The sequence below is a fragment of the Nocardia concava NBRC 100430 genome (genome assembly GCF_000308815.1).
Lineage (GTDB): Bacteria > Actinomycetota > Actinomycetes > Mycobacteriales > Mycobacteriaceae > Nocardia > Nocardia concava.
Map to the genome: position 1 here is coordinate 1 of NZ_BAFX01000058.1, position 46717 is coordinate 46717.

Sequence of the window (46717 nt, forward strand, 5' to 3'; positions counted from 1 at the left end):
GTCGGCGGCCTTCTTCTTGAACACGTCCCAGTGCGGCAGAGCGATGTCGTTCACACCGATACGCACCACATCATCGTGGTGTTCCTTGCCACAGGCGGCCGTCAGGGCCAGCGAGAGCAAGACCGGAATCACCAGGAAACGGCGCAGTTTTCGCATTTCACGCACCGTAGGTGAGATTTCGTGCCGTCCGGAACCGTTTGGCTCCCCGGGATCGCAATCATTGCCCGCCGATTGCCCGCACGGTTGCATGGCCGGGTTCGATTCTCTTCGGAGAACACAGTCACCAAGCAGTTCAAGAATGCGGGAGCACGAGTGAAATTCAATCGGGTACTGGCGATCCCGGTCCTGGTAGCAGCCGTCGCGAGCCTCACCCTCACGGCCTGCGGCAGCAGCGATGACTCCGCCGGCGGCAATACCGTCCGCATCGGCACCACCGAGTCCGACCCGCACTGGGACGTCTTCAAGGACGAGGCCAAGAAGCAGGGCATCAACCTCAACATCGTGCACTACTCGGACTACTCGCAGCCCAATACCGCGTTGGCGCAGAAGCAGATCGATGTGAATCTGTTCCAGCACCTGCAGTTCCTGGGCCAGTACAACGTGGCCAACAACCAGGATCTGACGCCCATCGGGGCGACGCAGATCGTGCCGCTGGGGCTGTACTCCAAGAAGCACAAGACCGTCGGCGAGATTCCGAACGGCGGCGAGATCGCGGTGCCGAACGATCCGACCAATCAGGCGCGGGCGCTGTTCGTGCTGCAGGCGGCCGGGCTGCTGAAGCTCAAGGACAATGTCAACCAGCCGACCCCGGCCGATATCGACAAGGGCGCGTCCAAGGTCAAGGTGACCCCGGTCGACGCGGCGCAGACGGCGCTGTCGCTGGAGTCGGTGGACGGCTCGGTCGTCAACAACACCTTCCTGCTCAAGTCCGGCATCGACCCGAAATCCGCGCTGTACAAGGATGATCCGGCCAACCCGGGCGCCCAGCCGTACATCAACGCGTTCGTCACGCGCGCGGCGGACAAGAACAATGCCACCTACCTGAAGCTGGTGGAGATCTTCCACGGCGCGGAGGTGCAGAAGTCGGTGCAGGAGGACTCCAAGGGCACCGCGCTCGAGGTGAAGAAGTCCGGGCCGGAGCTGGAGCCGATCCTGGCGCGGGTGCAGCAGACCATCCGCGACACCAAGTGAGCGAGGTCGCGGCCGTCGAATTCCGCGCGGTGACCAAGGTTTTCCGCACCGGGAAACAGCGGCACACCGCGCTCGACGGCATCGACCTGCGCATCGAGAAGGGCGAGATCTTCGGCGTGATCGGCTATTCCGGCGCGGGCAAGTCCACGCTGGTGCGGCTGATCAACGCGCTGGAGAAGCCGACCGACGGAACCGTGCTGATCTCCGGCGACCCCATCACCGGGGTCCCGGAGTCCCGGGTGCGGCAGCTGCGCCGCGATATCGGCATGATCTTCCAGCAGTTCAACCTGTTCCGCTCGCGCACCGCCGCGGGCAATATCGAGTACCCGCTGAAAGTGGCGGGCTGGCCACGTGCGCGGCGCAAGGCGCGCGTGGCCGAACTGCTGGAGTTCGTGGGCCTTTCGGACAAGGCGCGCAGCTACCCGGACCAGCTGTCGGGCGGGCAGAAGCAGCGCGTCGGCATCGCCCGCGCGCTGGCCACCTCGCCGTCCCTGCTGCTCGCCGACGAGGCCACCTCGGCCCTCGACCCGGAAACCACCGGTGAAGTGCTGCGGCTGCTGAAGAAGATCAACCGCGAACTCGGCGTCACCATCATCGTCATCACCCACGAGATGGATGTCATCCGCGAGGTGGCCGATCGCGTCGCGGTGCTGGCGGAGGGCCGAATCGTCGAACTGGCCAGCACCTTCGACGTCTTCGCCGCCCCGACAGCCGTACCCACCCGATCCTTCGTGGAGACGGTCCTGCACAACCGCCCGACCGCCGAGGAACTGGATCGCCTGGGGGAGCGGCACGCCGGTCACCTGGTCACGGTCGCCGTCGACGACGAGAACGGCATCGGCCCGGCCCTGACCGCCGCTGTAGCCGAGGGAGTTTCGGTCGAAATCGTTTTCGGCGGCGTAAGCGCCCTGCAGGACAAAAACCTTCGGCAGCCTCACCCTGGCCCTCACCGGCCCGGACGATGCGGTGCGACGGGCGGCCGAGCGGCTGGCCGAGCGCGCCACGCCGACACCCGGGGGCAGTTCCGAGGCGACAGCGGTGGCGACCGCTACCGAGGAATCGGAGGTTGAGAGCGGGGTTTCCGCGACGGTGGCGGCCGAGCGCGATCAGCGCACCGGTGGCCCCGACGGGGCCACGCACCAGGTGCCCGCGCCGGAGATCGAGAGCCAGGCAGCGGCGGTGGCCGAATCGGCGGGCTCGGTACCCGCGACCGACGCGGTGGGCACAGTGGAGGCAGCTGGTCGTGCCGGGGCTGCCGATGTGGTGGCCGCGGAGGTCGCGGCGGCGGCCGAGGGCGATCGGAGGAGCGCGTGAATCACACCGTGAGCAATCTGGCTGCCGTGCATACGGATTGGGAGCGGCTGCGGCCGGTGCTCGGTGAGGCTGTCGGCACCACGATCTACCTGGTGCTGCTGACCTTCGTGGTGGGCGGGACCATCGGGTTGGCGTTGGGGACGTTGCTGTACACCACCCGGAAGGGCGGATTGCTGGCCAACGCGCCCATCAATGTGGTGCTGAACGTGCTGGTGAATGTGGTGCGGCCGATTCCGTTCATCATTCTGCTGGCCGCGCTGGGGCCGGTGACGCTGAAGGTGATCGGGACGACGATCGGCACCGATGCGGCGGCGTTCGTCATGATCGTGGCCGCGTCCTTCGGGATCGCGCGGATCGTCGAGCAGAATCTGGTGACCGTCGATCCGGGGGTGATCGAGGCGGCCCGGGCGATGGGCGCCGGGCCGCTGCGCATCATTCTCACGCTGCTGATCCCGGAAGCGTTGGGCCCCTTGGTACTCGGCTACACCTTCGTGGTGATCGCCATTGTCGACATGTCCGCGATGGCGGGCACGGTCGGCGGCGGCGGGCTCGGCGACTTCGCGCTGGTGTACGGGTATCAGCGGTTCGACTGGCAGGTCACGCTGGTGGCGACGCTGATCATCATCGCCGGGGTGCAGGGCATTCAGTTCCTGGGGAACTGGCTGGCCCGCCGGGTGCTGCGGCGCTGACGACAGGCCGCGGCGCTGACGCCGCGGCCGGGCGGGTGCCGGATCAGGACAGCTTCTCCAGCTTCGGCACCTGCCACTTCCCGTTCAGCACAGTGTCTTTCGGGGCGTACAGCCGAAGGGTGAGGGAGAACTGGCCGGATTCCGGGATCGGCAGCCAGTGCCCGGCGGGCACGCTCGGGCCGGGATCGGCACTCTGGACGGCGATCTCGACCGTGCCGTCCGGGCCCGGGGCGAGCGGGACCAGGTGACCCACCGAGTAGATGCCCGCCGGGTTCTGCACCAGATAGGACTGGGCGTCGTATGCGGTGAGCGACCAGAACGCTCCGACGGGCGGCAGTTGATCCTTGGCGAAGGTCACCCGGAATCGACTGCCGCCCTCGGCATTCGCGTTGACGGTCGGATACACCGCGTCCCGGGGCAGGTTCGCGCCCAGACCGACGGCCGCGACCTGCGCGCGCAGAGGATAGTTCGTGCCGTAGCTGCCGACATTGAGATCGAAGGTCCAGCCGTTCTGGTTCTGGGCCTTGGGATCCCGGTAGCCGGCAATGCCCTTGCGGGCCTCGGTGGCCGCGGCCGTGAGCATGTCGGCGGGGGCGGTGGAGACATTCCCGCCCGCGGTGATGCCGATGGTGGCGAAGCGCTTCACGGCGTCCGCGTCCTCGGGCGCGGGCGGGTTGAGCGCCATTACCGCGCACATCCGGTTGAAGAAGGTGGGGCCGTCCATTTGCGCCACCATCTGGGCGGGTGAGCCGCCGCCTGCGGGCTGCGCGCCCGGTCCGCCCTGCACAGCAGCGGGGTCGGCGTTCCAGACACTGAGCGGGGCCAGCTTCAGCCGCTCCTGCAGCGCCCGCACGTTCTGAATGTCGTTGTCGCCCTTGTATTCGATCCGGCCGAGCAGCCAGGTGGTGCCCGTCGGCATGGCCAGCCGTGTCATCCCCGCGGGCACGCTGCCCTGCCACCCCGGCCCGGTGATCAGATAGGTGTACGGCGGCGTGGCATCGCCCTTCACGACGCGCGGATTCGTGCTGCTCGGATCGTGCACGGTATTCGTCCACGCATCCATGAACTGCATGAGCCAGTACCGCCCGGCCTCGATCTCCGGCACCTGTACCACCATCGGCTCCGCCCGCAGATCCAGCCACGCCTGCGAGTACAGCGTGTCGAGATTGAGCCGCACCACCTGCTTCTCGCTGGGCGTCGGCGGATTCTGGTGCACGAATTGATTGGCGGGACCGCCCGTTTCGCGGGTGACGTCCATCAGCACCAGCGGGAACCCGAACACGTAGGCGTCCGCGGCCACGGCCTTGGGATCGGTGGACGCCGGAGTCGTGCTGGTCGCGGTGGAGCTGCTGCTCGACTTGCCGCAGGCCGCCAACCCGATGGCGGCGGCCACGGCCGCGCTCAATCCGAGGGCCTGACGGCGGGACACGTTACGCGGAGACGGGAAATCCATTGATGCCGAATCCTTTCCGATCGGGGCGACGCGGCGGCCTTCCGGCCGTCCGTCACCCGACACCCACCTTATTGCAGTGTCGCTGCAAGCGTAGTAGCTAACGCATAGCAACCGTAGCGGGGGTGCGTCGAAAGACTCGGCATCTGAGGGGTCAGCCGTCGGAAACGGCGAGAGCCGCCCCCGAATTCACGGGGACGGCTCTCGGAACGGCTGCGATCAGAGGTTGACCGGGTAGGTCGGTTCCTGGATCTCCGGCTTGATGCGGTTCTCGACGAAGATGCCGTGCCAGATCATGAAGACGATCAGGGTCCACAGGCGGCGGCTGTGGTCGACCGGGCCGGTGCGGTGGGCGTCGAGCATGGCCAGGATGGCCTGCTTGTTGAGCAGGTGGTCGGTGCCCGACTCGGTGATCTGGGCGCGGGCCCAGTCGTAGAGTTCCGGACCGCGCAGCCAGTGCCGCAGCGGCACCGGGAAGCCCAGCTTGGCGCGGTTGAGCACGTGCGGCGGCACGATGTCGGTCAATGCCTGGCGCAGGGCGTATTTGGTGGTGTCCTTGGTGATCTTCTGGTCGAACGGGATCTTCTCCGCGACCTTGTAGACCTCGGGGTCGAGGAACGGGACGCGCAATTCCAGCGAGTTGGCCATGGTCATCTTGTCGGCCTTGACCAGGATGTCGCCGCGCAGCCAGGTGAACAGGTCCAGGTGCTGCATGCGCGCCACCGGATCCCAGTCGTAGCCCTGCATGGCGTAGATCGGCGCGGTGACGTCCTGATGCGTCCACTCGGGGCGGAATTCCCGCAGCACCGAACGCAATTGGGCGTCATTGAAGCTGCGGGCATTGCCGTAGTAGCGCTCCTCCAGGGTGAGCGAACCACGCTGCAGCAGGCTCTTGCCGCGGGTGCCCTCGGGAATGCGGTCCGACAGCTTGCCCGCCAGCTTGCGCAGCCCCTTGGGCAGGTACTCGAAGGGCTTGAGCGACAGCGGTTCCCGGTAGATCGTGTAACCGCCGAAGAGCTCGTCCGCGCCCTCGCCCGAGAGCACCACCTTGACGTGCTTGCGGGCCTCCTTGGCCACGAAGTACAGCGGCACCAGCGCCGGGTCGGCGACGGGTTCGTCGAGGTACCAGACGATCTCGGGGATCGCGGCCGCGTACTCCTCGGGCGAGACCATGCGCACGTAATGCTTGGCACCGATGGCCGCGGCGGTCTCGGCGGCCACATCGGCCTCCGAGTAACCCTGTCGCTCGAACGCCGAGGTGAAGGTCAGCAGGTTCGGGTTGTGCCGGATGGCCAGGGCCGCGGTGGCGGTGGAGTCGATGCCGCCGGACAGGAACGCGCCGACGGTCACATCCGCGCGCATGTGCTTGGCGACGGAGTCCTCGAGCGCCTCGGCGATCTCCTTGTAGCGCTTGGCCTCCGAACCCGGCGTGAACTTCTGCACCCGGAACTGCGGGTTGAAGTAGCGGGTCACCCGCGGGGCCTCGCCCGGCTCGACCCAGGCGTAGCAACCGGATTCGAGTCGGCGCACGTTCTTGTGCAGCGTCTCGGCCTCGGGCACGTACTGCAGCACGGTGTAGTGCTCGAGCGCGCGCGGGTCGAGTTCGTCGGAAAGCTCCAGCGCCGGAAGCAGACCCAGCAGGGACTTCTTCTCGCTGGAGAACGCGGTGCCGCCCTCGCCGGTGGCGATGAACAGCGGCTTGATGCCGAACGGGTCGCGCGCCAGGAACAGCTTGTTCAGCTCGGTATCCCAGATGGCGAAGGCGAACATGCCGCGCAGCCGGCTCGGGGCCTTGGCGCCCCAGTAGTGGAAGGCGGCCACGATGGCCTCGCCGTCACCCTCGGTGCGGAACATCGGCTGATCGCCGAATTCGGCCTCGTGCGCTTCCCTCAACTCGGCGCGCAGCTCGAGATAGTTGTAGATCTCGCCGTTGAAGGTCATGGCGTACCGCTCGGGGTTCTCCGGCGGACCCCAGCGCAGCGGCTGGTGCGAATGCTCGATATCGATGATCGACAGGCGGTTGAAGCCGAAGATCATGCGGTCGTCGGTCCAGGTCCCACGCTCGTCGGGGCCGCGATGACGCTGGCAGTGCAGCGCCTCGTACACCTGCGCCGCCGTGGTTTCGACCGTCCGCCCGTCCGGGGTTGTAGCCGTGCTAGCTGTCAGGAATCCGAGCAGTCCACACACTGCGGCAAGAACCTCTTTCCGGAATCAAAGGATTGGGGGCGCACCCGCACGGGCGCGCGACGCGAAACCTACTGCCCGAGTATGCCGTACCCGGGCAGATCCCGCCGCCAGAGGCCGTATCCAGTGCTTATGAGGTTTCCGGAGTGTCGAACCGGACCCGATCACAACGGGGGGCGTTTCTTGGTCTACGCTGCGTAGTACTTGGGAAACTCTCAGGGTCGGTTACGCGTTCGCGTGTACCCTCCCCGAGCCCCCAAACTGTGCTGAAGATGTGTCGCCCGGCGGAAGGGAGCCCGGGCGGCGCGGTGTCGAAATGACGACCAGGAAGGCGTTGAGCGTGGCGCACAAGACGAGCGAGGCGATTGGGGCACGACCCGCCCGGGGTCGGCGGGGCCGCATCCTTCGGCGGGCCGGGCTGGCGGTGTCCTTGGGGATGACCGCGATGCTCGTCTCCGGCTGCTCGATCGACAACGTTTGGCTTCGATTCGGCTGGCCCTCGGGCATCACGCCGCAGGCCACCAAGATGCGTGAGCTGTGGACCTGGTCCGTGCTCGCCGCCCTCGCGATGGGCGTGCTGGTCTGGGGCCTGACCTTCTGGACGATCGCGTTCCACCGCAAGAAGGCCGACTCCCCGGAGTTCCCCCGGCAGACCGGTTACAACGTGCCGCTGGAGCTGAGCTACACCGCGATCCCGTTCGTGATCATCGCGGTGCTGTTCTACTTCACCGTGGTCGTGCAGAACTACGTGCACGAGAAGGTCGCCGACCCGGACGTCACCATCGACGTGACCGCCTTCCAGTGGAACTGGAAGTTCGGCTACCAGCATGTCGACATGAAGGACGGCTACGTCTACGACGGCGTCGACCACGAGCGTCAGGACATGAACAAGGACATCCAGGAGCGCTACAAGGAAGCGACCAAGGATGGCCACCCGCAGCCGGGCCCGAACAACGGCCTGCCCGCCAATGACATCTCCTACCTGCACTACGACAAGGTCGAGACCGTCGGCACCTCCAACGAGGTCCCGGTCCTGGTCCTGCCGTCGGGCAAGAACATCGAATTCCAGCTGGCCGCCGCGGACGTCATCCACTCCTTCTGGGTGCCGGAGTTCCTGTTCAAGCGCGACGTGATGCCGAACCCGAAGCAGAACAACTCCGACAACGTCTTCCAGGTCACCAAGATCGAGAAGGAAGGCGCGTTCGTCGGCCGTTGCGCCGAGATGTGCGGCACCTTCCACTCGATGATGAACTTCGAGATCCGCGTGGTGTCCCCGGACGCCTTCAAGAAGTACATGGACGCGCGGGTCAAGGACCACAAGACCAACGCCGAGGCGCTGGCCAGCATCGGCCAGTCGCCGGTGGCGACCTCCACCAAGCCGTTCAACACCGACCGCAAGGCGCGCGGTAACGAACTCGCCGACGCCAAGTGAGGATGAACTGACATGAAGGTCGAAGCTCGCATCTTCGAACTGATCACGGTCTTCTTCGTGATCGTGGCCGTGGTCTACGGCTACTTCACCGGCCGCTCGCGCACCGGCGTCGAGTGGGCGGGTACCACCGCCATCGTGCTGTCGGCGGGGCTGGCCCTGATCGTGGCCACCTACTTCCGCTTCGTCGCCCGTCGTCTGGACCTGCGTCCCGAGGACTACGAAGAGGCGGAGATCGTCGACGGCGCCGGCGACCTGGGCTTCTTCTCGCCCGGCTCGTTCTGGCCCATCCTGCTCGCGGGCTCCGGCTCGATTGCCGCGCTGGGCTTCGCGTTCTTCCAGTACTGGCTGATCGCCATCGGCGTCATCTGCATCCTGGTCGCCGCGGGCGGGCTCGTGTTCGAGTACCACCTGGGACCGGAAAAGCACTGACGTAGCACGTTCCGAAGCGCCCCATCCGTTTCCGGGTGGGGCGCTTTGCTATTGACCCGTGCCCGCTGCGAGGGCAGCGGGCACGGGCTGGCGGGAGGGGTGGGGGATCAGCGCCTCCGGAGGTCCGGATCGCCGAACCCGCTGCCGCGCATCACCGGCCGACGGTCCGGCCGGGAATGATCCTGTGGGGGAGGGGGTTTCGAAAGGTGGGCCGTCCGAACGTCCTCCGGGCGGCCCACCTTCCCCTCATCGGATACCGCGCGTCATTCCGGCGCGCTTTTGGCCGGAATCCACTCTGCCCCGCTGTGGATCCCGGCCAACAGCATGCCGGGATGACGGGGTGGATGCTCAGATGCCCAGAGCGTGCTTGAGGCGCGTGGTGCGGGGAGCCATGGTGGCCAAGCCGAGGAGGGCGCGGGGGAAGCGGGGCTGGACTTGAGCGGGCCGGGTGCGGATGGCCGTTTCGATCCAGCGGGCGGCCTCGGCGGGGTCGAGGGTGGGGGATTCGGTTCGGTACGTGGGTGATTCGGCGTCGAGTTTGAAGGCCGGGTATTGGACCGTGGTGACGTGGATGCCGCGCGGGGAGAGCTCCGCGTCGGCGCATTGGCCGAAGGTGGTCCAGGCGGCCTGGGCGGCCGCGTAGGAGGCGAAATTGGGGGCCGCGCCGGTGGCCGCGCTCCAGGGGCCGACATTGACGACGTGGCCCGCGCCGCCGGCGAGCATGGCGGGGAGCAGGCCCAGGGTCAGGCGCAGCGGGCCGAAGTAGTAGGCCGACATCATGCGCTGGTAGTCGCGGAAACGGTCCAGCGACTGCAGGACCGGACGGCGGGTGGGGCGGCCGGTGTTGTTGACCAGCACGTCGATGGCGTCGAATTCGGTGAGCAGCCATTCGACCAGCTGATCCACATCGCCGAGGGCGGAGATGTCGCAGCGGAACCAGTGCGCGCGACCCCCGGCCTCGATGATGGTGGCGCACTCCTCGACCAGCTGAGAGCCGTTGCGCGCGATCAGGATTACCTCGGCGCCGTGAAACCCCAGTAGTCGCGCGGTTTCCCGCCCGATATCGGAGGTGGCGTCGGTGACGACAATGCGTTTGCCCGATATCGGTAGTTCCCCCGCGAGGGATCCGGCGGAGCGGGGGCGGCGGGCAGCACGGAATTCGATCATGGGACAGGCAACCTTCATCTGAGGATTGAGCATGAACCATGCATCAGTGCCCCGCCGACAGCACCGATACCGCCGCGCCGCCAGTGCTGTTCGAGTCGAGAAGCCGTGCTGTTGGAGAAGAGAACTCGGCTGCTAACCGATAGCTGGCAGTGCGGCGGAACACATTCTATTCGGTCGGGTCATAACGCCGGGCGCGTTCGGCGAGACAGATCTCGTCGATTCCGGAAACGATGTCGCGCAACAGTTCCGAGGGCAGCGCGGCCGGCCGCAAACGACAGGTGAACGTGATGAAGCCGTGGTCCTCGTCATCGAGTTCGCGCAGGTAGCGGGACCGAACGCCATAGGTCATGGCCGAGATGACGGTGAAGCAGCCGGTCCGCTCGCGGTGTCCGGCGAACAGGTCGTGCAGGCCGTGGAACACCCGGGCATAGTTCGACAACGGGGCGAAAACGGACACGCGGTAGGCCGGTCCGCGCTCCGAGGAGGAGATGACGGTATCGGCCAGGTACTCCGCATCGCGCAGGGTCAGCACCTTCGGAGCGAACATGAGCGCGCCCGCGGCGGCATTGCGGACGGGCATGCCCGCGCGGCCGCCCGCCGACGCGGCGATGGCGCCCAGCGACTTTCGGGCGCGGGCGCCGACCTCGCGGCGGGCGCGCAGCGAGAGGTTGGGGGTGGTGGGGTGCAGGCTCGACCACTGGCCGAAGCGCACGGTGCCCAGCTGCACGGTGCCGGTACCGACCGGTCGGGCCACCTTCAGGGGTGCGGTGTCGACCCAGCGGCCCACCTGCAGCAGCGAGTCGCCCGGCGACTGAATCTCCTTGTAGGAGTGCTCCACCCAGGTGTCGAAGTCCAGGAAGCGGTGCGCGTCGGTGGTGAGCCAGGTGCGGTCCTTGTCGATGCCGGTCACCTCGAGCGTCAGCGCGGTGATGATCCCGGTGCGCCCGCCGCCGCCCAGGATCCGGCGGAAGCGCTCGGCGTGATGGGTGCGCCCGCAGGTGCCGAATCGCCCGTCCTGATCGACGTATTCGAGCTCGACCACATTGTCGCTGAACATGCCGTAGCGGTGCGACGCCGCCGACAGCCCGCCCACCGCCGCGAATCCGCCCGCTGTGATGTCCCGGTGGTCGCCGACGATGGGCAGCCCGAGCCCGTGCGCGCCGAGGGTCCGGTCGATGTCGTAGAGGCGCGCCCCCGCCTGCACCCGCACCGTCCGGGCATCCGCGTCCACCACCTGCACCCGGTTCATCTTGCGCAGGCTCAGCACGCTGCCCTGATCCGGCAGCCCGAACTCCTCGTCCGGCCGTTCCCCACCCCGGATGATCAGCGGTTTCGTGGAACGTCGCGAATCCCGAACGGTCCGAACCACATCCGCGGTGTCGCGGGGCAGATATTCGTCGGGGTGGGTGGAGACGGGCGTGCTCATGGCGCTACAGCTAACCATAGTCACGCGCATTGTGCTCGTACTTGGACAGCCGTCTCATTGGGCACCGTGTGGACACCGTGTGAACAGCGTGTTTTCGGTTGTGGCGCATGGGTTCCCTGGGAATTTGCGGGCGACGATTGTCACCGGTCGGGCGTAGAGTCCGCGCCATGAGTTTCCTGGGCGGGGTGTTCGGGTCGGGGCGAAATCGGTTCGGCAAGAAGGTGTTGGAACAGGTGCTGGGGTACGACGCCGTGGAGTCCGCGCGATTCGATGCCGAGGCGTATGAGATCGCGTACCTGCTGAAGAACGGGTATGCGGCGAAGCTGAACCTGGACACGCTGTATCGGCGGTTCGACGGGAAGATCGGTGCGGGGTTGTTCGAGGCCGTCGACGCATTGTTGTTGCCGCCGGACGCGCCCGCCGGGTGGGAGCAGGTGGCGCCCAGACTGCGGCCAGTGCTGCGCAAGGCCGGGTACGGGGCGACGAAGCTCGACGGGGTCGACGGGCGCGATCTGGTGCTGGCGCGGCCCGCTCTGCCGTATCTGTCGGAATTGGTGGTCATCGATCTGCCCAGCACCGTGCAATTCGTGACCAGGCGGGATCTTTCGCGCTGGGGCGTGGACGCTGAGACGGTGTACTCCATCGCGCACGCCAACCTCGCCGAGCTTGCCATGAACACCATGGACGCGTTCGAGCCGGTGAACGGGGTGCGGGTGCTGGAGTTCGCCGATGACGACGGGGAGAGCTACGTCGGGTCGCTGCCGCTGATGGCGGGGTGGCTGGCGGGCGCGGCGGTTCGAAGTGGAACGCGCCCATTGCTTTTCCTACCCGGGCACCTGGGCATGTTCGTGGTGCTCGGTGCGACCCCCGAGATACTGGTGCAGCTCATGCACCTGGCCGAGGAGCGGTACGAGGCGGCGCTGCGGCCGCTGTCCACCGTTCCCTACACCATCGACGACGACGGGGAACTCGTCCCGTACCAGGTCGATTCGGACCATCCGGCCTACACCGCGGTCCGCCACGCCGAAATCCAGCTGGCCGTCAGCGCCTACCGCGCGCAGACCGAGCGGCTGCGCGCCGAACGCGAGGACGAGACCGGCATCCCGGAGCTCCTACACCTCCGCAACCCCGACGGCACCGAGACCACCATGACCTCCTGGCCCGACGGCACCCCCAACCTCCTACCCCGGGCCCACTACATCTGCTTCGTCGCCCACGACGGCGACGTCTTCCGAGTCGCCTGGGACCACGTCACCCGCCTCGTCCCCCTCGACCCCGCCCCCGACTACGACCCACCCCGCTACCGAGTCCACGACCACCCACCCGCCGAAATCATGAACCAGCTCCGCGCCCTGTCGAGTTGATCACTGCCACCGACGAAGTCGGCCGAGGCTCCGATCCGGCGAGGTCAGAGAATCGCGCCGAAATTGGCCGCGTTGCGCGATATGGCGGCGGCCTCGCGCGATTGTCGCGTGGTGTGGCGGAATGCCGGGCTAGCGAGGTTGCGACAGGTGCGGCGGAATGCGGGGCTCGCGACGTTGCGATGGGTGCGGCGGAGGGCGGGCTCGTGCGAAGTTTGGCGCGAGTTGTACGGTGTGGCGGCGCGTCGGGGCGGCGTGGCGGGATAAGGACGCGACCTTGTCATCTGGGTCGGCTAGGGTCTGGCGACGTGGACAGGGCGCAGCTGACAGCTGAGATGGCGGACGGGGCTAGACCGGAGTTTCTGTTCTTCTGGGGTCATACGCGCACCCCGGGTCACGAGGTGGGCAAGTGGGTGCTCAGCCAGTGGTGGCCGGTCGAATTCACTGTCGACGGTCAGACCTACCGCAGCGCCGAGCATTTCATGATGGCCGAGAAGGCCCGCCTCTTCGGTGACGAGCCCATGCGCACCCGTGTCCTCGCCGCCGACACCCCCGCCGATGCGAAACGCCTGGGCCGCGCCATCTCCGGCTTCGACCAGGACACCTGGGAAGCCCACCGCTTCGACATCGTCCTGCGCGGCTCCATCGCCAAATTCGGCCAGCACGACGTACTCCGCGACTTCCTCCTCGCCACCGCCGACAAGATCCTCGTCGAAGCCGCCCCCCCGCGACACCATCTGGGGCATCGGCCTCGGCGCCGAAAACCCCGCCGCCGCCGACCCTTCCCAATGGCGAGGCGAAAACCTCCTCGGCTTCGCCCTCATGGAAGCCCGCCACGCCCTCTCTCCCGCCCGCCACTCCTAGCCCGCAGCGATTCGTAGGGCCCCGCCTGCCGCCCTAGCCCGCGGCGAATCCATGGCGCGCTATCTGCCACTGCTAACCACTGCGATTCCTAGGGCCCTGTCGCCAGGGCCGGTGCCCAGAGGCCGCTCGCCCAGCCCGCACCGCCCAGCGGGGCACCCGCGCGGTCTCGTCAAGATCAGGGAGCTGTCAGTGCGGTGATTCGGGCAAAAATTCACGCTGACAGCTCCCTGATCTTGGTCGATCGTGGGGTGAGTGGGGCAGGATCGGGGCATGGAGACGGTCGGGAGTCGGGAGATCTACTCGAATCGGTGGATCACGCTGCGGGAGGACGTGGTTCGGCAGGGGGATGGGGAGGAGTCGATATACGCCTTCATTCGGAAGGCGGACTTCGCGGTGGTGATTCCGTGGGATGGGGAGCGGTTTCATCTGGTTGAGCAGTATCGGTATCCGCTGGGGCGGCGGTGCTGGGAGTTTCCGGGCGGGGCCGTCGCGGGGGAGGAGTTCGATCCGATCGCGGTGGCTCGGCAGGAACTGCGGGAGGAGACCGGGCTGCGGGCGGAGCGGCTGACCCTGCTGGGGAAGGTGTCGCCGGCACCGGCGACCAGCACGCAATACGGTCACGTCGTGCTTGCCACCGGATTGACCGAAGGTGCGCATGAGCGGGAGTGGTCCGAGCGGGATATGGAATCCGCCTGGTTCTCACGGGATCAGCTCGAGGACATGATCACCGAGGGCGTGATCGTCGATGCCCAGTCGATCGCCGCGTACTCACTCCTGCTGCTGCGCGAGCGGCGCACCGGAGTACTGGCCTAGCCCTGGGGTTTGGGCCGGCTCAAGGGGTTTGGGCTAGCCCTGGGCGTGTTTGATGAGGCCGGCGACCACCTCGGGGAAATCCGCGGTGATCTGGGGGCCGATCTCGGGGCCGAGGGTGTCGGCCGCGGGGCCGGTGATCTCGGTGCGGTAGACGACCCGCGTGGCACCGGAAGGCAGGGCGTCCAGTCGATGCTGGGTGAGGACCTCGAGGCCGTCGCCGACGAACAGGTCGCTCCACAGTTCGCCGTCGATGATCTCGACGAAGCGGAGTTCTACGGTGTCACCGTCCGGCGACGTCATCCGGAAGGTGGTGCCGGGCGCGAAAGGCCCGTCCAGCTCGAAGGATTCGATGCCGGGATTCCATTCGGGCCAGCGATTCGGGTCGGACCAGCTGCGCCACAGGGCTTCTCGGGGGACGGTGGTTTCGGCACTGTGTTCGTACTGCCACATGTCGGGTTGTCCTCGGGTCGAACTGTTCAGTCGGATTGACGGTTTATCACATTCGAGACCTGTGGCGTGGGGCGATCCGTCGTGGGATGGCTGGTAGGTCGGATGGGCCTATTCCTACATTTTCCGCCGCCTGCGGGCAGGAAACTGCCTGTGGCGGGCCGAAAATGTAGGCTCAGGCCCATTCTCACCACTCGATGGTCCCGTACTCCTCCTTGCCCCAGATGTGGCCGTAAAACGTCCCCGTCGGCCCGTCCGCGGGCAGGGTGGCGAGGTGGACGCTGGGTTCCGCGCCCTGCTCCGCGGTGCGGAATCCGCTGTTGCCGTTGAGGTCGGTGGCGGTGTAGCCGGGGTTGGCGGCGTTCACCTTGATCGGGGTGTCCTTCAGTTCCATCGCGTACAGGACCGTCACCATGTTCACAGCGGTCTTGGACGAGGTGTACGGGATCGCCGAAACCATTTGCGACAGTGGGCTGTTGGGGTTCGTGCGCCCGGCCAGCGAGCCGACCTCGCTGGACACGTTCACAATTCGTCCGGCTTCGGCGCGCCGCAGCAGCGGCAGCAGCGCATTGGTGACGGCCACCAGGCCGAACACATTGGTCTCGTACACCTGCCGCAGCGTGGCGACGGTTCCCGAAGACGGCTTCCCGTCACCCTCGAGACCGCCACCGATGGCGGCATTGTTGACGAGCACGTCGAGCCGACCGAATTCCGCCTCGATCCGCGCCGCGGCCCGCCCGACGGATTCCTCGTCACTGACGTCGATCTGGATGAAATGCGCGTCCGCGCCCTCGGCCCGCAGCTTCTCCGCGGCGGCCTGCCCGAGCCCGGGATCCCGCGCGCCGACGAGGACGGTCATGCCGCGCGCGCCCAGCTGCCGTGCGGTCTCGAATCCGATGCCCTTGTTGGCTCCGGTGATGAATGCTGTTCTGCTCATGCGAAAAGCATCGCCTCGCTGGGGATTCTGCGGGAGGACCAGGTTGTACCACCCAAAATTCGGGACAGCGGCCACACTGGAGTCATGGCTGACAAGAACGAACTCGCGGCCTTTTTGAGGGCTCGCCGGAATCGGCTGACACCCGGTGATGTCGGCTTGCCCAATGGACTCAACCGCCGGGCGCCGGGATTGCGTCGTCAGGAGGTGGCGCAGCTGGCCGGGATCTCGGTGGATTACTACATACGCATGGAACAGGCGCGGGGGTCGAAGCCGTCGCGGCAGGTGCTGGCGGCGTTGTCGCGGGCGCTCATGCTCACGGTGGACGAGCGGGATTACCTGTTCCGGATGGCGGGGGAGAATCCGCCGGTGGTGACGGGGCCGAATCGTACTGTGCAGCAGTCGGTTCGGACTATTCTCGATAACCTATCGACGCCCGCTTACGTCGTCGATGCGACTTATGAGGTGCTGGCGTGGAATCGGGCGGCCGGGCCGTTCATCGGTGATCTCGACACCGTTCCCGATCATGAACGGAACATGGTGCGCTGGATGTTCCGGGAGGCCGCGGACCATCCGCAATGGTCCGACGCCGATACCCGGGATTTCGCGCGCGCCATCGTCGCCGATCTGCGCGCCGCCTATGCCCGCTATCCCGGGAATGCGGCGCTGGCGGGCCTGGTGACCGAACTGCTCGGCACCTCCAAGCGATTCGCCGATATGTGGTCCACCCATGACGTGGAAGTCCGCCGCACCCACCGCAAGCGGATCCGCCATCCCGAATTCGGGCCGCTCGATTTCCAGTGCCAGGTGCTGCACATTTCCGATACCGACCAGCGGATCATCGTCTATTGCGCGGCCTCACATACGCGCACCGCCAACGTTTTTCACTCCCTCGCGCAAGGATGAGCGCGGGCCGAACCGCCCCGCCGTAAGCCCACTTGCCGGTAGGCTCACAGCGGAACCCAGTGGGAGGGCAGCGCACTGGACACGTTGTGGACCTATGTCGCGGACCATCGTCAGCAGCTGCTGACGGACTCCTACCTGCATGTCTCGGCGGTCGTGCAATCGGTGCTGATCGCCTCGCTCGTCTCGGTGATCATCGGCGTGCTGGTGTACCGCAGCCCGTTGGGGTCGGCGGCCGCCACCGCTGCCGCCAGCATCATTCTGACCATTCCTTCCTTCGCCCTGCTGGGCATCCTGATTCCCGTTCTGGGGCTCGGGGTTCCGCCCACGGTGACCGCGCTGGTGCTGTACGCGCTGCTGCCGATCCTGCGCAATACGATCGTCGGGCTGTCCTCGGTGGACCCGGCCGTGACCGATGCCGCGCGCGGCGTGGGTATGAACCGGCTGCGGGTGCTGACCGGCATCGAACTGCCCCTCGCATGGCCCGCGATTCTCGCCGGGATGCGGGTGAGCACCCAGTTGATCATGGGAATTCTGGCCATCGCGGCCTACGCGAAGGGCCCCGGGCTGGGCAATCTCATCTTCTCCGGGCTGGAGCGGCTGGGCACGCCGACCGCGGTGCCGCAGGCGTTGACCGGCACGGTGTTGATCGTGGTGCTGGCGCTGGTGCTCGACGCCCTGCTGGTCCTGCTCGGACGACTGACCACACCCGGAGGTAGCCGTGCCCGATAACGAGACCGCCGCCGTCTCCGGTGTCGAGATCGTGCTCGACTCGGTCACCAAACGCTATCCGGGACAGGATGATCCGGCGGTCGACAGCGTGTCCATGACGATTCCCGCCGGTGAGATCGTGGTGCTGGTCGGGCCTTCCGGCTGCGGCAAGACCACCACGCTGCGCATGATCAACCGGCTCATCGAGCCCAGCGCGGGCACCATCACCATCGGCGGGCGCGATGTGATGGCGGAGAACCCGGACCGATTGCGCCGCGGCATCGGGTATTCCATCCAGCAGGCCGGGCTGTTCCCGCACCTCACGGTGGCCAAGAATGTGGCGACAGTGCCCGGCCTGATGGGCTGGGACCGCAAGCGGGTCGCGGACCGGGTCGACGAGATGCTCGCGCTGGTCGGCCTCGACCCGGGCACCTTCCGCGGGCGCTACCCGCGCCAGCTCTCCGGCGGCCAGCAGCAGCGGGTCGGGGTCGCACGCGCTCTCGCCGCCGATCCTCCGGTGCTGCTCATGGACGAACCCTTCGGCGCGGTCGACCCGATCACACGCGGACTGCTGCAGGACGAATTACTGCGCCTGCAAGCGGAACTGCGCAAGACGATCGTCTTCGTCACCCACGACTTCAACGAGGCGGTCAAGCTCGGCGACCGGATCGCAGTGTTGGGCAACGGATCCCGCATCCTGCAATACGACACCCCGGCCGCCGTCCTCGCCGATCCCGCCGACGCGACCGTGGCCGGATTCGCCGGCGCGGACGCCGCCCTCAAACGCCTCACCCTGACCCGGGTCGGAGACGTCGAGCTCGGCGACTGCCCGACCGCGACGGAGGATGACTCGACCGAATCCCTGCGGAAAGCGCTGACCGAGCAGCATGGCGACTTCGGCCTCATCGTAGACGCCGACCGTCGCCCACTGCGATGGGTCACGCGCGCCCAGCTCGAACACGCGAAATCGCTACACACCGTGGGAACCACGGTGGGCAAGGGGGTTTCGCTGCGATCGACGTTGCAGGAGGCCTTGGCCGCCCTGCTGGCCGAGAGCACCGCGAACGCGGTCGTGACCGGCACCCGCGGCGCGTACGCGGGGCTGATCACGATCGACACCCTGGTCGCGCACCTCTCGGCGCTGCGCGCGGGGCAGAGCGAGGGCGTGCCGGGCGGGGAGGAATCGGCATGAGGTTGCGGACCGAGCGGTTGTGGCGCGGGCGCGCCGGACGAGAGGCGACAAGACGGCACAGTCCGAGCGGATGTGGCGCGGGCGGCGGGGAGTCCGCATGACGGCGCAGACCGAGCGGCGGGCGGAGCGGATTCGGTTGCTGGCGCAGCCGGTGCTGGCGGTGGCGCTCGGTGGGGGAGTGCTGGTGTGGGGGTTCGACCGCGATATGACGACTACGCAGCGGGCCAGTCTGACTGCTGACAATCTGGTTACCGTCATACGGCAGCATGTGTTGATCACGGTGACTGTGGTGGCGATCGTCGTCGCCATTGCGGTGCCGCTGGGCACGCTGCTGACGCGGCGTCGGTTTCGGTTGCTGGCACCGTTTTTCGTCGGTATCGCGAATATCGGTGCGGCGGCGCCCGCCATCGGGCTGATCGTGTTGTTCTACCTGATCACTCGTACGACCGGGTTCTGGATCGGGGTCGGGCCGATCGTGCTGGTGTCGCTGCTGCCGGTCCTGCGCAACACCATCCTCGGATATCAGCAGGTGGACCCGACGCTCATCGATGCCGGTCGGGGGCAAGGGATGTCGGCGTTGACGGTGTTACGGCGGATCGAACTGCCGCTGGCGGTGCCCTACATCCTGGCCGGCCTGCGGACCTCGCTGGTGCTGGCGGTCGGCACCGCGACGTTGTCGTTCCTGGTGAGCGCGGGCGGGCTGGGCATTCTCATCGATACCGGATACAAGCTGCGGGACAACGTCACCCTCTGGGTGGGCGCGCTGCTGGCGGTCGGGCTGGCGCTACTGGTCGACTGGCTCGGGGCGCTGGCCGAACGCTATCTCGGACCGAGGGGACTGCGGTGAGATCCCGAATTCGGTGCGGCTGTGCGGCATTCGCCTCGATCCTGGTGCTGCTGGTCGCCGCGTGCGGGCTGGAGGCGGGCAGCGCGGTGCCGCTGCGGGTGGGAGCGGGCAGCATCCGGCCGGTATCGGAGCTGAAGGGTGTGCGAATCACGGTCGGCTCCAAGGACTTCACCGAGCAGAGCATTCTCGGCTACCTCGTCGAATTCGCGCTCACCGCGGCGGGCGCGGAGGTGCGCGACCTGACCAATATCACCGGCTCCAACAGCCTGCGCGACGCCCAGCTGCACGGTCAGGTCGATATCGCCTACGACTACACCGGCACCGGCTGGATCAACTACCTGGGCAACGAATCTCCCGTCCCCGGCTCCCAGGAGCAGTTCGAGGCGGTCCGCGACGCCGATCTCGCCGCGCACGGAATGGTATGGGCCGCAATGGCTCCCATGAACAACACCTACGCGATCGTGACCAGCGCGAAAACCGCCACCGACACCGGCGTCACCACGCTGTCCCAATACGCGAACCTGGTCAATACCGATCCCGGGTCCGCCGCCACCTGCGTCGGCACCGAATTCAGTGTGCGCCAGGACGGATTCCCCGGCATGGCACGCAAATACGGCTTCGACGCCGGCAAGGCGAACAAGCAGATTGTCCAGGACGCCATCGTCTACCAGGCCGTCGCCGACGCCCGGCAGTGCCGCTTCGGCTCCGTCGCCGCGACCGACGGCCGCATCCCCGCCCTGGGCCTGCGCCTCCTCGACGACGACCACAGCTTCTTCCCGAAATACAATGCGGCCCTGGTCATGCGCAAGGACTTCGCCACCGCACACCCGCAAATCGTCGAGCTGCTGACTCCGATTTCTCGCCTGCTCACCAACGAGACCATCACCGACCTCAACCGCCAGGTCGACGTCGAAGGCCGCGAACCCGCCCAGGTAGCCCGCACCTGGATGGCCGCCCAGGGCTTCATCACCATCCCCTGACCTGCCCGCGCGGTACCCGGCGCGCCCGCGCAGGATCGAAAACGCAGGTCGTCGCGGAGCGCGGCTGGGGGTGCGCCGTGCTGGGAGCGGCCGCACCGGGTGGTGGGTGGCGGTGGTGGCTGTGCTGGGCGGTGTTCGGGGTGGTGCCGGAAGTCCTCTGTTTGGCGCGAAATGGGCAGGGGCGGGTGCGCCCGGACGCATACTGTCTGGTTTGCAGCGGGCCGCAAGTTGCCAACATTCGTTGGCCAACAAGTGTTGACATGGCCGCGAACGGGTCGTATCGTCTAATTCAACAGACGTTGGCCAACAGATGTTGGCAGAGCATCAGGAGTCGTCATGAACACCGTTCCCGCTACCGCCTCGGTCGTCATCGTCGGTGCCGGTCCCGCCGGAATGACCGCGGGCATCGCGCTCGCCGACGCCGGTGTGGACGTAGTGCTGCTGGACAAGCTGGCCGAGGGCGCCAACACCTCCCGCGCGGTGGTCGTGCACGCCCGCACCCTCGAGGTGCTCGAGCAGTTCGGCGTCACCGAGCAGCTGCACGAGCAGGGAATCGTGGTGCCCAACTTCGTCATGCACGACGGCGACCGCGTGCTGGCCCGCATCTCCTTCGACGGATTGCCCACCGAGTACCCCTACACCGTCATGATCGGTCAGGAATCCACCGAAGCGATCCTGCTGGCGCGGCTGGAGAAGGCAGGGGGAAAGGTGTTCCGGCACAACGAGGTAAGCTCCGTCGTCCAGGATGCCGACGGGGTCACCGTCGAGTACACCGGCGCGGACGTCACCGCGAATTCCATTCGGGCGGACTGGGTCATCGGCGCGGACGGCATGCACAGCAAGGTCCGCGAGGCCGCGCAGATCGGTTTCACCGGCGCCACCTACCCCGAATCCTTCGTCCTCGCCGACGTCCGCATGACCTGGCCGGACCCGCGTGACGAAGTCTCCCTGCACCTTTCGCCCGAGGGCGTCACCGTCGTCGCCCCGCTGCCGGATCCGGAGCCCAACCGCTACCGCATCGTCGCCACCGTCCCCGACGCCCCCGAGCACCAGGATCTGGCCTACGTGCAGGCGTTGGTCGACGCCCGCCGCCCCGGCGCGCAGGTCAAGGTCGAGGAGATCATCTGGAGCTCGCGCTTCCGCGTCCACCACCGGGTCGCCGACCACTACCGCGCCGGCCGCATCCTCCTCGCCGGCGACGCCGCCCACGTCCACAGCCCCGCCGGCGGCCAGGGCATGAACACCGGCATCCAGGACGCCGCCCTGCTCGGCCGTCTACTCGCCGCGGTCGTCGACGGCACCCCGGAATCCACCCTCGACGAATACGAGAAGACCCGCCGCCCTGTGGCTCTCGGCGTCGTGAAGTTCACCGACCGCGTCACCCGCATGGCCACCCTCCGCCCCCTCCCCGCCCGCCTGATCCGCAACCTGGTCATCACCAACGCCGCCCGCATCCCCGCCTTCCGTCACAAGCTGGCCTACCAGCTTTCGGAACTTGCCAACCGCTGAGGGCGAAACCCTCAGCGCAACACCAGAACCCCGTGGCCCGCACCCTCCGGTGCGGGCCACCGCTCGTCGGCTGCAATGAGTCGACATCGACGACCGCTGCCCCCCACGGCGCCGCCCAGTGGCACACCAGCGAGGGGTTTTGTCTGGATTCGCCGCGCTGGTGTGCCACTCGGCGGGCCGTTGGGGTCAGCGGGGTGGCGCGCTCTGGAGAGGGGATGTGTCCGGAGGGATCCTGCTCCGGCCTCCAGGATTGTTCGGCTCGGCGAAATGTCGGTCGGGGGTGGGAGACTACGGGCGGGGCGCGGAAGGTGTTGCCGTGCTGCGGTATCGGGGAGGGTGGATGGCTGGGTCTCAGCGGTGGCGGGACAGCTGGGTCGGGTACTTCGTGACGGTTGCGGCGCTGTTCGTCGGTGCGTTGTCACTCATCGGCGCGGTCGCGGCGGGGCAGCGGGGGCATTGGGTGCTGGTGGTGCTCTGCGTGCCCGTGATCGCGGTTTGTCTGCGTGTCGTCATACCCGCGATGCTCGAAGAGCTCATCGGGTCGGTGATGCTGGCGCTGATGGTGCTTTCGTTGCCCGCGCTGCTGTTCCCGCGGGGTCGCCGGTGGTGGGGACGAGTGTGGGGTGGGGCGACGCGGGACGTGGGGAAAGCGCTACTCGGGATGGATGATTCACGCCCGCAGGGCGGTGGTGACCGCGGTCGCGGCGGTGATGGTGGCGGCGGCGAGGTCGCGCAGGCGGGCGGCGGGGAGGTTGGTGTCGGGGCAGGAGACGATGGAGGCCATGACCGCGCCGTCGGGGGCGAAGATGGGGGCGGAGACGGAGACGACCGCGTTGTGGTCGGATAGTTCGTCGGGGAGGTAGTCGATGGTGATGAGGTCGGCGATCATGGCGGACAGGCGGTGTCGCAGGGGATCGGTGACGGGGGAGTGGCGCAGGCCCGCCAGGGCCTCGAGCATGGGTGCGGATTCGTCGGCCAGGCGTTCCACGGAGTAGCCGCGGGTTCGGATGGCGTCCAGGACGGCGGTGAGACGGGCGCGGTGGCGGGGGTCGGCGGACGCGAGCCAGGCGGCGCGCTCGGATTCCGGTGCCCAGGCGATGAATTCGCGGGCCACCGGCGGGGCCAGGGGCAAGCGGCGGGCGTGCCGGAGCCACGGCACCGAGGGGGTGCCGATGACCTCGGTGACGACGATGGCGTCCTGGCCGGTGTTTCCGGTTGACGCGTCGCCCCCTCCGGTCGTCGCGGACGGCGATGTCCCTTGGCGTTCCAGTTCGGCCAGGAAGACCGGGACGTTGTGTTCCCGGGCGAGTGCGCGCATGGGATCAAGCGCCAGGCCGCGCAGCGGGAAGGCGGTGTCGGCGCGGCGGGCGACGGTCACCAAACCCAGTCCGAGACTGTAGTTTCCGTCGCCGTCGCGCACGGTCCAGCCGTCCGTGGTGAGCTGGGTGAGCACGGCGTGCGCGGTGGCGCGGGACATGCCGGTGGCGCGGACGATCCGCGCCAGGGAGAGGCGTTCGCCCGGATGCCGCGACAGCAGTTCGATCGCCTGCACGACGCGGTGGGTCGGCGGCGAGGCGGGGGCTGGAGCTGGTTCGGCCGCCGTTCCCGGTTCGGAAGCTACTGGGGCGGTGGTGGATTCAGGCAACTCGGTCCCTGCTGAGGTCGGTCCCGTCGAGCGGGATGGTCGGGCCGATCGTATCGGTCGGGGTATCGGTCATCCACATCGGAGTGACTCGGGTGCGCGGGAATTCGGGCGCGGGTATTGACCGTCGCCCGGGTGCCGACCTATCGTCGGTGTCACATTATCGAACAATAGCGTCGAATATTCGACACCGCAAGCCTTCGGGCAACCCGGGTCGGCGACGCGGCGAGTGGGTTGAGAGATGCGCGCGGGATATGAGCTGTCGCACCTGAACGCCTTGGAGGCGGAATCGGTGCACATCATTCGGGAGGTGGCGGCCACCTTCGAGCGGCCGGTGCTGTTGTTCTCCGGCGGCAAGGATTCGGCGGTCATGCTGGAGTTGGCGCGGCGGGCGTTCTGGCCCGCGCCGCTGCCGTTCGCCCTGCTGCACATCGATACCGGGCGAAACTTCGACGAGGTCATCGACTTCCGGGATCGCACGGTGGCGCGGCTGGGCGCACAGTTGCTGGTCGGCAAGGTGCAGGACGATATCGACGCGGGGCGGGTGACCGAACGCCCGGGCGAGACCCGCAATCGGCTGCAGACCGCCACGCTGCTGCGCACCATCCGCGAGCACCGCTTCGACGCGGTGTTCGGCGGCGCGCGGCGCGACGAGGAGAAGGCGCGCGCCAAGGAGCGGGTGTTCAGCTTCCGCGACGAGTACGGCGCGTGGGATCCGCGGGCACAACGGCCGGAGGTGTGGAACCTCTACAACGGGCGGCATCAGAAGGGCGAGCACATTCGTGTGTTCCCGCTGTCGAACTGGACCGAGCTCGATATCTGGGAGTACATCGGCCAAGCCGAGGTGGAGCTGCCCTCGCTGTACTACGCGCACAAGCGCACCGTGGTCGAGCGCGACGGAATGCTGCTGGCGGACAACCGATTCCTGAGCTTCGGCCCGGACGAGCGGAAGTTCGAGGCCACTGTCCGCTTCCGCACGCTCGGTGACGCCGACTGCACCGGCTGCGTGGAATCCACCGCCGCCGACCCGGCCGAGGTGATCGCGGAGACCGCGGTCACCCGGCTGACCGAGCGCGGCGCCACCCGCGCCGACGACCGCATCTCCGAATCCGGCATGGAAGATCGCAAGCGAGAGGGTTACTTCTGATGCGCCGCAACCTTTTACGGCTTGCCACCGCCGGCAGCGTCGACGATGGGAAGTCGACGCTCATCGGGCGGCTGCTGTTCGATTCCAAGAGCCTGTTCAGCGATCAGCTGGATGCCATCGAGCGCGCCAGCCTCTCGCGCGGAGGTGACGGGCCGGATCTGTCGCTGGTCACAGACGGGCTGCGGGCCGAACGGGAGCAGGGCATCACCATCGATGTCGCGTACCGGTACTTCACCACGCCGCGTAGGAAATTCATCATCGCGGACACCCCGGGGCACGTGCAGTACACGCGGAACATGGTGACCGGCGCGTCCACCGCGGACCTGGCATTGATCCTGGTCGACGCGCGCAAGGGCGTGTCCGAGCAGACGCGCCGCCATGCCTTCCTGTCCTCGCTGCTGGGCGTCGGGCACCTGGTGCTGTGCGTGAACAAGATGGACCTGGTCGACTGGTCCGAGCAGCGGTTCGAGGAGATCCGGTCGGAATTCGCGGATTTCGCGACCAAGCTCGATGTCGGCGACCTCAGCTTCATCCCGGTCTCGGCGCTGCACGGCGACAATGTGGTGGATCCGTCCGCGCACACCGCCGACTGGTATCCGGGTCCGCCGCTGCTGCGGCATCTCGAGGAGGTGCACGTGGCCTCGGACCGCAACCTCATCGACAACCGGCTGCCGGTGCAGTACGTGATCCGCCCGCACGGGGAGACCCAGCGCAGTTACGCGGGCACGGTCGCGGGCGGCATCTTCAAGCCGGGCGACGAGGTCGTGGTGCTGCCGTCGGGGCGGACCAGCCGGGTGGCGCAGATCTGGGCACCGGGCGGCGACAAGGTCGAGGAGGCGTTCAGCGGTATGGCCGTCTCGCTCACCCTCGACGACGAAATCGATATCGGGCGTGGGGATATGCTCGCGCGGCCGGGCAACCAGCCGCACACCGATCGGGAACTCGACGCCATGGTGTGCTGGTTCTCCGACGACACCCAGTTGCGGGCCGGGAACTCCTATTCCATCCGCACCGCCACCCAGACCTCCAAGGTCGAGGTGAGCGAGCTGGACTACCGCCTGGACGTCAATACACTGCACCGGCAGACCGATGCGGATGCGTTGGGGCTCAACGACATCGGGCGGGTGAGTTTGAAGAGCCGCCAGCCGCTGCTGTTCGACCCGTACCGCGAGAACCGCGCCACCGGCAGCTTCATCCTCATCGACGAGACGACCAATCAGACCGTCGCGGCGGGCATGATCACCGGACGCTCCAGCGGCACACCGCGGGTCGAGCACAAGGCGTCGAATGTGGTGTGGCACAGCTCCGCCGTGGAGCGCGGGCAGCGACTGTCCACGGGCGCGACCGTGTGGCTGACCGGGCTGTCCGGATCCGGAAAGTCCACCATCGCAGTCGAATTGGAGCGGCAGCTGATCGCCTCCGGGCAGCCCGCCTATCTGCTCGACGGCGACAACCTGCGGCACGGGCTGAACAAGAATCTGGGCTTCACCGACGAGGACCGGCGCGAGAACATCCGCCGCGTTTCCGAGGTGGCCGCGCTGTTCGCGGATGCGGGTGTGGTCGCCATCGTCTCGCTCATCAGCCCGTTCCGCGCCGAGCGGCGGGAAGCGCGAAAACTGCATGACGGCAGGCATCTTCGGTTCCGCGAGGTCTTCGTGGACACCCCGCTCGAGGAATGCGAGCTGCGCGACCCGAAGGGCCTGTACAAGAAGGCGCGCGCCGGGGAGCTGCCGGAATTCACCGGTGTCAGCTCGCCGTACGAGCGGCCGGAGTTCGCCGATCTGACCATCACCCCCTCGGACGGGACGCCGGCCGAGATCGCCCATCGAATTCGAGAATCACTAGGGATCGCTGAAAGCTGATGACAGACATCGAAAAAGCCGAGCTGCCGCTCACCGAGCCGTTCCTCGCGGCCGTCGCCGAGGCGGAGAAGCTCATCGCCTCCGCCGATTTCATCCGGGATCCGCACGACCTGGCGGAGGGGTACGACTACCTGCAGGCCGGAATCGCCGCGGTATTGCAGCTGTCGCGGGCGCACGGGACCTCGCATCCGTACCTGGTCACCGCGACCGGGCCGTACACCAAGATGGGCCTGGATAATCCGGACACGCTGTACTACAGCGCCAATGTCGAGCCGGGCGCGGAATACCTGCTCACCGGCGTGCGCGGCAGCACCGTCGATCTGAGTTTCCAGGTGCTCAAGGGCGATTACACCGCCTCCGATGTGCCCAACGGGGACGACGCCTTCGACGACCGGCGGCTGCAGATCAACGAGGACGGCAGCTATCAGCTGCGGTTCGGGCCGCCCAAGGAGAACCCGGGGCCCAACTACTTCGTGCTCGGCGAGGGCGCGTCCATGCTGGCCGTGCGCGAGGTGTACGGAGACTGGAATGCCGAGCACAAGGGCACCATTCGCATCGAGCGGGTCGACACCATCGGCACCGCGCCGGTCGAAGCGGGCGTGGAGCAGCTGCGCAAGCGGTACCGGGCGGCCGGGCGCATGCTGCTGACCCGGGTGCACACCTGGTTCAACTTCCCGAAGTGGTTCTACCTGAATCTGCCGGTCAACACGCTGACCGAGCCGCGGCTCACGCCGGGCGGGTTGAGCACGCAGTACTCGTCGGTGGGGCATTTCGAGCTCGAGGACGATCAGGCGCTGATCATCACCGTGCCGAAATCCGATGCGCCGTATCAGGGTTTCCAGCTCGGTAGCCGCTGGTACATCTCGCTCGACTACGTCAACCATCAGACGTCGCTGAATCACCGGCAGGCACAGGTGGATCCGGACGGGATGATCCGGATGGTCGTGTCCGCACGAAACCCAGGCGTTGCCAACTGGATCGAGACCACCGGCCGCAAGCTGGGCATTCTCCAGTTCCGCTGGCAGCGGGTGGACCGGGTGATGACGCCCGAGGACGGGCCGACCATCGAGCTCGTGCCCTTCGACAAAGTGGCGGAACGACTGCCCAACTTCGAACACAATCGGATCGACGAGGCCGGATGGCGCGAGCGAATCGCCGCTCGTCAGCGCGGCTTCGCGGAAAGGATGCTCGGGTGAGCGACAACAACCGACTGAAGACCGGTCTGCTCGCGGACAAGGTTGTCGTCGTCAGCGGTATCGGGCCCGGGCTCGGTCGTTCCATCGCTTTGGAAGCCGCGGCCGCCGGTGCGAAGGTTGTGCTCGCGGCGCGTACCGAATCGAAGCTGAAGGAGGTCGCGGACGAGATCGCGGCCGAGGGCGGCGCGGAAACGCTCTGTGTGCCTACGGATATCACCGATCCGGCCACCGTGGAGAATCTGGCCAAGCGGACCCTCGAGACGCTCGGCCGGGTCGACGCGCTGATCAACAACGCGTTCAAGGTGCCGTCCATGAAGCCGTTGGCGCGCACCGACTTCGAGCAGATCCGCGAGAGCGTGGACCTGACCGTGCTCGGAAACCTGCGCATGACACAGGCGTTCACCGATGCGCTCGCCGAGACCAAGGGCTCGGTCGTCATGGTCAACTCCATGGTGCTGCGCCACAGCGAACCCCGTTACGGCAGCTACAAGATCGCCAAGGCGGCGCTGCTCGCCATGTCGCAGACCCTGGCGACCGAGCTGGGGGAGAAGGGGATCCGCGTCAACAGCGTGCTCCCCGGTTACATCTGGACCGATCAGCTGAAGTGGTATTTCGGCGAGATCGCCAAGAAGTACGGCATCACCGAGGAGCAGGTCTACCAGCAGACCGCGTCCAAATCCGACCTGAAGCGGCTGCCGCTGCCCGATGAGATCGCGCAGACCGTCGTCTTCCTGACCTCGCCGTGGGCCAATGCCATCACCGGGCAGACCATCGACGTCAACTGCGGCGAATACCACGTCTGAGCTAGGAGTTTCACCACCATGACCGGACGTACCAACGTCGGCACCGTCGAGGATCTGCACCATTCGGCGTCGAAGGTCTGCGGCCTGACCGATTTCGGGTCCGACGACTATCTGGAGGCGCTCGGCGTCCTGCTGGAGTCCTACCAGCGCGATGCCGGGCTCACCGAGCTCGGCTCCAAGATGAGCCGCTTCTTCCTGCGCGGGGCGCTCGTCGCCCGCGCGCTCAGCGAAGCCTCCTGGGCGGCGAATCCGACCCACACCGAAACCCGCATCACCAGGCCGATTTTCGTGACCGGCCTGCCGCGCACCGGCACCACCGCCCTGCACCGCCTGCTCGCCGCCGACCCGCAGCATCAGGCGCTGGAAATGTGGCTGGCCGACTTCCCGCAGCCGCGGCCGCCGCGCGAGACCTGGGCCGACAACCCCGTCTACCAGGCTGTCGACAAGGGCTTCGCCCAGCACCGGATCGAGAATCCGGAATACATGGGCCTGCACTACATGACCGCGGCCGAGCCCGAGGAATGCTGGCAGCTGCTGCGCCAGACGGTGAAATCCATTTCCTACGAATCACTGGCCTACCTGCCGACCTACTCGGAGTGGCTGCGCAAGCAGGATTGGACCGACGCCTACACGCGGCACAAGAAGAACCTGCAGCTGATCGGTCTCGACGACGAGCGGCGATGGATCCTGAAGAATCCCAGCCATTTGTTCGCCCTGGACGCGCTCATGAAGGTCTATCCGGACGCGCTGATCATCCAGACCCACCGCGACCCGGTCACCATCGTGGGCTCCTCGTGCAGCCTGTCCGAGGCGACCACGCAGGGCTGGTCCACCACGTTCGTGGGCGAGAAGATCGGCTCCTCGCAGCTCGAATTGTGGTCGCGCGGACTGCGGGAATTCAATGCCGCCCGGGCCCGCTACAACCCGGATCAGTTCCTGGACATCGAATTCGACGAACTGCGCGCCGACCCGTTCGCCACCATCGAGAAGATCTACTCGAAATTCGGCCTGGACTACACGGATTCGGCTCGCGCCGCCATGACGACCCTCGATGAGGAGAGCAAGTCCGGCGACCGCAAACCGGTCCACAAGTACTCGCTCGCCGACTACGGGCTCACCGAGGACCAGGTCCGAGCCGAATTCCAGCTCTGACCTCGAACCCGGCCGGATGCGCAGCGCCGCGCGTCCGGCCGGTGGGGTTGTGCCGCCTCAACGCTGATGTATTTCGAGCGCGGCGCGGACCGCGCTTTCGAGGGCGCCTTCGATCCATGCCGTGTTGAGGCTGGTGTGGTCCCCGGCGAAATGCACTCGGCCTTCAACGGATCTGGCCGCGAGATGATGCTCGTGCAGTTGCCCGGGGGCCGGGATGGCGGCTTCGCCGAGTGCGTAGCGGGCACGCGCCCAGCTCTGGGTGATCCCGACGCCGGTGAATTCGGCATCGACGCGCGGGCCGAACAGTTCGCGCAATCCGGCGAGAGCGAAGTGGATCCGCTCGCCCTCGGTGAGCGCATCCCAGCGCATGGCGTCGTCGCCGAAGGTGTAGGAGGCCAGCACCACGCCGCCGTCGGAGCCCTCGACATGGGAGGGGAAACGGATGGAACGATTCGGCAGGTCGGTGATGCAGCTCCCGCCGCGGAACCCGGCCGGGCCTTGCTCCCAGAAGCGAGTCTTGAACTCCAGCAGGATCTTTGTCGCCGAGTCGTGGTGCAGTTCGATGACGGCTCGGCGTTTGTCATAGGACAGCGGTGGGTCGAAGGTGCAGAACCGGGCGGCGGTGAACGGGATCGCCACGAGCGCGTAGTCGGCGTCGAAGGATTCGACCGGATCGATCGGACGGCCGTCCGAGCCTTCGTTTCCCGTCTCGGCGGTGGTCCAGATCCTGACCCCGCGGTCGGACTGTTCCAGCCGGGTCATGCGCTTGCCCATGAGGATTGCCGGGCCGAGCCGCTGGGTGAGGGCATCGGTGAGCGATGCCATGCCACCGGCCAGCTCCCAGTAGCCGGCATCGGGCGGGATGAGCGTGTGATCGACCAGCGGGAAGACCACGCTATTGCGTAGTCGGGCGGTCAGATTCTCGAGCGTGCCGACCGCCTCGAGCTGCTCCTTCGACCAGCTCTGTTCCCGGAGATAATCACGCAGGGAATGGTTTTCGCAGCTGTCCAGCAGCGCGGCCCAACCGTCGACCTGCTGCTCGATGGACCGGTCGCCCAGTAGCGCGACCTGCCGCAGCGCGTCATCGAGCGCCGTCCCACTCGTCACCCCCAGCCCGCACCCGAACCCGGCGTGCACCACACCCGGATCCGCGGCGTATTCCCCACGCGTGCAAGCCATCCCGTTGACACGCAACAGGCTGTGCCGCGCCGCGGCCGGAAACTCGAAGAAGTCCGCCCGCGGTCCGTTGGACCACTCCTCACCGGTGAAGGAGCGATAGAACACCGCGGGCGTCGCCGCCGTGGGAGTCTCGACGAGCACATCGGAGTTGTAGAACGGCCTGCGCCGCAGCCCCAACTTGTCCGCGAACGCCAGCACCAGCGGGTGCGCACTCGACAACCGCATCGCCCCGGCCTCGGCATAGAGGGCCGGATCGGCGAACACACCCCGCACCGTCTTGACCCGCCCGCCCGTACGATTCCCGTTGGCCTCCAGCACCGTAACCCCATGCCCAGCCTCGACCAACAGATTCGCCGCGCACAACCCCGCCGGCCCGGCCCCGACAACAATGATCTGCTTGCGCCCCTTTGCGGCAGGCAGCCCGGCATCGATGAGGATCTTCAAATACGCCAACGTGAGATCGTCACCGCTCTCGTCGACCCCCAGCAGCTCCCGCGCAAGCGCTTCACTACGAGACCGATCCCGCACAGCGTTCTGCGCCGCCGCGGCCGCGCGCCCAACCGCCACGCCCGCCCCCGCAACCAACGCGCCGCCCAATAGTCGACGTCGCGAAACCCTCCCGATCGGCATTCCCCATCCTTCTCGGAACGAGTGGACCCGGATCAGTCATTCGTCGCCGACCGATCGGAGGATGCCGCATTCAGGTTCCCCGCCGACAACGGCATCCTGGATCGCGTCGATCCGTTCCTGAACCACCTCGGCGCGCGCCACCAACTCGACCCGGTCGGGCTCGGTGAGGCTCTCGGCCTCGAGCTTCACGAAAACGCATGACAGTAGCGACCGCAGATCCTCGAGCTCGCTGTCCGATTCCATGAGAGCTCACCCTACGTCCGGTCGATGGGCCTATTCCTACACAAACCCGTGCCAGCGGACAGGTTCCTGCGAAATCCAGGCCCAAAATGTAGGAATAGGCCCATTCGCTCCGACTGGTCGACCACCGGTAGCCTCGGGCACCGTGGCCTTTCCTCCGCTCGAGCCCTATGCCGACGGTCTGCTCGAGGTCGGTGACGAGAATCAGGTGTATTGGTGCACCAGCGGGAACCCTGCTGGTCGCGCCGTGCTGGTGGTGCATGGTGGGCCGGGGAGTGGGAGTAGTTCGCGGGCGCGGAAGGGGTTTGATCCGAAGGTTTTTCGGGTTGTGCAGGTTGATCAGCGGGGGTGTGGGCGGAGCATTCCGAGTGCGGTTGATCCGGGGACCGATATGGCGGTGAATACGACCGAGCATCTGATTGCCGATATGGAGCGGGTGCGGATCCATCTCGGGATCGGTCAGTGGCTGCTGTATGGCGGGTCTTGGGGGTCGACGTTGATTCTTGCCTATGCCGAGCGGTTTCCGGAGCGGGTCAGCGGGATTGTGCTGGTTGGGGTTACGTGCAGTCGGCGTCGCGAAATCGATTGGCTGTACCGGGGTGTCGGGCGGTTGCTGCCTGCGGAGTGGGAGCGGTTCCGTGCCGTGGTGCCCGGCGACGGTGACCTCGTCGAGGGCTACCGGTTGTTGATGGAAGACCCGGATCCGACGATCCGCCGCAACGCTGCCGTCGAGTGGTGTCGCTGGGAGGACGCGGTCATCGCGCACGAATCCCTGGGCAGTCCAGGGCAGTACAGCGGCAAGCCGGACACCGCCATGCTCGCCTTCGTGCGGATCTGTACGCACTACTTCGCGCACGCGGCCTGGCTCGACGAAGGAGTGCTGCTGCGCGAGGCAGGTCGGCTCGCCGGGATACCCGGCGAATTGATCCACGGGCGGCTCGATCTCAGCGCCCCGCTCGAAACTGCGTGGGAACTCGCCAAGGCTTGGCCCGATGCCCGCCTGCACGTCATCGACGACTCCGGTCACACCGGCAGCCCAGCCATGGGCGAGGCGGTCGTTCGCGCGATCGCCCGCTTCGCATAGCCCGATACCAGGCTCGACCGGGGAAATATCGGTTTCGGATGGAAATGAGGGTCCCCTAATGACGGGGGTTTGGGGGTGCAGCTATGGTTAGCATCACCTAACGCCGGATCTGGGCGTTGTTGGAAGAAGGACCTGAAGATGAACGGACGCTCGGGCGGTATGTCGTCGGTGCGCAAGAACCTGATGCGCGTGTCGGCAGTGGGGGCGGCGCTGGTTGTGGCGGCGGCGTGCAGCAATACGAAGTCGCACGATGACGACGTGAAGGCGCTCGACGGGAATCAGTACGTCCAGGTCAATATCGCCTCCAACAAGGATTCGGACAAGGCGCAGTTCACCGATCCGAAGTTCATCAACGCCTGGGGTATCGCGGACCGGCCCAAGGGCGCGGGCGGGCATTTCTGGGTCGGGGCGGGCGGGTACTCGTTCCAGTACGTCGGCGATGTCACGCATTCGCCGGATGCCAAGTACCAGAAGATGTTCCAGGATCCGCTGAAGCTGGTCACCGTCCCCGGCGCGGACTCCATCCCGGACGACGACGGTGACGACTCCGAGGGCAAGACCACCGGCGTGGTCTTCAACCCGGCCCCCATCACCTCCGACATCTTCGCGGTGAAGGACCAGCCCGTCAGCTACGACGGCAAGGACGAAAAGCTCACCGGCTCCGCGCGATTCATCTTCGCCACCGACTCCGGCAAGATCTCCGGCTGGACCGAGCAGGGCGCGGGCGGCGCCATCGTGCGCCACGACGGCCCGGCCGTGCTCGAATTCGACGGCAGCGCACAGGGTATGGGCTTCAAGGGCCTCGCCCTGGACCCGTCCGGCACCAAGCTGCTGGCCGCCGACTTCGGCAAGGATCCGCAGATCCGCACCTTCGACAAGGACTGGAAGCTGGTGCCCACCACCGGTTTCGCCAACCCCTTCGCCACCGGTGACGCCATCGACCCGGCCGACGCGTCCAAGGGCAAGAAGCTGAAGATCGGCGATCCCGCCCCCTTCAATGTCGCCACCATCGGCGACCGCGTCTTCGTCACCTACGCCATCACCCAGGCCAAGGACGGCGACCCCACCCAGCTGAAGCAGGGCGAAGAGGACAAGCTGGACAAGGACCAGGAGAAGGACGCGGGCTACAAGGCCAAGAAGGGCCAGGTCGCCGAGTTCGACAAGAACGGCAAGCTGGTCCGCACCATCGACGCCGACGGCCGCCTCAACGCGCCGTGGGCCGTCACCGTCGCCCCGCAGGGCTTCGGCCCGCTGTCCGGCAAGCTGCTGATCGGCAACTTCGGCGGCACCGGCCGCATCCTCGCCCTCGACGACCAGTCCGGCAAGTTCGTCGACTACCTGCGCAATGCCGACGGCAAGCCCGCCGAGATCGACGGCCTCTGGGGCCTGATGTTCGGCAACGGTGAATCGCTCGGCGACGCCGACGCCCTCTACTTCACCGCGGGCCCCAACAATGAGATGGAAGGCCTCTTCGGCAGCCTGCGCCTGAAGAAGTAGCCACTCGCACAAGGCATTTCGAAGGCCCCGATCCCCGGCGGATCGGGGCCTTCGACATGTCTGCCGGGCGGTGTGCATCGCGCGGGCGGAGGCCGAGTCGCCGATCGTTGCGGCAACTATGCGGTCCGATTCCCGCCGGAAGCGATGCCCCGGCGTTCCTACGGTCGAAGCCATGGAACTCGACGTGATTCCCGAAACCCGTGTCGCGGTGCTGCGCACGCCCGTGGTGGGGTTCATGGCATTGGCGGCGGCGCTGGGCACCGCGAGCATCTATCCGCTGCAACCGGCCATCGCGGAGGTGGCCGGGTCGCTGCACGCCTCGGTCGCGGCGGTCGGTACAGCGCTGGCGTGCGGGCCGATCGGGTACCTGGTGGGGCTGGCGCTGCTGGTGCCGCTGGTCGACCGGTTCGCACCGCGCACAGTGGTATCGATCCAATTCGGTTCCCTCGCAGTGGCTTTGGCCGTGAGCGCGGCCGCCGGGTCGGCATGGCTGCTGGGCGCGACCGTCGGACTGGTGGGCGCGGGCTCCGCGGTCGGGGCCCAATTGAGCTCGGTCGCAGCACGATTCGCGCCGCCGCGGCGCCGCGCCACCGTCCTCGGCATCGTGACCGCCGGAATCTCGGCCGGAATCCTCGCGGGCCGAATCGTGGGCGGATGGCTCGCGGAGGCCATCGGCTGGCGGGGCATGCTGCTCGTCTTCGCCGTGAGTTGCGCCGTGATCGCCGTGGCTGCCCGCGCGATCCTGCCCGCGGCGGCCGGAACAGCCGCCGCGAGTTATCGCGCCACCCTGCGCGCGATGCCCACCCTCTTTGCCCGCTATCCCGTGCTCCGGGTGGCCGCGGGCCGAGGCTCCCTGTGGTTCTTCGCGTTCTGCGTGATCTGGTCCGGACTCGCGGTCGCCCTGTCCGAGCCGCCGTTCTCGTACTCACCCGAACGGATCGGTCTCTACGCCTTCGCGGGCCTGCTCGGCATCGTCGCAACCCGGATCGCGGGTGCCTGGACCGACCGCATCGGCGCCCGCCGGGTGATCCTGCTCGGCCTGACCCTCGCCATCGCCGGCACGGTGATTCTCGCTGTCTCCCTGTCGAATACCGCGATCACCCTGCTGTGCCTGGGCCTGTTCGACGCCGGTCTCTTCGCGGCCCAGGTGGCCAATCAGAGCACCGTCCTCGCCATCGATCCCGCCGCCCCCGCCCGCTTCAACAGCGCCTACATGGTCGTCTACTTCATCGGCGGCAGCCTGGGCACCGCCTTCGGCGCCGCGGCCGTCACCTGGTTCGGCTGGCCGGGCACGGCGGGGCTCGCGGCCGTCGCGACCATGCTGGCCGCGGCCTGGACCTTTGTTCTGCGCCCGCAAGATATATGAAGTCCGAACGCGATCGGGCGGGCCACTGCGGGTTTGCCGACCTAAGCTGGGAACTGATTTGTCTGATTTCTGCGATGAGGAGTTCGGCATGATCGGTGCGGTTGTCCTGGATCTCGACGTGGTCCTGGTCGAGGGTGCCGAGGCATTGGTGCGGGTTGTCGCCGGTCATGTTCCCGTTGTCGTGGCCACCACCGAGCCCGCACGGGAGGTCGCGGCGCTGACCGATGCCCGGCCCGAGCTGTTCGAGCAGGTGTCGAGCATTGTCGTCGGCGATCCCGCCGATTGTTCGACGCCCGGCGATCTGCTCGAGATCGTCCTCGAGTCGCTCGGTATGGCACCGGCAAACGTGGTCGCGGTGCTGAATTCGACCGCGGGCGTCATGGATGCCCGGGCGCTCGGAATGCCGGCGATGGTGTTGCCGGATCCGCGCTCGCCGCTGCCGTGGCAGGTGGCGGCCGCGGGCGTGCCGATCAGCCCGACTCCGCATCATGCCGCGGTGGCGTTGCTGCGCATGCTGCGGACCGAGGGCGCGATCCCGCTGCGCTGGAAGCTCATCAGGCAGCTGCTGCCCGTGTAGTTCGCCGTCTCCGGAATGACCGCTCCGGGTCGGGGGTTCATAACGTGAAAGCGCCGACGACCGAACAGACGGAGACTCATGGCTGAGCAACTGACGATCATGGCCGTACACGCCCACCCGGACGACGAGGTGATCGGCACCGGCGGCGTGTTCGCCCGCTACGCCGCCGAGGGTATTCGCACGGTCCTCGTGACCTGTACCAACGGCGAACAGGGTGACGCGCCCGGCGGCATCAAACCCGGCGAGCCCGGCCACGATCCGAACGCGGTACGCGCGCAACGCCTCTCCGAATTGCAGGAATCCGCGGCCCTGCTGGGTATCGAGCATGTCGAGCTGCTCGGCTACCGCGACTCGGGCATGGACGGCTGGGAGGGCAATCAGCATCCGGAGGCCTTCTGGAATGTTCCCGTCGAGCAGTCGGCCGCCCGGCTCGCGGACCTGATGCGCCACTACCGGCCGCAGGTGGTCGTCACCTACGACGAGAACGGCAACTACGGCCACCCCGACCACATCCAGGCGAATCGGATCGCGCTGGCGGCGGCCGCGGAAACCGATATTCCGGACAAGCTCTACTACACCGCGGTTCCGCGGGAGAGCTCGCGCGAGATGTTCGAAACCCTGCGCGCCAACGGCATGCTCGACTTCGATCCGCCGGAGGACTTCGGCACCCCGATGGACCAGATCACCACGTTCGTCGACGTGACCCCCTACACCCGCCGCAAGGTCAAAGCCCTCGAAGCCCACGCCAGCCAGGGCGACAGCGTGCCGTTCCTCCGGATGCCCGCCGACCTCCAGCAGATGATCTTCCAAACCGAAAGCTTCATTCGGCACTTCAACCGGGTCCCGTCCGTCCCCGACCAGGAATCCGACCTGTTCGCCGGGCTTCGCTGAATTACCGGGCGCTTTCGCAGAGGGCGGTGGTGACGGCGGCGCTGAGGTCCGCGGCGAGGATGTCGTCGCCGGGTGCCAAGAGGTTTGCCATGGCGGTGGCGGTGCGGCCGTCGGAGGTCGCGCCACCGAGGGACCGGAAGCCGGGGGTCCCGCCATCGTGGTTCCAATAGCTGCCACCGCACGGCAGGGGAGTGCTGATCAGACCCAGACCGTAGGCGCTGCCATCGGAATCGCCTGTGGGGCGGGTCGTCATCATCGCCTGAAGTTCGGCGGGGCGCAGTAGGCGGCCGTTCACCAGGGCGTCGAGGAATCGGTTCAGGTCGGACGCGGTGGAGATCATCGCTCCGGAAGCTCCCGCGACCGTGGGGTTGAACCGGGTGATGTCGACCATGGAGTCCGCCGATTTCAGGTACCCCTGCGAGTGTGTGCCGGGAATTTCCTGGTCGTCCCCGGGCACGAGGGTGTCGGTGAGGGCGAGCGGCCGGATGATACGGCTGTCGATCTCCTCCGCGTAAGGGTGGCCGGTGACCTTGTCGATGATCATGCCGGCCAGGAGGTAGCCGGTGTTGGAGTAGTGCCAGCCGGTGCCGGGTGCGAACGTACGCGGTTGGGCGAGGGCCAGCCGGACGAGCTCCATCGGATCATGGTGTGTCGCAGGCGAAGTGGTGATCTGCGTCAGGTCGAGGAAGTCGACGTAGTCGGGTAGACCACTGGTGTGCTGGAGAAGCTGGCGCACCGTGATGTCGTGGCCGTCGTAGCCGTCGCCCCGGACCACGCCGGGCAGGTACCGCTCGACGGGTGCGTCGAGGTCCAGCCGCCCTTCGCCGACGAGCTGGAGGACCACGGTGGCGACGAAGATCTTGGTCATGCTTCCGATTCGGAACCGGGCGTCGCCCGTCATCGGCGCGTGGGTGTCGCGGTTCGCGACACCGCTGGTCAGCACCGTCCGGCCGTGCGCGTCGCGCACCTCGAGCAGCGCGCCGGGGGCGCCGTCGGCCTCGGTCAACCGTTGCAGGGCGGTGCGGGTGTCGGGATAACCGGGAGGCGTCGCGGCCACCGACCCGTAGGTGCACAGCATCAATGTCGCGACCAGGCTCGCAGAGCCGAAAGCCTTGGCGTACTTGAACATTTGTCCTCCCGGAGCTCGGTGGACCTCACGCTACGCAGCCGGGACCGGGCCACACCTCACCCGGAAGAGCCGACCTGTGCATCGATTCCGGTACCTCAGGGGCAACCGTGCCTCACCCTTGAGAGGTATCCGTGATGTCGGGGGCTCCCAGGGGCGTGAGCACCGATGAATTTCGGATCGGGGGGCCGTCGTATGAGTAACCGCGCGGCCTACCGACATCAAAACTGGCAAGGAGCAACACCGATGCGCAAGATCACCGCTGGAATGTTCATCTCCCTCGACGGCATTGTCGCCGATCCGCAGGACTGGCACTTCCCGTACTTCAACGACGAGATGGGCGAGGCTGTTTCGGCGCTGGTCGCCCCGGCCGACACCCTGCTGTTCGGGCGGGTCACCTATGACTCGTTCGCCGGCGCGTGGCCGGAGCGGGAGGCCGCGGGTGGCGAGGACGCCGGATTCGCCAAGGCGCTCGGCGATATGCGGAAAATCGTTGCCTCGCACCAGGACCTGGAATTCGACTGGCGCAATTCCGAACAGCTGCAAGGCGACCTGGTCGAGGCCGTGGCCCTGCTGAAGGCCGAGGAGGGCGGCGAGATCTCACTCAGCGGCTCGCCCTCGGTGGTGCGGCAGCTGCTGGCCGCGGAACTGATCGACGAGCTGCACCTGCTCGTGCACCCGGTCGCGCTGCAGAACGGCGGGCTGCGGCTGTTCGACGAGGGCGATCCGATTCCGCTGCAGCTGCTTTCGGTCAAGGCCTTCAAGACCGGTGTGACGCACCAGGTCTACGGCCCCGCGAGCGCACCCGCGGACGCCGGGTACGACGAGGCCAAAGAGCACATCTCCTAATCGGAATCGGCAAGGCGGGTCTGCTGACGGCGGGCCCGCCTTTTCGCGATGGCGTCGAAGCGCAACTGCAGGCCGTCCACGAACGCGGACAGCGCCAATTCGAAACTCTCGGAATCGATTTCGTCGGCCTTGGCGCGCAGTAGATGCGCCTGCTCGAGATGCGGGTACCGGTCGCGATAGACCTGGACGTCGTCGACGAAGCCGCGCGAGAACGAACCCATGGTCGCGCCCATGACGAGATACCGGGTGGCCGCGCCGATCATGGTGGCATCGCGCGGCGGCCAGCCCGCCGAGACCAGCCCGCCGTGCACGGCGTCGGCGTGGCGCAGATTCTCCTCGCGGGTGCCCGGGCCCGCGGCCAGGTAGGCGACGAAATTCGGGTGCAGGACCAGGGCGTCGCGGTAGGAGTGCGCCCAGGACACGAGGCCGGCGCGCCAGTCGCCCGACTCGAAGGCGGAGGTGTCGACGCGGGCCATGATGCCGCCCGCGATGTCGTCGAAGACCGCGTCCTTGTTGGGATAGTGGGTGTAGATCGAGGCGGCCTGCACGCCCAACTCGGCGGCGAGTTTGCGCATGGACAGGTCGGTGAGACCGTCGCGGTCGATCAGGGTCAGGGCCGCCTCGCGAATGCGTTCGCGGCTCAGCAGCGGCACTTTCGGCCTGGCCATCCGGCTTCACCTCCTCTTGTGGAGAACCCCAGCTGATCCCCCGGTGGGGGTCGAATTTATCACTCGGTCCTTGAAAAACCGAACGCTGTTAGGATAACTTCGTTGTCATAAACCTAACACCGTTTGGTTAGGAGAGATCACAATCATGGACTTCGAACTCGGCGAGTCCCAGCGTGAACTTCGGGAGCTGGCTCGGGCCTGGGTCGACAAAGAGGTCGTGCCGTACGCGGCCGAGTGGGATCGGGCCGAGTCGGTCGACACCGCCATCGTCGGAAAGCTCGGTGACATGGGCTTTCTCGGCATCGAGATTCCCGAGGAGTATGGCGGGTCCGGCGGTACCGCCCTCGACTACTGCCTGCTGCTCGAGGAGCTCGGCCGCGGCGACAGTTCGGTGCGCGGCATCGTGTCCGTGTCGCTCGGGCTGGTCGCCAAGTCCATCAAGACCTACGGCAACGAGGCGCAGAAGCAGGAGTGGCTGCCGCGCCTGTGCTCGGGTGAGGCGCTGGGCTGCTTCGGCCTGACCGAGCCCGACACCGGCTCAGATGCGGGCAACCTCAACGCCAAAGCCGTTGCCGACGGCGAGGATTGGCTGATCTCCGGCACCAAGATGTTCATCACCAACGGCACCTGGGCCGACGTCGCGATCATCTTCGCGCGTACCGGCGGGCCCGGACCCAAGGGCGTGACCGCGTTCCTGGTCCCCACCGACGCGCCCGGCCTCACCCGCAAGGAGATCAAGGGCAAGCTCGGCCTGCGCGGCCAGGCCACCGCGGAACTGGTCCTGGACCGGGTGCGGGTGCCCGACGCCAACCGGCTCGGCGAACTCGGCCAGGGCTTCAAGATCGCCATGGCAGCGCTCGACAAGGGCCGCATGGGTGTGGCCGCCGGGTGTGTCGGCGTCGCCCGCGGCTGCCTCGAGGCCGCGGTGAAATACGCTCAGGAGCGCGAGCAGTTCGGCAAGCCGATCGCCTCCTACCAGCTGGTTCAGGAACTCATCGCCGATATCGCGGTCGAGGTCGAGGCCGCGCGGCTGCTGACCTGGCGGGTTGCGGATCTGGTGGAGAAGGGCAAACCCTTCGGCACCGAGGCGTCGGTGGCCAAGCTGTTCGCCAGCGAGGCCGCGGTGAAGGCCGCCAACAATGCCATCCAGGTGTTCGGCGGATACGGCTACATCGACGAGTACCCGGTGTCGAAGTACCTGCGCGACGCGCGCGTGCTCACCCTCTACGAGGGCACCAGCCAGATCCAGAAACTGCTCATCGGCCGCGCCCTCACCGGCGTCAACGCCTTCCTCTGAACCTTTTCACGAAAAAGACCCAGCGTAGACAAGGAGATTCACCATGTCGAAAGTCGCAGTCGTGACCGGTGCCGCCCGCGGAATCGGCGCGGGCACCGCCGCCCGCCTGGCCGCCGACGGATTCGCCGTCGCCATCGTCGATCTCGACGAGGCCGCCTGCAAGGACGCCGTGGACGCCATTGTCGCCAAGGGCGGCACCGCGATCGCGGTGGGCTGCAATGTCACCGACGAGGCGCAGGTCGCCACCGCGTTCGAACGCATCGCCTCCGAACTGGGTTCGGTCGACGTGCTGGTCAACAACGCGGGCGTGCTGCGCGACAACCTGCTGTTCAAGATGTCGGTCGACGACTGGGACCTGGTCATGAACGTGCACCTCAAGGGCACGTTCCTGTGCTCGCGCGAGGCGCAGAAGTACATGGTGAAGCAGAAGTCCGGCAAGATCGTGAACACCTCCAGCGTGTCCGCGCTCGGCAGCCGCGGGCAGGCCAACTACTCGGCCGCCAAGATGGGCATCCAGGGTCTGACCCGCACGCTCGCAATGGAATTGGGGCCGTTCGGCATCAATGTCAACGCCGTTGCCCCCGGGTTCATCGTCACCGAGATGACCGATGCCACCGCCGCCCGCGTGGGTGTCTCGCCGGAGGAGTTCCGCGAGCAGGCCGCCAAGATCACCCCGCTGCGCCGTGTCGGCGAGCCCGCCGATATCGCGAATGTGGTGTCGTTCCTGGTCTCCGAAAACGCCTCGTTCGTCACCGGTCAGACCATTTACGTCGACGGCGGACGCCGTCTCTAATCTCGGAGATCTTCACCATGCAGAGAACAGTTTTCGACAAAGACCACGATGCCTTCCGCGAGACCGTGCGGGCGTTCCTCGAGGCTGAGGTCGTCCCCGTCTACGACGAGTGGTACGCCGCCGGTATCGCGCCGCGCGACTTCTATTACAAGCTGGCCGAACTCGGCGTCTTCGGCATCGAGGTCCCCGAGGAGTTCGGCGGCGCGGGCATCGAATCGTTCAAGTTCCAGGCCATTCTCATCGAGGAATGCGCCCGTGCCGCAGTGTCTCTGGGCGGCTCGGGCGTACACGTCGGCCTGTGCCTGCCCTACATCCTGAACCTGGCCACCCGGGAGCAGAAGGAACGCTGGCTGCCCGGCTTCGTCTCCGGCGAGACCATGTTCGCCATCGCCATGACCGAGCCCGGCACCGGCTCCGACCTGGCCGGAATGCGCACCACCGCAAAGCTTTCCGAGGACGGCACGCACTACGTGCTGAACGGGTCCAAGACTTTCATCACCGGCGGCGTGCTCGCCGACCGCGTCATCGTGTGCGCCCGCACCGCCCCGGCCACCGAAGGCGATCGCCGCCACGGCATCTCGCTGTTCGCCGTCGACACCAAGACCCCGGGCTACACCGTCGGCCGCAAGCTGGACAAGCTGGGCCTCAAGGTCTCCGACACCGCCGAACTCAACTTCACCGACGTCAAGGTGCCGGCCGAGGACCTGCTGGGCGAGGAGCACAAGGGCTTCTCCTACCTGGGCCAGAACCTCCCGCAGGAGCGGCTGTCCATTGCCGTCGGCGCGTACGCGCAGGCCAAGGCCGCCATCCGCTTCGCCAAGGAATACACCCGGCAGCGCAACGTGTTCGGGCAGCCGGTCGCGGCCTTCCAGAACACCAAGTTCGAGCTGGCCGCCTGCCAGGCCGAGGTGGACGCCGCCGAGGCCGTCGTCGACCGCGGGCTCGAGGCCCTCGACGAAGGCACCCTGTCGCCCGCCGACGCCGCCTCGGCCAAGCTGTTCTGCACCGAGGTCGCCCACCGCGTCATCGACCGCTGCCTGCAGCTGCACGGCGGCTACGGCTTCATCAACGAGTACCCCATCGCCCGCCTGTACGCGGACAACCGCGTCAACCGGATCTACGGCGGCACCAGCGAGGTCATGAAGATGATCATCGCCAAGAACATGGGTCTCTAGCCCCACCCATCGAACCAGAGGTCTCAATGAACGCGACTCTCTCCCTGGCCTCCATCCTCGCCGAACCGGCGTGGCGGCGACCCGACCACCTCGCCCTGATCGAGGGCGACCAGCGCATCACCTTCCGCGACCTGTGGCGGCAGGCCCGCGAACAGGCCGGGGCGCTCATCGAACTCGGTGTGCGGCCGGGGGATCGGGTCGCGCTCATGGGGCCCAATACCGCCGACTTCCCGCGCGCCTACTTCGCCATTCTGGCGGCGGGCGCGACGGTGGTGCCGGTGCATCTGCTGCTCACCGCCGACGAGGCCGAGTACGTGCTGCGCGACAGCGGGGCCAAGCTCATGATCTGCCATCCGATGGTGGAGGCCGTCGGCAAGGAGGCGGCCGCGCGGGTCGGCATCGACTCGGTCAGCCCGAAAGAGCTGGTCGGAGAGGCGATTCCGGCGTACGTGTCCCGCAGCCCGCTGGACACCGCGGTCGTGTTCTACACCAGCGGGACCACCGGGCGGCCCAAGGGCGCGGAGCTCAGCCACCTCAATATGGTGATGTGCGCGACCGTGAACGCGTTCGACGCCAATGAGGTCAAGCGCGAGGACATCGCGCTGGGCGCGCTGCCGCTGTTCCACGTGTTCGGGCAGACGGTGTCGATGAACTCGCACTGGCGGCTCGGCGCGACGCTGGTGCTCATGCCGAGATTCGATGCGGCACAGGCGCTTCAGCTGATGGTGCAGGAGAACGTCAACACCTTCCACGGCGTGCCCACCATGTACCACGGCCTGCTCGAGGCGGCCAAGAGCGCGGAGCGGCTGCCAGAGCTGCGGCTGTGCATCAGCGGCGGCGCGGCCATGCCGCCGGTCATCATCGAGGAGTTCGAGAAGGTTTTCGGCTCCCACATCCTCGAGGGCTACGGTCTGTCCGAAACCTCGCCCACCGCAACGGTGAACCAGCCGCTGCTCGGTCCCGAGATCGGCACCGTCGGGCATCCGGTCTGGGGCGTGGACGTCGAGATCGCCGATCCCGATGTCCGCGAGCAGATCTCACTGCTGCCCGCCGGCACCATCGGCGAGGTCGTGGTGCGTGGCCACAATGTGTTCAGCGGCTACACCGGACGCCCCGACGCCACCGCGGAAGTCATGGTGGACGGCTGGTTCCGCACCGGCGACCTCGGCATCAAAGACGAGGGCGGGTACCTGCGCATCGTGGACCGGATCAAGGAGATGATCATCCGCGGCGGGTTCAACGTGTACCCGACCGAGGTCGAGGCCGCGCTGCTGCGGCATCCGAACATCGCGCAGGTGGCGATCATCGGGGTGCCGGACGAGAACTACGGCGAGGAGATCCTCGCGGTGGTCGTGCCGTCGGGGGCGATCACCGCGGAGGAAGTCGTGGACTACGCGAAAGAGCATGTGGCACGGTACAAGTACCCGCGCCGCGTGGAGTTCGTGACCGAACTGCCCATGGGGCCGACCCACAAGATCCTCAAGCGCGAACTCAAGCAGCGCTACGCCTGAGCCCGCGGAATGGAAGAGCCCGAGCGAGAGGGAAAGATGATCGACTTCAGCGATTTCGAGCAGCTGCGCAAGGCTGTCGGCACCGAACTCGGTGTGAGCGACTGGATTACCGTCGACCAGAAGCGCATCGATACCTTCGCCGACGCCACCGACGACCACCAGTGGATCCACGTCGACGCCGCCCGAGCCGCCGCCGGACCCTACGGCCGCACCATCGCGCACGGGTTCCTCACCCTGTCGCTGGTGGTTCCGATGACCGCGCAGGTCATGACCGTCAGCGCGGCGAGCATGGCAATCAACTACGGACTCAACAAGGTTCGCTTCATCAACCCGGTGCTGGTGGACAGCCGCATTCGCGGCCGGTTCACCCTCGACGCGATCACCGATATTCCGGGCGGCGTGCAGGCCGTGCGGACGGTGACCATCGAGATCGAGGGGCAGGACAAGCCCGCCTGCGTCGCGGAGAGCATCGCCCGCTACCTCGCCTGACCCCGTCATTCCGGCGTGCTTTTGGCCGGAATCCACTGCGGAAGTGTGGATTCCGGCCAAGGACACGCCGGAATGACGAGCTAAGCGTGCGGCCCGAACGGCTCCGCCGAGAGCGGCGCAGCCTCCGGCGTCATGGTCGCCACCACCGCGATTCCGGCCGCGTGGAAATTCGTCAGCGCCCGGGCGATGTGGTCGGCCGAGGTGATGAGGATCGCCGCATGTGCGCCGATCGCGTCCATGAGCTGCGCCGAGAAGGCCGCGTTCTGGACCGTCGAATTCGCCTTGGTTTCGGTGTGGATTCGGGCGCGATCGATGCCGTGGTCGACCAGCCAGTCCGCCATGGCATCCGCCTCGGTGACCCCGTTCTGCGGATTGCCGCCGGTCACGATGACCGGAGCCTGCGGGGAGAGCAGGGCCGAGACGTAACCGGCGTAAAGGCGGGCCATGAGTTCGGGGCGCATCTCGCCCTCGGGTGTCAGGCCGTAGCCGAGCACCACGATCGCGGTGTCCGGGGCGAACAGCGCGGGCAGGTTGACGCCCGGGAGATCGATGCCGGGCAGGCCGATGCCCTTCAGGTCGACATCGGTGAAGTTCAGCGTCTTCAGCGAATTGAGGGTGGCCAGCACGTCCTGCGACAGGCCCTCGAGCGGATCGATCTGCACCGGCCGCGGCGGTGCCTCGGCATGCGCCGGGGCCGCGAGACAGGTCATGGCGATGACCGTCGCGCCGGGGAGGAGGGCCTGTAAGGCCTTGGTACGTAAGGTTTTCGGAACGGCACGGTGATGTCGGCCGGTCTTTCCGCGCCGCACGGTCGGGCGGACCCCCTGCCACTGACCGCTGGATGAGATTTTCCGATGTCTGCCTGCGTCGAGCATCGCAACCCCCTAGGTAGCCGAGATGTGACTACCGGTCGGTTCACAATCTTCCGAGATTCATGATCGCGCCGGATCCGCTCCGGCGTAGGCCGTTTCGCGAAATCAAGATCCTAGAAATAGGGGCGGCGGACCGAGGGCTCTCGGTGAGACTTTCCGGCGTGACCGGCGTCACATGCGAGGCGATGTCACACCCGTGCGGGCCGCGTCGTCAACCTGACGAAGCCAACAAACACGCACAGAAACGAGAGAACAATGGTCCGCTTCAACATGTTCGAGAACGAGATCGCCACCAAGTTCTTCAAGCGCCTCAACACCGCCGGCCGCGTCGCCGAGGAGTCCACGCTGCCCAAGGCCACCCAGGAACTGGTGAAGATCCGCGCCTCGCAGATCAACCACTGCGGCATGTGCCTCGACATGCACGTCAAGGACGCCGCCGCGGCCGGTGAGACCGCCGTCCGTCTGTCCCTGATCGCCGCCTGGAAGGAATCCACCGTCTTCACCGACGCCGAGCGCGCCGCCCTGGCTCTGACCGAGGAGGGCACCCGCCTGGCCGACGCGTCCCCCGGCATCTCCGAGGACACCTTCGCCCAGGTCCGCAAGCACTACGACGACAACCAGATCGGCGCGCTGATCTCCCTGATCGCCACCATCAACGCCTGGAACCGCCTGAACGTCATCGCCGGCAACCTCGGCGGCGACTACGTCCCCGGCCAGTGGTGACCCCCGCCCGCTATCCCGCCGACAGTGCGGCGGGATAGCGGCCCGGCCGCCGAGGTGGCGGCGGCACTCCGGTGGCAGGGAATGGCTGGTGGCGGACCGATCGCA

The 46717-nt window shown here is 67.1% G+C and carries 44 protein-coding genes and 1 pseudogene; 32 read left to right on the top strand and 13 right to left on the bottom strand.

Annotated features, from left to right (window positions below; translation table 11 throughout):
- Positions 1-312 precede the first annotated feature (312 nt).
- The 4 genes and pseudogenes from ON43_RS11485 (at position 313) to ON43_RS11495 (ending at position 3194) form a co-directional block, all read left to right on the top strand.
- Positions 313-1191 carry a MetQ/NlpA family ABC transporter substrate-binding protein gene (locus tag ON43_RS11485; protein ID WP_040806782.1) on the top strand — a complete coding sequence of 293 codons (879 nt, stop codon included), beginning with the start codon at positions 313-315 and terminating at the stop codon, positions 1189-1191.
- Positions 1188-2196, top strand: a pseudogene (locus ON43_RS11490) (methionine ABC transporter ATP-binding protein); the annotation flags it as partial. The gene ON43_RS11485 and the pseudogene ON43_RS11490, both read left to right, overlap by 4 nt.
- 33 nt (positions 2197-2229) lie before the next feature.
- Positions 2230-2505 (top strand): hypothetical protein, encoded by a 276-nt coding sequence (locus ON43_RS45525; protein ID WP_167333429.1) that lies wholly within the window; start codon positions 2230-2232, stop codon positions 2503-2505.
- 26 nt (positions 2506-2531) lie between these two features.
- Complete coding sequence (locus tag ON43_RS11495) at positions 2532-3194, top strand: methionine ABC transporter permease (RefSeq protein WP_040806784.1); 663 nt, start codon at positions 2532-2534, stop codon at positions 3192-3194.
- Positions 3195-3237: 43 nt separating this feature from the next.
- Here the strand turns inward: ON43_RS11495 and ON43_RS11500 are convergent, their stop codons facing one another.
- Both ON43_RS11500 and asnB read right to left on the bottom strand, forming a co-directional pair.
- On the bottom strand, positions 3238-4647 hold the full coding sequence (locus ON43_RS11500) for a DUF1254 domain-containing protein (protein ID WP_040806707.1): 1410 nt from the start codon (positions 4645-4647) through the stop codon (positions 3238-3240).
- 216 nt (positions 4648-4863) lie between these two features.
- Entirely contained in the window at positions 4864-6831 is a 1968-nt protein-coding gene (gene asnB / locus ON43_RS11505) for an asparagine synthase (glutamine-hydrolyzing) (RefSeq protein ID WP_040806710.1), read from the bottom strand.
- A gap of 313 nt (positions 6832-7144) precedes the next feature.
- Between asnB and ctaC the strand changes: the two genes are divergently transcribed.
- A complete protein-coding gene (ctaC, locus tag ON43_RS11510; RefSeq protein WP_083913331.1) occupies positions 7145-8260 on the top strand; it encodes an aa3-type cytochrome oxidase subunit II in 1116 nt (371 codons plus the stop codon).
- 12 nt (positions 8261-8272) lie between these two features.
- Positions 8273-8689 (top strand): cytochrome c oxidase subunit 4, encoded by a 417-nt coding sequence (locus ON43_RS11515; protein WP_040806711.1) that lies wholly within the window; start codon positions 8273-8275, stop codon positions 8687-8689.
- 348 nt (positions 8690-9037) lie between these two features.
- Here the strand turns inward: ON43_RS11515 and ON43_RS11520 are convergent, their stop codons facing one another.
- Both ON43_RS11520 and ON43_RS11525 read right to left on the bottom strand, forming a co-directional pair.
- Positions 9038-9856: an SDR family NAD(P)-dependent oxidoreductase gene (locus tag ON43_RS11520; protein WP_167333430.1), complete on the bottom strand. Its 819-nt coding sequence runs from the start codon at positions 9854-9856 to the stop codon at positions 9038-9040.
- 166 nt (positions 9857-10022) lie between these two features.
- Positions 10023-11282, bottom strand: a complete 1260-nt coding sequence (locus tag ON43_RS11525) for an FAD-binding oxidoreductase (RefSeq protein ID WP_040806713.1) — start codon at positions 11280-11282, stop codon at positions 10023-10025.
- Positions 11283-11449: 167 nt separating this feature from the next.
- Here ON43_RS11525 and ON43_RS11530 point away from each other — a divergent pair, with 167 nt between their 5' ends.
- The 3 genes from ON43_RS11530 to ON43_RS11540 all read left to right on the top strand — a co-directional run bounded on the left by ON43_RS11530 (position 11450) and on the right by ON43_RS11540 (position 14320).
- Entirely contained in the window at positions 11450-12646 is a 1197-nt protein-coding gene (locus ON43_RS11530) for a DUF1444 domain-containing protein (RefSeq protein WP_040806714.1), read from the top strand.
- Between the two features lie 305 nt (positions 12647-12951).
- A complete protein-coding gene (ybiA, locus tag ON43_RS47340) occupies positions 12952-13524 on the top strand; it encodes a riboflavin biosynthesis intermediates N-glycosidase (RefSeq protein ID WP_444543740.1) in 573 nt (190 codons plus the stop codon).
- A gap of 253 nt (positions 13525-13777) precedes the next feature.
- Complete coding sequence (locus tag ON43_RS11540) at positions 13778-14320, top strand: NUDIX domain-containing protein (protein ID WP_040806716.1); 543 nt, start codon at positions 13778-13780, stop codon at positions 14318-14320.
- Positions 14321-14353: 33 nt separating this feature from the next.
- Here the strand turns inward: ON43_RS11540 and ON43_RS11545 are convergent, their stop codons facing one another.
- The gene (locus tag ON43_RS11545; protein WP_040806718.1) at positions 14354-14770 is read right to left on the bottom strand and encodes an SRPBCC family protein; all 417 of its coding nucleotides are present in this window, start codon (positions 14768-14770) and stop codon (positions 14354-14356) included.
- Positions 14771-14954: 184 nt separating this feature from the next.
- The gene (locus tag ON43_RS11550; protein ID WP_040806721.1) at positions 14955-15704 is read right to left on the bottom strand and encodes an SDR family oxidoreductase; all 750 of its coding nucleotides are present in this window, start codon (positions 15702-15704) and stop codon (positions 14955-14957) included.
- A gap of 84 nt (positions 15705-15788) precedes the next feature.
- Here ON43_RS11550 and ON43_RS11555 point away from each other — a divergent pair, with 84 nt between their 5' ends.
- From ON43_RS11555 to ON43_RS11580, 6 genes are all read left to right on the top strand, one after another.
- A complete protein-coding gene (locus ON43_RS11555) occupies positions 15789-16607 on the top strand; it encodes a helix-turn-helix transcriptional regulator (RefSeq protein WP_040806723.1) in 819 nt (272 codons plus the stop codon).
- Positions 16608-16682: 75 nt separating this feature from the next.
- A complete protein-coding gene (locus ON43_RS11560; protein ID WP_040806724.1) occupies positions 16683-17336 on the top strand; it encodes an ABC transporter permease in 654 nt (217 codons plus the stop codon).
- Positions 17326-18507, top strand: coding sequence for an ABC transporter ATP-binding protein (locus ON43_RS11565; protein WP_040806726.1), 1182 nt, complete (start codon positions 17326-17328; stop codon positions 18505-18507). Before ON43_RS11560 ends, ON43_RS11565 begins: the two co-directional genes overlap by 11 nt.
- Positions 18508-18604: 97 nt before the next feature.
- Positions 18605-19354, top strand: coding sequence for an ABC transporter permease (locus ON43_RS11570; protein ID WP_040806728.1), 750 nt, complete (start codon positions 18605-18607; stop codon positions 19352-19354).
- Positions 19351-20334 (top strand): glycine betaine ABC transporter substrate-binding protein, encoded by a 984-nt coding sequence (locus ON43_RS11575; protein ID WP_040806731.1) that lies wholly within the window; start codon positions 19351-19353, stop codon positions 20332-20334. Before ON43_RS11570 ends, ON43_RS11575 begins: the two co-directional genes overlap by 4 nt.
- A gap of 336 nt (positions 20335-20670) precedes the next feature.
- The gene (locus ON43_RS11580; protein ID WP_040806734.1) at positions 20671-21843 is read left to right on the top strand and encodes an FAD-dependent oxidoreductase; all 1173 of its coding nucleotides are present in this window, start codon (positions 20671-20673) and stop codon (positions 21841-21843) included.
- Between the two features lie 351 nt (positions 21844-22194).
- On the opposite strand, the gene ON43_RS44775 is transcribed toward ON43_RS11580, so the two are convergent.
- Positions 22195-22356 carry a hypothetical protein gene (locus ON43_RS44775; RefSeq protein ID WP_157514004.1) on the bottom strand — a complete coding sequence of 54 codons (162 nt, stop codon included), beginning with the start codon at positions 22354-22356 and terminating at the stop codon, positions 22195-22197.
- Positions 22357-22513: 157 nt separating this feature from the next.
- A complete protein-coding gene (locus tag ON43_RS11585) occupies positions 22514-23395 on the bottom strand; it encodes a helix-turn-helix domain-containing protein (RefSeq protein WP_040806736.1) in 882 nt (293 codons plus the stop codon).
- 331 nt (positions 23396-23726) lie between these two features.
- Between ON43_RS11585 and cysD the strand changes: the two genes are divergently transcribed.
- From cysD to ON43_RS11610, 5 genes are read left to right on the top strand one after another with little or no spacing between them, the layout of a single operon-like run.
- Positions 23727-24632 (top strand): sulfate adenylyltransferase subunit CysD, encoded by a 906-nt coding sequence (cysD, locus tag ON43_RS11590; RefSeq protein ID WP_040806739.1) that lies wholly within the window; start codon positions 23727-23729, stop codon positions 24630-24632.
- Positions 24632-26494, top strand: a complete 1863-nt coding sequence (gene cysC, locus ON43_RS11595; protein WP_040806740.1) for an adenylyl-sulfate kinase — start codon at positions 24632-24634, stop codon at positions 26492-26494. Before cysD ends, cysC begins: the two co-directional genes overlap by 1 nt.
- On the top strand, positions 26494-27690 hold the full coding sequence (locus ON43_RS11600; protein ID WP_040806741.1) for a hypothetical protein: 1197 nt from the start codon (positions 26494-26496) through the stop codon (positions 27688-27690). The genes cysC and ON43_RS11600 overlap by 1 nt, the downstream gene beginning before the upstream one ends.
- The gene (locus tag ON43_RS11605; protein WP_245568545.1) at positions 27687-28493 is read left to right on the top strand and encodes an SDR family oxidoreductase; all 807 of its coding nucleotides are present in this window, start codon (positions 27687-27689) and stop codon (positions 28491-28493) included. Before ON43_RS11600 ends, ON43_RS11605 begins: the two co-directional genes overlap by 4 nt.
- An 18-nt stretch (positions 28494-28511) precedes the next feature.
- Positions 28512-29645, top strand: coding sequence for a sulfotransferase family protein (locus tag ON43_RS11610; protein WP_040806742.1), 1134 nt, complete (start codon positions 28512-28514; stop codon positions 29643-29645).
- 57 nt (positions 29646-29702) lie between these two features.
- Here ON43_RS11610 and ON43_RS11615 read toward each other — a convergent pair whose 3' ends face one another.
- Together ON43_RS11615 and ON43_RS11620 are read right to left on the bottom strand one after the other, a co-directional pair.
- Entirely contained in the window at positions 29703-31454 is a 1752-nt protein-coding gene (locus ON43_RS11615; protein ID WP_040806745.1) for a flavin monoamine oxidase family protein, read from the bottom strand.
- A 36-nt stretch (positions 31455-31490) separates the two neighbouring features.
- Positions 31491-31697, bottom strand: coding sequence for a hypothetical protein (locus ON43_RS11620; RefSeq protein ID WP_040806746.1), 207 nt, complete (start codon positions 31695-31697; stop codon positions 31491-31493).
- Positions 31698-31839: 142 nt separating this feature from the next.
- Between ON43_RS11620 and pip the strand changes: the two genes are divergently transcribed.
- From pip to ON43_RS11645, 5 genes are all read left to right on the top strand, one after another.
- On the top strand, positions 31840-32778 hold the full coding sequence (gene pip / locus ON43_RS11625; protein ID WP_040806747.1) for a prolyl aminopeptidase: 939 nt from the start codon (positions 31840-31842) through the stop codon (positions 32776-32778).
- Between the two features lie 138 nt (positions 32779-32916).
- Positions 32917-34275, top strand: a complete 1359-nt coding sequence (locus ON43_RS11630; RefSeq protein WP_245568546.1) for a TIGR03118 family protein — start codon at positions 32917-32919, stop codon at positions 34273-34275.
- 172 nt (positions 34276-34447) lie between these two features.
- Entirely contained in the window at positions 34448-35641 is a 1194-nt protein-coding gene (locus ON43_RS11635) for an MFS transporter (RefSeq protein ID WP_040806752.1), read from the top strand.
- 88 nt (positions 35642-35729) lie between these two features.
- Positions 35730-36218 carry an HAD family hydrolase gene (locus tag ON43_RS11640; RefSeq protein WP_040806754.1) on the top strand — a complete coding sequence of 163 codons (489 nt, stop codon included), beginning with the start codon at positions 35730-35732 and terminating at the stop codon, positions 36216-36218.
- 78 nt (positions 36219-36296) lie between these two features.
- Positions 36297-37109, top strand: a complete 813-nt coding sequence (locus ON43_RS11645; RefSeq protein WP_040806758.1) for a PIG-L family deacetylase — start codon at positions 36297-36299, stop codon at positions 37107-37109.
- Between the two features lies 1 nt (position 37110).
- Here the strand turns inward: ON43_RS11645 and ON43_RS11650 are convergent, their stop codons facing one another.
- On the bottom strand, positions 37111-38238 hold the full coding sequence (locus tag ON43_RS11650; protein ID WP_040806760.1) for a serine hydrolase domain-containing protein: 1128 nt from the start codon (positions 38236-38238) through the stop codon (positions 37111-37113).
- A 243-nt stretch (positions 38239-38481) separates the two neighbouring features.
- Between ON43_RS11650 and ON43_RS11655 the strand changes: the two genes are divergently transcribed.
- Positions 38482-39084, top strand: a complete 603-nt coding sequence (locus ON43_RS11655) for a dihydrofolate reductase family protein (protein WP_040806762.1) — start codon at positions 38482-38484, stop codon at positions 39082-39084.
- Here the strand turns inward: ON43_RS11655 and ON43_RS11660 are convergent.
- Positions 39081-39752, bottom strand: a complete 672-nt coding sequence (locus ON43_RS11660; protein ID WP_040806764.1) for a TetR/AcrR family transcriptional regulator — start codon at positions 39750-39752, stop codon at positions 39081-39083. The two genes, ON43_RS11655 and ON43_RS11660, sit on opposite strands and share 4 nt — an antisense overlap.
- Positions 39753-39897: 145 nt before the next feature.
- Between ON43_RS11660 and ON43_RS11665 the strand changes: the two genes are divergently transcribed.
- The 5 genes from ON43_RS11665 to ON43_RS11685 are packed head-to-tail and all read left to right on the top strand — an operon-like array spanning position 39898 to position 45017.
- The gene (locus ON43_RS11665) at positions 39898-41049 is read left to right on the top strand and encodes an acyl-CoA dehydrogenase family protein (protein WP_040806766.1); all 1152 of its coding nucleotides are present in this window, start codon (positions 39898-39900) and stop codon (positions 41047-41049) included.
- Between the two features lie 43 nt (positions 41050-41092).
- Complete coding sequence (locus ON43_RS11670) at positions 41093-41842, top strand: SDR family NAD(P)-dependent oxidoreductase (RefSeq protein ID WP_040806768.1); 750 nt, start codon at positions 41093-41095, stop codon at positions 41840-41842.
- Between the two features lie 17 nt (positions 41843-41859).
- Entirely contained in the window at positions 41860-43017 is a 1158-nt protein-coding gene (locus ON43_RS11675; protein ID WP_040806775.1) for an acyl-CoA dehydrogenase family protein, read from the top strand.
- 26 nt (positions 43018-43043) lie between these two features.
- Positions 43044-44528 (top strand): long-chain-fatty-acid--CoA ligase, encoded by a 1485-nt coding sequence (locus ON43_RS11680; RefSeq protein ID WP_040806777.1) that lies wholly within the window; start codon positions 43044-43046, stop codon positions 44526-44528.
- A 36-nt stretch (positions 44529-44564) separates the two neighbouring features.
- Positions 44565-45017, top strand: a complete 453-nt coding sequence (locus ON43_RS11685; RefSeq protein ID WP_040806779.1) for a MaoC family dehydratase — start codon at positions 44565-44567, stop codon at positions 45015-45017.
- Positions 45018-45097: 80 nt separating this feature from the next.
- On the opposite strand, the gene ON43_RS42395 is transcribed toward ON43_RS11685, so the two are convergent.
- On the bottom strand, positions 45098-45727 hold the full coding sequence (locus ON43_RS42395; protein WP_051178292.1) for a YdcF family protein: 630 nt from the start codon (positions 45725-45727) through the stop codon (positions 45098-45100).
- Between the two features lie 417 nt (positions 45728-46144).
- On the opposite strand from ON43_RS42395, the gene ON43_RS11695 reads away from it, so the two are divergent.
- Positions 46145-46612 carry a carboxymuconolactone decarboxylase family protein gene (locus ON43_RS11695; RefSeq protein WP_040806780.1) on the top strand — a complete coding sequence of 156 codons (468 nt, stop codon included), beginning with the start codon at positions 46145-46147 and terminating at the stop codon, positions 46610-46612.
- Positions 46613-46717: the final 105 nt, after the last annotated feature.

Bases quoted from the DNA above. Each gene is read 5' to 3' on its own strand.
- ON43_RS11580 (WP_040806734.1), top strand. From the start codon at position 20,671: ATGAACACCGTTCCCGCTACCGCCTCGGTCGTCATCGTCGGTGCCGGT.
- ON43_RS11515 (WP_040806711.1), top strand. From the start codon at position 8,273: ATGAAGGTCGAAGCTCGCATCTTCGAACTGATCACGGTCTTCTTCGTG.
- ON43_RS11670 (WP_040806768.1), top strand. From the start codon at position 41,093: ATGTCGAAAGTCGCAGTCGTGACCGGTGCCGCCCGCGGAATCGGCGCG.
- ON43_RS11520 (WP_167333430.1), bottom strand. From the start codon at position 9,856: ATGATCGAATTCCGTGCTGCCCGCCGCCCCCGCTCCGCCGGATCCCTC.
- ON43_RS11620 (WP_040806746.1), bottom strand. From the start codon at position 31,697: ATGGAATCGGACAGCGAGCTCGAGGATCTGCGGTCGCTACTGTCATGC.
- ON43_RS44775 (WP_157514004.1), bottom strand. From the start codon at position 22,356: ATGACGACACGCAGACAAACCGCGATCACGGGCACGCAGAGCACCACC.
- ON43_RS11500 (WP_040806707.1), bottom strand. From the start codon at position 4,647: ATGGATTTCCCGTCTCCGCGTAACGTGTCCCGCCGTCAGGCCCTCGGA.
- ON43_RS11600 (WP_040806741.1), top strand. From the start codon at position 26,494: ATGACAGACATCGAAAAAGCCGAGCTGCCGCTCACCGAGCCGTTCCTC.
- ON43_RS11695 (WP_040806780.1), top strand. From the start codon at position 46,145: ATGGTCCGCTTCAACATGTTCGAGAACGAGATCGCCACCAAGTTCTTC.
- ON43_RS11680 (WP_040806777.1), top strand. From the start codon at position 43,044: ATGAACGCGACTCTCTCCCTGGCCTCCATCCTCGCCGAACCGGCGTGG.
- ON43_RS11660 (WP_040806764.1), bottom strand. From the start codon at position 39,752: ATGGCCAGGCCGAAAGTGCCGCTGCTGAGCCGCGAACGCATTCGCGAG.
- ON43_RS11570 (WP_040806728.1), top strand. From the start codon at position 18,605: ATGACGGCGCAGACCGAGCGGCGGGCGGAGCGGATTCGGTTGCTGGCG.
- cysD (WP_040806739.1), top strand. From the start codon at position 23,727: ATGCGCGCGGGATATGAGCTGTCGCACCTGAACGCCTTGGAGGCGGAA.
- ON43_RS11635 (WP_040806752.1), top strand. From the start codon at position 34,448: ATGGAACTCGACGTGATTCCCGAAACCCGTGTCGCGGTGCTGCGCACG.
- ON43_RS11645 (WP_040806758.1), top strand. From the start codon at position 36,297: ATGGCTGAGCAACTGACGATCATGGCCGTACACGCCCACCCGGACGAC.
- ON43_RS11545 (WP_040806718.1), bottom strand. From the start codon at position 14,770: ATGTGGCAGTACGAACACAGTGCCGAAACCACCGTCCCCCGAGAAGCC.
- ON43_RS11685 (WP_040806779.1), top strand. From the start codon at position 44,565: ATGATCGACTTCAGCGATTTCGAGCAGCTGCGCAAGGCTGTCGGCACC.
- ON43_RS11675 (WP_040806775.1), top strand. From the start codon at position 41,860: ATGCAGAGAACAGTTTTCGACAAAGACCACGATGCCTTCCGCGAGACC.
- ON43_RS11610 (WP_040806742.1), top strand. From the start codon at position 28,512: ATGACCGGACGTACCAACGTCGGCACCGTCGAGGATCTGCACCATTCG.
- ON43_RS11665 (WP_040806766.1), top strand. From the start codon at position 39,898: ATGGACTTCGAACTCGGCGAGTCCCAGCGTGAACTTCGGGAGCTGGCT.
- ON43_RS11530 (WP_040806714.1), top strand. From the start codon at position 11,450: ATGAGTTTCCTGGGCGGGGTGTTCGGGTCGGGGCGAAATCGGTTCGGC.
- ON43_RS11650 (WP_040806760.1), bottom strand. From the start codon at position 38,238: ATGTTCAAGTACGCCAAGGCTTTCGGCTCTGCGAGCCTGGTCGCGACA.
- ctaC (WP_083913331.1), top strand. From the start codon at position 7,145: ATGACGACCAGGAAGGCGTTGAGCGTGGCGCACAAGACGAGCGAGGCG.
- cysC (WP_040806740.1), top strand. From the start codon at position 24,632: ATGCGCCGCAACCTTTTACGGCTTGCCACCGCCGGCAGCGTCGACGAT.
- ON43_RS11640 (WP_040806754.1), top strand. From the start codon at position 35,730: ATGATCGGTGCGGTTGTCCTGGATCTCGACGTGGTCCTGGTCGAGGGT.
- ON43_RS11615 (WP_040806745.1), bottom strand. From the start codon at position 31,454: ATGCCGATCGGGAGGGTTTCGCGACGTCGACTATTGGGCGGCGCGTTG.
- ON43_RS11555 (WP_040806723.1), top strand. From the start codon at position 15,789: ATGGCTGACAAGAACGAACTCGCGGCCTTTTTGAGGGCTCGCCGGAAT.
- ON43_RS11630 (WP_245568546.1), top strand. From the start codon at position 32,917: ATGAACGGACGCTCGGGCGGTATGTCGTCGGTGCGCAAGAACCTGATG.
- ON43_RS11550 (WP_040806721.1), bottom strand. From the start codon at position 15,704: ATGAGCAGAACAGCATTCATCACCGGAGCCAACAAGGGCATCGGATTC.
- ON43_RS11540 (WP_040806716.1), top strand. From the start codon at position 13,778: ATGGAGACGGTCGGGAGTCGGGAGATCTACTCGAATCGGTGGATCACG.
- ON43_RS11655 (WP_040806762.1), top strand. From the start codon at position 38,482: ATGCGCAAGATCACCGCTGGAATGTTCATCTCCCTCGACGGCATTGTC.
- ON43_RS42395 (WP_051178292.1), bottom strand. From the start codon at position 45,727: ATGACCTGTCTCGCGGCCCCGGCGCATGCCGAGGCACCGCCGCGGCCG.
- ON43_RS11525 (WP_040806713.1), bottom strand. From the start codon at position 11,282: ATGAGCACGCCCGTCTCCACCCACCCCGACGAATATCTGCCCCGCGAC.